Annotated in this window: 54 protein-coding genes and 1 pseudogene (2 of these 55 cut by a window edge); 24 read left to right on the forward strand and 31 right to left on the reverse strand. The window is 68.1% G+C overall.

Annotated elements, in window-relative coordinates; genetic code table 11:
• The 3 genes in view from ACFIMZ_RS27355 to ACFIMZ_RS27365 are tightly spaced (at most 21 nt apart) and all read left to right on the forward strand, a layout consistent with a single transcriptional unit that may run on beyond the window.
• Positions 1 to 600 carry the 3' portion of a DUF1326 domain-containing protein gene (locus ACFIMZ_RS27355; RefSeq protein ID WP_431822607.1) on the forward strand. The gene continues 3 nt to the left of window position 1, outside the view, so only the last 600 of its 603 coding nucleotides appear in the window; the start codon falls outside the window, past its left edge; its stop codon occupies positions 598 to 600.
• 21 nt (positions 601 to 621) lie between these two features.
• The gene (locus tag ACFIMZ_RS27360; RefSeq protein ID WP_431822608.1) at positions 622 to 1,410 is read left to right on the forward strand and encodes a DUF2182 domain-containing protein; all 789 of its coding nucleotides are present in this window, start codon (positions 622 to 624) and stop codon (positions 1,408 to 1,410) included.
• A 7-nt stretch (positions 1,411 to 1,417) separates the two neighbouring features.
• The gene (locus ACFIMZ_RS27365; protein WP_431822609.1) at positions 1,418 to 2,341 is read left to right on the forward strand and encodes a DMT family transporter; all 924 of its coding nucleotides are present in this window, start codon (positions 1,418 to 1,420) and stop codon (positions 2,339 to 2,341) included.
• Positions 2,342 to 2,482: 141 nt separating this feature from the next.
• On the opposite strand, the gene ACFIMZ_RS27370 is transcribed toward ACFIMZ_RS27365, so the two are convergent.
• The 6 genes from ACFIMZ_RS27370 to ACFIMZ_RS27395 all read right to left on the reverse strand — a co-directional run bounded on the left by ACFIMZ_RS27370 (position 2,483) and on the right by ACFIMZ_RS27395 (position 9,840).
• On the reverse strand, positions 2,483 to 2,812 hold the full coding sequence (locus tag ACFIMZ_RS27370) for a DUF4148 domain-containing protein (protein ID WP_431822610.1): 330 nt from the start codon (positions 2,810 to 2,812) through the stop codon (positions 2,483 to 2,485).
• Between the two features lie 222 nt (positions 2,813 to 3,034).
• Entirely contained in the window at positions 3,035 to 3,937 is a 903-nt protein-coding gene (locus ACFIMZ_RS27375; protein ID WP_431822611.1) for a PilZ domain-containing protein, read from the reverse strand.
• Positions 3,938 to 4,027: 90 nt separating this feature from the next.
• Positions 4,028 to 6,538 carry a penicillin-binding protein 1A gene (locus ACFIMZ_RS27380; protein ID WP_431822612.1) on the reverse strand — a complete coding sequence of 837 codons (2,511 nt, stop codon included), beginning with the start codon at positions 6,536 to 6,538 and terminating at the stop codon, positions 4,028 to 4,030.
• A 236-nt stretch (positions 6,539 to 6,774) separates the two neighbouring features.
• The gene (gene lhpH, locus ACFIMZ_RS27385; RefSeq protein ID WP_431822613.1) at positions 6,775 to 7,782 is read right to left on the reverse strand and encodes a trans-3-hydroxy-L-proline dehydratase; all 1,008 of its coding nucleotides are present in this window, start codon (positions 7,780 to 7,782) and stop codon (positions 6,775 to 6,777) included.
• A gap of 68 nt (positions 7,783 to 7,850) precedes the next feature.
• The gene (locus ACFIMZ_RS27390; RefSeq protein ID WP_431822614.1) at positions 7,851 to 8,972 is read right to left on the reverse strand and encodes a branched-chain amino acid ABC transporter substrate-binding protein; all 1,122 of its coding nucleotides are present in this window, start codon (positions 8,970 to 8,972) and stop codon (positions 7,851 to 7,853) included.
• Positions 8,973 to 9,102: 130 nt separating this feature from the next.
• Entirely contained in the window at positions 9,103 to 9,840 is a 738-nt protein-coding gene (locus ACFIMZ_RS27395) for a FadR/GntR family transcriptional regulator (RefSeq protein ID WP_431822615.1), read from the reverse strand.
• Between the two features lie 242 nt (positions 9,841 to 10,082).
• On the opposite strand from ACFIMZ_RS27395, the gene lhpI reads away from it, so the two are divergent.
• The 3 genes from lhpI (at position 10,083) to ACFIMZ_RS27410 (ending at position 12,377) form a co-directional block, all read left to right on the forward strand.
• Positions 10,083 to 11,018, forward strand: a complete 936-nt coding sequence (gene lhpI / locus ACFIMZ_RS27400; RefSeq protein ID WP_431822616.1) for a bifunctional Delta(1)-pyrroline-2-carboxylate/Delta(1)-piperideine-2-carboxylate reductase — start codon at positions 10,083 to 10,085, stop codon at positions 11,016 to 11,018.
• A gap of 154 nt (positions 11,019 to 11,172) precedes the next feature.
• On the forward strand, positions 11,173 to 11,580 hold the full coding sequence (locus ACFIMZ_RS27405) for a response regulator (protein ID WP_431822617.1): 408 nt from the start codon (positions 11,173 to 11,175) through the stop codon (positions 11,578 to 11,580).
• Positions 11,581 to 11,597: 17 nt separating this feature from the next.
• Entirely contained in the window at positions 11,598 to 12,377 is a 780-nt protein-coding gene (locus ACFIMZ_RS27410; RefSeq protein ID WP_059535706.1) for a helix-turn-helix domain-containing protein, read from the forward strand.
• Positions 12,378 to 12,432: 55 nt separating this feature from the next.
• Here the strand turns inward: ACFIMZ_RS27410 and ACFIMZ_RS27415 are convergent, their stop codons facing one another.
• The 3 genes from ACFIMZ_RS27415 to ACFIMZ_RS27425 form a co-directional block, all read right to left on the reverse strand.
• Complete coding sequence (locus ACFIMZ_RS27415; protein WP_431822618.1) at positions 12,433 to 12,786, reverse strand: metal ABC transporter ATPase; 354 nt, start codon at positions 12,784 to 12,786, stop codon at positions 12,433 to 12,435.
• A gap of 198 nt (positions 12,787 to 12,984) precedes the next feature.
• Positions 12,985 to 13,224, reverse strand: coding sequence for a UDP-glucose 4-epimerase (locus ACFIMZ_RS27420; RefSeq protein ID WP_431822619.1), 240 nt, complete (start codon positions 13,222 to 13,224; stop codon positions 12,985 to 12,987).
• Between the two features lie 27 nt (positions 13,225 to 13,251).
• Positions 13,252 to 13,527 (reverse strand): DUF1488 domain-containing protein, encoded by a 276-nt coding sequence (locus ACFIMZ_RS27425; protein ID WP_431825374.1) that lies wholly within the window; start codon positions 13,525 to 13,527, stop codon positions 13,252 to 13,254.
• 237 nt (positions 13,528 to 13,764) lie between these two features.
• Here ACFIMZ_RS27425 and ACFIMZ_RS27430 point away from each other — a divergent pair.
• Positions 13,765 to 14,013, forward strand: a pseudogene (locus tag ACFIMZ_RS27430) (hypothetical protein); the annotation flags it as partial.
• A gap of 69 nt (positions 14,014 to 14,082) precedes the next feature.
• Here ACFIMZ_RS27430 and ACFIMZ_RS27435 read toward each other — a convergent pair.
• Positions 14,083 to 15,285: an RNA-guided endonuclease InsQ/TnpB family protein gene (locus ACFIMZ_RS27435; RefSeq protein WP_431822620.1), complete on the reverse strand. Its 1,203-nt coding sequence runs from the start codon at positions 15,283 to 15,285 to the stop codon at positions 14,083 to 14,085.
• A 30-nt stretch (positions 15,286 to 15,315) separates the two neighbouring features.
• Between ACFIMZ_RS27435 and tnpA the strand changes: the two genes are divergently transcribed.
• Both tnpA and ACFIMZ_RS27445 read left to right on the forward strand, forming a co-directional pair.
• Complete coding sequence (tnpA, locus tag ACFIMZ_RS27440; RefSeq protein WP_431825375.1) at positions 15,316 to 15,723, forward strand: IS200/IS605 family transposase; 408 nt, start codon at positions 15,316 to 15,318, stop codon at positions 15,721 to 15,723.
• 59 nt (positions 15,724 to 15,782) lie between these two features.
• Complete coding sequence (locus tag ACFIMZ_RS27445; RefSeq protein ID WP_431822621.1) at positions 15,783 to 15,995, forward strand: hypothetical protein; 213 nt, start codon at positions 15,783 to 15,785, stop codon at positions 15,993 to 15,995.
• A gap of 66 nt (positions 15,996 to 16,061) precedes the next feature.
• Here ACFIMZ_RS27445 and ACFIMZ_RS27450 read toward each other — a convergent pair whose 3' ends face one another.
• The 4 genes from ACFIMZ_RS27450 to ACFIMZ_RS27465 all read right to left on the reverse strand — a co-directional run bounded on the left by ACFIMZ_RS27450 (position 16,062) and on the right by ACFIMZ_RS27465 (position 19,992).
• Positions 16,062 to 16,460: a DUF488 domain-containing protein gene (locus ACFIMZ_RS27450; protein ID WP_431822622.1), complete on the reverse strand. Its 399-nt coding sequence runs from the start codon at positions 16,458 to 16,460 to the stop codon at positions 16,062 to 16,064.
• Between the two features lie 292 nt (positions 16,461 to 16,752).
• A complete protein-coding gene (locus ACFIMZ_RS27455; protein ID WP_431822623.1) occupies positions 16,753 to 17,022 on the reverse strand; it encodes a YbdD/YjiX family protein in 270 nt (89 codons plus the stop codon).
• A 14-nt stretch (positions 17,023 to 17,036) separates the two neighbouring features.
• Complete coding sequence (locus ACFIMZ_RS27460; RefSeq protein ID WP_431822624.1) at positions 17,037 to 19,088, reverse strand: carbon starvation CstA family protein; 2,052 nt, start codon at positions 19,086 to 19,088, stop codon at positions 17,037 to 17,039.
• Between the two features lie 211 nt (positions 19,089 to 19,299).
• Positions 19,300 to 19,992, reverse strand: a complete 693-nt coding sequence (locus tag ACFIMZ_RS27465) for a CBS domain-containing protein (protein ID WP_431822625.1) — start codon at positions 19,990 to 19,992, stop codon at positions 19,300 to 19,302.
• A 618-nt stretch (positions 19,993 to 20,610) separates the two neighbouring features.
• Between ACFIMZ_RS27465 and ACFIMZ_RS27470 the strand changes: the two genes are divergently transcribed.
• Positions 20,611 to 20,976 carry a hypothetical protein gene (locus tag ACFIMZ_RS27470; RefSeq protein ID WP_431822626.1) on the forward strand — a complete coding sequence of 122 codons (366 nt, stop codon included), beginning with the start codon at positions 20,611 to 20,613 and terminating at the stop codon, positions 20,974 to 20,976.
• A 176-nt stretch (positions 20,977 to 21,152) separates the two neighbouring features.
• Here the strand turns inward: ACFIMZ_RS27470 and ACFIMZ_RS27475 are convergent, their stop codons facing one another.
• On the reverse strand, positions 21,153 to 22,355 hold the full coding sequence (locus tag ACFIMZ_RS27475; RefSeq protein ID WP_431822627.1) for an amino acid aminotransferase: 1,203 nt from the start codon (positions 22,353 to 22,355) through the stop codon (positions 21,153 to 21,155).
• A gap of 79 nt (positions 22,356 to 22,434) precedes the next feature.
• Positions 22,435 to 23,820, reverse strand: coding sequence for an amino acid permease (locus ACFIMZ_RS27480; RefSeq protein WP_431822628.1), 1,386 nt, complete (start codon positions 23,818 to 23,820; stop codon positions 22,435 to 22,437).
• 314 nt (positions 23,821 to 24,134) lie between these two features.
• On the opposite strand from ACFIMZ_RS27480, the gene ACFIMZ_RS27485 reads away from it, so the two are divergent.
• From ACFIMZ_RS27485 to ACFIMZ_RS27500, 4 genes are all read left to right on the forward strand, one after another.
• Positions 24,135 to 24,608, forward strand: coding sequence for an Lrp/AsnC family transcriptional regulator (locus tag ACFIMZ_RS27485; protein ID WP_059649921.1), 474 nt, complete (start codon positions 24,135 to 24,137; stop codon positions 24,606 to 24,608).
• 381 nt (positions 24,609 to 24,989) lie between these two features.
• On the forward strand, positions 24,990 to 25,664 hold the full coding sequence (locus tag ACFIMZ_RS27490; RefSeq protein ID WP_431825376.1) for a lytic polysaccharide monooxygenase: 675 nt from the start codon (positions 24,990 to 24,992) through the stop codon (positions 25,662 to 25,664).
• A 228-nt stretch (positions 25,665 to 25,892) separates the two neighbouring features.
• Complete coding sequence (locus ACFIMZ_RS27495) at positions 25,893 to 27,572, forward strand: phospholipase C (RefSeq protein ID WP_431822629.1); 1,680 nt, start codon at positions 25,893 to 25,895, stop codon at positions 27,570 to 27,572.
• A 112-nt stretch (positions 27,573 to 27,684) separates the two neighbouring features.
• A complete protein-coding gene (locus ACFIMZ_RS27500) occupies positions 27,685 to 29,103 on the forward strand; it encodes a cytochrome-c peroxidase (protein ID WP_431822630.1) in 1,419 nt (472 codons plus the stop codon).
• An 8-nt stretch (positions 29,104 to 29,111) separates the two neighbouring features.
• Here the strand turns inward: ACFIMZ_RS27500 and ACFIMZ_RS27505 are convergent, their stop codons facing one another.
• The 4 genes from ACFIMZ_RS27505 to ACFIMZ_RS27520 form a co-directional block, all read right to left on the reverse strand.
• Entirely contained in the window at positions 29,112 to 30,434 is a 1,323-nt protein-coding gene (locus ACFIMZ_RS27505) for a TIGR00366 family protein (RefSeq protein ID WP_084908631.1), read from the reverse strand.
• 188 nt (positions 30,435 to 30,622) lie between these two features.
• The gene (locus ACFIMZ_RS27510) at positions 30,623 to 31,978 is read right to left on the reverse strand and encodes a chloride channel protein (RefSeq protein ID WP_431825377.1); all 1,356 of its coding nucleotides are present in this window, start codon (positions 31,976 to 31,978) and stop codon (positions 30,623 to 30,625) included.
• A gap of 163 nt (positions 31,979 to 32,141) precedes the next feature.
• On the reverse strand, positions 32,142 to 33,383 hold the full coding sequence (codA, locus tag ACFIMZ_RS27515) for a cytosine deaminase (protein WP_431822631.1): 1,242 nt from the start codon (positions 33,381 to 33,383) through the stop codon (positions 32,142 to 32,144).
• 91 nt (positions 33,384 to 33,474) lie between these two features.
• Positions 33,475 to 33,936, reverse strand: a complete 462-nt coding sequence (locus tag ACFIMZ_RS27520) for a VOC family protein (protein ID WP_431822632.1) — start codon at positions 33,934 to 33,936, stop codon at positions 33,475 to 33,477.
• A gap of 311 nt (positions 33,937 to 34,247) precedes the next feature.
• On the opposite strand from ACFIMZ_RS27520, the gene ACFIMZ_RS27525 reads away from it, so the two are divergent.
• Together ACFIMZ_RS27525 and ACFIMZ_RS27530 are read left to right on the forward strand one after the other, a co-directional pair.
• A complete protein-coding gene (locus tag ACFIMZ_RS27525; RefSeq protein WP_431822633.1) occupies positions 34,248 to 35,390 on the forward strand; it encodes a porin in 1,143 nt (380 codons plus the stop codon).
• Positions 35,391 to 35,605: 215 nt separating this feature from the next.
• Positions 35,606 to 35,911 carry a DUF4148 domain-containing protein gene (locus ACFIMZ_RS27530; RefSeq protein ID WP_431822634.1) on the forward strand — a complete coding sequence of 102 codons (306 nt, stop codon included), beginning with the start codon at positions 35,606 to 35,608 and terminating at the stop codon, positions 35,909 to 35,911.
• A 116-nt stretch (positions 35,912 to 36,027) separates the two neighbouring features.
• On the opposite strand, the gene ACFIMZ_RS27535 is transcribed toward ACFIMZ_RS27530, so the two are convergent.
• Entirely contained in the window at positions 36,028 to 36,975 is a 948-nt protein-coding gene (locus ACFIMZ_RS27535; RefSeq protein WP_431822635.1) for a LysR family transcriptional regulator, read from the reverse strand.
• A 201-nt stretch (positions 36,976 to 37,176) separates the two neighbouring features.
• Here ACFIMZ_RS27535 and ACFIMZ_RS27540 point away from each other — a divergent pair, with 201 nt between their 5' ends.
• Together ACFIMZ_RS27540 and ACFIMZ_RS27545 are read left to right on the forward strand one after the other, a co-directional pair.
• Entirely contained in the window at positions 37,177 to 39,360 is a 2,184-nt protein-coding gene (locus tag ACFIMZ_RS27540) for an FUSC family protein (RefSeq protein ID WP_431822636.1), read from the forward strand.
• Positions 39,361 to 39,490: 130 nt separating this feature from the next.
• On the forward strand, positions 39,491 to 39,703 hold the full coding sequence (locus ACFIMZ_RS27545; protein ID WP_431822637.1) for a hypothetical protein: 213 nt from the start codon (positions 39,491 to 39,493) through the stop codon (positions 39,701 to 39,703).
• A gap of 139 nt (positions 39,704 to 39,842) precedes the next feature.
• Here the strand turns inward: ACFIMZ_RS27545 and ACFIMZ_RS27550 are convergent, their stop codons facing one another.
• Together ACFIMZ_RS27550 and ACFIMZ_RS27555 are read right to left on the reverse strand one after the other, a co-directional pair.
• Entirely contained in the window at positions 39,843 to 40,952 is a 1,110-nt protein-coding gene (locus ACFIMZ_RS27550) for a P1 family peptidase (RefSeq protein WP_431822638.1), read from the reverse strand.
• Between the two features lie 35 nt (positions 40,953 to 40,987).
• Positions 40,988 to 42,394 (reverse strand): APC family permease, encoded by a 1,407-nt coding sequence (locus tag ACFIMZ_RS27555; protein WP_431822639.1) that lies wholly within the window; start codon positions 42,392 to 42,394, stop codon positions 40,988 to 40,990.
• A 123-nt stretch (positions 42,395 to 42,517) separates the two neighbouring features.
• On the opposite strand from ACFIMZ_RS27555, the gene ACFIMZ_RS27560 reads away from it, so the two are divergent.
• Positions 42,518 to 43,318, forward strand: a complete 801-nt coding sequence (locus ACFIMZ_RS27560; RefSeq protein ID WP_431822640.1) for a helix-turn-helix transcriptional regulator — start codon at positions 42,518 to 42,520, stop codon at positions 43,316 to 43,318.
• A gap of 75 nt (positions 43,319 to 43,393) precedes the next feature.
• Here ACFIMZ_RS27560 and ACFIMZ_RS27565 read toward each other — a convergent pair whose 3' ends face one another.
• Complete coding sequence (locus ACFIMZ_RS27565) at positions 43,394 to 44,821, reverse strand: cytochrome P450 (protein WP_431822641.1); 1,428 nt, start codon at positions 44,819 to 44,821, stop codon at positions 43,394 to 43,396.
• A gap of 87 nt (positions 44,822 to 44,908) precedes the next feature.
• Between ACFIMZ_RS27565 and ACFIMZ_RS27570 the strand changes: the two genes are divergently transcribed.
• On the forward strand, positions 44,909 to 45,847 hold the full coding sequence (locus tag ACFIMZ_RS27570; protein ID WP_431822642.1) for a helix-turn-helix domain-containing protein: 939 nt from the start codon (positions 44,909 to 44,911) through the stop codon (positions 45,845 to 45,847).
• 30 nt (positions 45,848 to 45,877) lie between these two features.
• Here ACFIMZ_RS27570 and ACFIMZ_RS27575 read toward each other — a convergent pair whose 3' ends face one another.
• The 3 genes from ACFIMZ_RS27575 to ACFIMZ_RS27585 are packed head-to-tail and all read right to left on the reverse strand — an operon-like array spanning position 45,878 to position 48,105.
• Positions 45,878 to 47,209 (reverse strand): carotenoid oxygenase family protein, encoded by a 1,332-nt coding sequence (locus ACFIMZ_RS27575; RefSeq protein WP_431822643.1) that lies wholly within the window; start codon positions 47,207 to 47,209, stop codon positions 45,878 to 45,880.
• 4 nt (positions 47,210 to 47,213) lie between these two features.
• Positions 47,214 to 47,843 carry a DUF2239 family protein gene (locus ACFIMZ_RS27580; protein ID WP_431822644.1) on the reverse strand — a complete coding sequence of 210 codons (630 nt, stop codon included), beginning with the start codon at positions 47,841 to 47,843 and terminating at the stop codon, positions 47,214 to 47,216.
• 55 nt (positions 47,844 to 47,898) lie between these two features.
• Positions 47,899 to 48,105, reverse strand: coding sequence for a hypothetical protein (locus ACFIMZ_RS27585; RefSeq protein ID WP_431822645.1), 207 nt, complete (start codon positions 48,103 to 48,105; stop codon positions 47,899 to 47,901).
• A gap of 4 nt (positions 48,106 to 48,109) precedes the next feature.
• Here ACFIMZ_RS27585 and ACFIMZ_RS27590 point away from each other — a divergent pair, with 4 nt between their 5' ends.
• From ACFIMZ_RS27590 to ACFIMZ_RS27600, 3 genes are all read left to right on the forward strand, one after another.
• Complete coding sequence (locus tag ACFIMZ_RS27590; protein ID WP_431822646.1) at positions 48,110 to 48,994, forward strand: LysR substrate-binding domain-containing protein; 885 nt, start codon at positions 48,110 to 48,112, stop codon at positions 48,992 to 48,994.
• 164 nt (positions 48,995 to 49,158) lie between these two features.
• Positions 49,159 to 50,091, forward strand: a complete 933-nt coding sequence (locus ACFIMZ_RS27595) for an AEC family transporter (protein ID WP_431822647.1) — start codon at positions 49,159 to 49,161, stop codon at positions 50,089 to 50,091.
• Between the two features lie 55 nt (positions 50,092 to 50,146).
• Positions 50,147 to 51,079, forward strand: a complete 933-nt coding sequence (locus ACFIMZ_RS27600) for a DMT family transporter (RefSeq protein ID WP_431822648.1) — start codon at positions 50,147 to 50,149, stop codon at positions 51,077 to 51,079.
• A gap of 43 nt (positions 51,080 to 51,122) precedes the next feature.
• Here the strand turns inward: ACFIMZ_RS27600 and ACFIMZ_RS27605 are convergent, their stop codons facing one another.
• Both ACFIMZ_RS27605 and ACFIMZ_RS27610 read right to left on the reverse strand, forming a co-directional pair.
• A complete protein-coding gene (locus ACFIMZ_RS27605; RefSeq protein ID WP_431822649.1) occupies positions 51,123 to 51,494 on the reverse strand; it encodes a DUF4180 domain-containing protein in 372 nt (123 codons plus the stop codon).
• Between the two features lie 69 nt (positions 51,495 to 51,563).
• On the reverse strand, positions 51,564 to 51,977 hold the full coding sequence (locus tag ACFIMZ_RS27610) for a helix-turn-helix domain-containing protein (protein ID WP_431822650.1): 414 nt from the start codon (positions 51,975 to 51,977) through the stop codon (positions 51,564 to 51,566).
• A 271-nt stretch (positions 51,978 to 52,248) separates the two neighbouring features.
• Here ACFIMZ_RS27610 and ACFIMZ_RS27615 point away from each other — a divergent pair, with 271 nt between their 5' ends.
• Positions 52,249 to 52,623, forward strand: coding sequence for a COG4315 family predicted lipoprotein (locus ACFIMZ_RS27615; protein WP_431822651.1), 375 nt, complete (start codon positions 52,249 to 52,251; stop codon positions 52,621 to 52,623).
• Between the two features lie 66 nt (positions 52,624 to 52,689).
• Here ACFIMZ_RS27615 and ACFIMZ_RS27620 read toward each other — a convergent pair whose 3' ends face one another.
• A complete protein-coding gene (locus tag ACFIMZ_RS27620) occupies positions 52,690 to 54,207 on the reverse strand; it encodes a CoA-acylating methylmalonate-semialdehyde dehydrogenase (protein WP_431822652.1) in 1,518 nt (505 codons plus the stop codon).
• A 54-nt stretch (positions 54,208 to 54,261) separates the two neighbouring features.
• Positions 54,262 to 54,657, reverse strand: the final stretch of a protein-coding gene (locus ACFIMZ_RS27625) for an aspartate aminotransferase family protein (protein ID WP_431822653.1). Its footprint extends 963 nt past the window's final position; the window shows 396 of its 1,359 coding nt (coding positions 964-1,359); the start codon falls outside the window, past its right edge; its stop codon occupies positions 54,262 to 54,264.

The raw sequence follows: 54,657 nt of genomic DNA on the forward strand, positions 1-54,657 counted from the left end.
AGCTATCACCTGGAAGGCCGTCTGCTCGAGGTCTGCAACTGCCGCGTGCTGTGTCCTTGCTGGATCGGCGAGGATCCCGATTTCGGCACCTGCGACACGATCGTCGCGTGGCACATGGACAAGGGCGCCATCGACGGCGTCGACGTCGCCGGCTGCACGATCGCCGCCGTCTGTCACGTGCCCGGCAACATCCTGCAGGGCAACTGGACCGCCGCGATCTTCATCAACGACAGCGCGTCCGACGCGCAGGAGCAGGCGCTGCTCAAGGTCTATACGGGCCAGGCAGGCGGGCCGATCGCCGAGCTGGCGAAGCTGATCGGCACCGTCGTGTCGGTCGAGCGCGCGCCGATCACGTTCGACGTCGTCGGCGCGAAGGGCACGCTGACGATCGGCACCGACTACCACGCGGAGCTCGAGCCGTACCTCGGCCCGAGCGGCGCGCAGACGACGCTGACCGACACCGTGTTCTCGACCGTGCCCGGCGCGCCCGTGTTCGTCGGCAAGGCGCCCGTCTATCGCTCGAAGAATGCGGCGATCGGCATCGACGTCAACCTGACGAATCACAACGCGCTGCAGAGCACGTTCCTGTTCGACGCCTGAACGGCGGCGGCGGGAACGGCGATGGCCGCGCGCGCGCATCGACGCGTCTTTCCGCTCGTCCTCGCGAGCCTCGTCGCGCTCGCGTGGGCCGCGCTGTGGGCGTGGTCGAGCAGTCCGTACGGACGCTATCTCGATCATGGCGGCTGGACCGCGTCCGGACCGGCCGCCGCGTTGTGCCGCGCGCTGCCGGGCGGCGCGGTGTGGCTGCCGGCCGCGTTCGACGCCGCGGCGTGGACGCTGATGATTCTCGCGATGATGCTGCCGACGACGCTGTCGCTGTTCAACGCGTTCGCGCGCGTCGTCGCGGACCGGCCGGACCGCGCGCGCCTGCTCGCGCTCGTGGCGCTCGGCTACGTCGCCGCGTGGAGCGGATTCGGGCTGCTTGCGCACGCGCTGCATGCGCTGCTGCTGGCCGGCGTCGCGCACGTGCCGGCGCTCGCGTGGCGCGGCTGGCTGATCGGCGCGGCGGTGTTCGCGCTGGCCGGCGCGTTCCAGTTCAGCGCGCTCAAGACGCGCTGCCTCGAGCGCTGCCGCACGCCGCTCAGCTTCGTGATCAGCCACTGGCGCGGGCGCGCGCCGCAGCGCCACGCGTTCGCGCTGGGCGGGCGGCACGGGCTGTTCTGCGTCGGCTGCTGCTGGGCGTTGATGCTGCTGATGTTCGTCGTCGGCGCCGGCAGCCTCGGCTGGATGCTCGCGCTCGCGGCCGCGATGGCGATCGAGAAGAACGCCGCGTGGGGGCGCCGCCTCACCGCGCCGCTCGGCTTCGCGCTGCTCGGCGGCGCGCTGCTGATCGCCGCCGGGCATCTGTGAGGCTGCGATGCGCCCGCTCGTCACGTCCGGTTCCATCGAGCGCCTGCGGCCGGCCGCGCGCACCGTGCTGCTGACGACCGCCGCGATGTTTGCGTTCGCATCGAATTCCCTGCTGTGCCGTCTCGCGCTGCGCGACGCGCAGATCGACGCGGCCAGCTTCGGCAGCCTGCGCCTCGTGTCGGGCGCGCTGATGCTCGCGATCGTCGCCCGCGCAGGCGCCGGCCGGCCGCCGCCGCGCGCGGACTGGCTGGCCGCGGCGATGCTGTTCGCGTATGTCGCGTGCTTCTCGTTCGCGTACCTGAGCGTCAGCGCGGCAACCGGCGCGCTGATCCTGTTCGGCGCGGTCCAGCTGACGATGTTCGCCGCCGGGCTGCACGCCGGCGAGCGGTTCGCCGCGCCGGGCTGGGTCGGGATGGCCGCCGCGGTCGCGGGGCTGCTGTACCTCGTGTCGCCCGGCGTGTCCGCGCCGACGCCGGGTGGCGTCGTGCTGATGTCGGCCGCGGGCGTCGCGTGGGGCGTCTATTCGCTGCGCGGACGCGGGCTTGCCGATCCGCTCGCGGCGACCGCCGGCAACTTCCTGCGCGCCGCGCCGATGGCGCTGGCCCTGAGCGCGGCGTTCGCCGGGCATTTTCATCCGACGATGCGCGGCGCGCTGCTCGCCGTCGCGTCGGGCGCGCTGACGTCCGGCATCGGCTACGTGATCTGGTATGCGGCGCTGAAACATCTCACCGCGATGCGCGCGGCCGCGGTCCAGCTGTCGGTGCCGCCGATCGCCGCGTGCGGCGCGGTGCTGTTCCTCGCGGAACGGCCGACGTGGCGGCTCGCGATCGCGTCGGCGGCAATCCTCGGCGGCATCGCGCTCGTGCTCGCCAGCCGCGCGCACGGAAAAACCGCGCAGCAGGCGCAGCGTCCGCCCGACGCGCGGGAATGAACGCCGGTCGCGTGCGGGCGCCGATGCGGGCAAGCATCGGCGCGGCCCCCATTATGTGAGAAAGCCCGCGCTCGAACCGAGTGCGGGCTTCGCATCATTCCGGGGTGATCCGGCCGCCCTCGCGGGCGCCAACGCGTCGGCTTAGTGGCCGCGGTAGACCGGCGACGTGTCGCCGGACACCGGCACGACCACGCGCTGGCCGGCTTGCGACGCTGCGGCGGCATTCGCGCCGTAGCCCGTCGTGTCGGCCTGCGCGCCCGAGTTGCGGGCGGCGGCGATCTTCGCCTGCGCGGCCTGGATGTTTTCCGGATAGTTGATCCAGTCGTTCGGGTTGTAGCCGGCCTTCTCGAGCTCGACCAGCTCGGCGCGCACTTGCGCGCGGGTCAGCGGCTGCTGGTTCGATTGTGCGAACGACGCGGCCGGGGCGGCCACGATGACGGCCAGTGCAACTGCCTTGATCAGCGAATTCATGATTTGGAACCTCCGAGATTGTTTTTCAAACGCATCGGACTCACGGTTCGGTGCGGATGAATGGAAGTCTAGGAGTCTCTGCAATCAGGGTAAATACTTAAATCGCAAATTCACTGTTGACTCAAAACGTACAATCGCCGTCTGCCCGGTCAATTAGTCAGACAATTATCGAGCCGGCGGTAACGAATGCCCCGCGCATGACGGGCGCGGGACGCGACGCCTTCAATTCACGCCGCCCCATTCCGCCGACGCCATCAGCCGATCGAACAACAGCGCCTTGAGGCGCACGACATCGGCCGCCTCGATGTCGTCGCCATACGCGACGTGATGCAGCACGAGCTGCGGCGCGGCCGGGTCGGCGTGCGTGTGGCGCACCGTGCCGTCCAGCGCCAGCAGCGCGACGCTGCCGCCGACCTCGTAAGGCAGCCGGATCCGCAGCGGCTCGCCTGCCGCGGCGATCGTCTGGCTCGCCGCCACCGACAGCCCGCTCAAGCTGATGTCGCGGACGATCCCGAAGCTGCCCACGCCGTCCTGCCCGCTGCAACAGCGGGCGGCGAGCCGCGCCGGCACGCGCGGCTCGCCGCGCACCCGCAGGCATTCGATGAAACCGGGCGGCGACAGGGCCATGAACGGCGCCGGACCGGGTTGCACCATGTCGACGGTCGCCGCAAAGCGGTACGCCGCGGCGCGCCCGATCGCGATCGCCTCGACGCCGTCGCCCGGCCTGAATTCGAGTGCCGTCGCATGCTGAGGCTCGATGAGCAGCGACTGCGACGCCCGCTGGCCGATCAGCCGGCAGCGCAGCATCGTGCGCGTCGCGCCGACCCGCCGCCGCAGGCCGATCGGCGCGCCCATCCACAGGCCCATGTGCGCGACCGACGGCACGTCGCCCTTCGGCGGTTCCGCCGGGCCGGCCGAACCTGAGCCGGCCGCGCCTAAGCCGGCCGCGTCTCTTCTCGCGGGCTGGAAATGGTCGAACAGGAAAGCGGGCTGCGCCGGGTCGTGCAGCGTCGTGCCGGCCGGCAGCAGCGCGGCGCCGCCGAGATCGTAGACGTCGAAGCCGAGCGGCGAGCCGGCCAGGAAATCGTCGTGCTCGAGCGCGACGTAATGGTAAGAAGTGCGCATCGGGAGGACGCGGACGAGCCGCGCGAGGCTGTCGTGATGGCGGTATTACGGCAGCCTGCGCGAAACCTGAATCGGAGGATTACCCGGAAATCACTCCCCGCCGCTCGCCCCGACGGGCGCTTGCGTGTCGGGCGCAGCCGGCGCGGGAGCCGGCGACGGCGACGCCGGGGACGTCGGCGCGCCGTTGCCGCCGCCGGCACTGTTCGACGGCGCCTGCGGCGCACTGGCCGCGCTACCCGACAGCGCTGCCGCCGACGCGGCCACCTCGGACGCCGGCACCCATTCCTCGACGATGCCGCCGGACGCGGCTTCCGCCGCGGACGCCTCCGACGCCGCACTCGCCTCCGGCTCGGCCGGCCGCGGCGCACGCGGCGCCTTCGGCGCAGGCGGCGGCGCCTTCGTGTCGTGCTTGAACCAGCCACCGAACAGGCCCGTCATCCGGTCCTGCAGCGATTCGAGCCAGCCCGGCGCGGGCTCGGTATCGAACTTCGCCTTGCCGTCGATCAGCCGCGCGCGCAGCGCACGCTGGAAGAACTCGCCGACGATCGGCAGCGCGCTGTGCGCGCCCTGCCCCCAGTAATCGCTGCGCAGCGTCACGCGTCCGTCGTCGAAGCCGACCCACGCGCCTGCGACGAGGCCCGGCTGCATCAGGATGAACCAGCCGTCCGCGTTGTCCTGCGTCGTGCCGGTCTTGCCCGCGACGTCGCCGCGAATCCCGAAGCGCGTGCGGATGCTCGCGCCGGTGCCGCGATCGACGACATCGCGCATCACGTCGACGAGCGTCTTGTCGGTCTCGGCGTCGAGTGCGCGCTCGGGCGGCGCCGGCGCGTACTCGGCGAGCACCTCGCCCTGGCGGGTCTCGATGCGCGTCACCATCTGCGGCTCGACGTACAGCCCGCCGTTCGCGATCGTCGCATACGACGCCACCATCTCCTTGAGCGTCACCGGGCTCGTGCCGAGCGCGAGCGACGGCACGCGTTCGAGCGCGCTGTCGCGCACGCCCATCGCGTAGGCAAGCCGCGCGACCTTCGCGGGCCCGATCTTCTCCATCACCTGCGCGGTGATCCGGTTGCGCGACAGCGCGATCGCGTCGCGCAGCGTCATCGGCTTGCCCGTGGGCGGCGCGTCGTCGTTCGGCCGCCAGATCTCGCCGCCCTTCAGCGGAATCTCGACCGGCTGGTCGACGAACGTGTCGTCCGGCTTCATCCCGCTCGCGAACGCCGCGCCGTAGACGAACGGCTTGAACGTCGAGCCCGGCTGGCGGCGCGCCTGCGCGACGTGGTCGAACGGCTCGGTCGTGAAGTCGCGGCTGCCGACCCACGCGCGAATCTGCCCGCTGCGCGGATCGATCGCGAGAAAGCCCGCCTGCACGTCGGTCTTGGTCTTGCAGAGCGCGCGGATGAAGCCGCGGTCGGCGGCGAGCGCCTTCATCGCGGCGGCGTCGCTCTTGCCGGCGTCCTGCATCGCCTTGTATTCGGGCGCTTCGCGCATGAACGCGCGGAACACCTCGTTGTCGGTCCCGCAGCCGTCGCGCCCGCTCCACGCGCCGTTCGCGATGCCCTGCAGCGCGTTCGCCTGCTGCTTCAGCGCCTGCGTCGCCAACGCCTGCAGGCGGGCGTCGATCGTCGTGCGGACGATCAGGCCATCCGAGTAGATGTTGTAGTCGTTGCGGTCGGCCCATGCGATCAGCCACTTGCGCAGCTGCTGTGCAAAGTGCGGCGCAGGCCCCGGCGGCTCCTTCTGGCGCTCGAAGTCGATCCGCAGCGGGCGGCGCTGCAGCTGCTGCAACGCCGCCGGCGACAGCTTGCCGTACTTCACCATCTGGCCGAGCACGGTATTGCGCCGCTGCAGCGCGCGTTCGGGGTTCAGCACCGGGTTGTAGTAGCTGTTGCCCTTCAGCATCCCGACGAGCGTCGCGCTGTCGAGCACGTCGAGCTCGTCGGCCGACTTGTCGAAATAGGTGCGCGCGGCCATCTCGACGCCGTACGCGTTGTACAGGAACGGCACCGTGTTCAGGTAGGTCTCGAGGATCTGGTCCTTGCTGTAGACCGCCTCGATCTTCAGCGCGGTGATCGCTTCCTTCAGCTTGCGCGTGAGCGTCGGCGCGCGGCCGATCTCGTCCGGGTACAGGTTGCGCGCGAGCTGCTGCGTGATCGTCGAGCCGCCCTGGCGGCTGCCCGAGAACGTATGCAGCGCGGCCCCCGCGGTGCGCCGCCAGTCGAGCCCGTGGTGCTCGTAGAAGCGGTGATCCTCGGTCGCGATCAGCGCGTCGATCATGTGCGGCGAGATCTGCTTGAGTCCGACCCATTCGCGGTTCGACGGCTTGAATTCGGCGAGCAGCTTGCCGTCGGCGGACAGCACCTGCGCGGGCTGGTCGACGCGCGCCTTGCGGATGTCGCCGATGCCCGGCGTGAACGGGATCAGCGCGAGCGCGTACACCACGAACAGCGCGGGCACGGCGGCGACGGCGAGCAGGACGCCGCGACGCGTCGGATGACGCAGGTGGAACCATGCGACGGCGAGGAGCCGCTTGAGCGGCGCGGCGACGGCGGCCGCGACGGGTTGGGCGCGAGCGACCCATTTGGCACAAAGGTCACGCACTGACGACACGTTTCGGCGATTCACGCGGATGTGGGATCTGCTGGAAAGGCAGCATCGTACCAAAACTCGCGCGGCGCCCCGTCCGCCGGACGGCGGAACGCCTCGCCGGCGCGCGTTCGCGCGCTGGCCGCCGGACCGGCGATGCGCGCAAAAAAGGCGCGCGTCCGGCAACCGGAACCGCGCGCCAAGCCTGGTACTGCAACCGGTTCAGCCCGTGCCGGCGGCCGTGCGCGCGCTCAGCGCACGAGAAACCCGTACGCCTGCGGATCGCGTTCGTCGATGATCCAGTTCGCGAAGCCGCACACGTACGCGCTGCCCTCCACCTCCGGGATCACCGCCGGGATTCCGCCGACGGTCGTCTCGCGCAGCACGCGGCCCTTGAAGATCGTGCCGACGATCGATTCGTTGACAAGTGTGTCGCCAGCCGCCAGCAGCCCGCGCTGATATAGCTGCGCGACGCGGCCGCCGGTGCCGGAGCCGGTCGGCGAACGGTCGACCTCGCGGTCCGCGAACACGCAGCAGTTCGCCTGCGTCGAGCCCGGGTGGCGCGGCGCGCCCGCGATGATCGTCCCGTAGATGTGGTTGATCTCCGGAATCTCGGGATGCACGACCGGATGCGCGGCGTTCGCGGCCGCCTTCACTTCCGCGCCGAAGCGGATCAGTTGCTCGACCGCGGCCTCGCGCACCGGCAGGTCGAACGGCACGCCGTCGACGTAGAAATAGAATGCGCCGCCGTACGCGATGTCACCCGTCACCGCGCCGAACGTCGGCGTGTCGACCGTCACGTCGCGCTTCCAGATGAACGACGGCACGTTGACGAAGCGCACCGGCCCCGCGTGCTCGCCGTCCCACTTGACGAACGCCTCGATGAAGCCGCACGGCGCGTCGATGCCGACCCGCGTTTCCGGGGCCGTGCGCTGCACCCAGCCGAGCTCGACCGCGGCGGTCGCCAGCGCGATCACGCCATGCCCGCAATGGTCGCTGTAGCCCTCGTTGTGCAGGAAGATCACGCCGAAATCCGCGTGCGGCGACACGGGCTCGGTCAGGTAGCCGCCGTACATGTCGGCGTGGCCGCGCGGCTCGAACATCAGCGCGCGGCGAATCTCGTCGGCGTGGTCCTTCAGCCACGCGCGGCGCTGGACGATCGTGTCGCCCGGCAGACGCGGCAGCCCGCTCGTGACGATGCGGAACGCTTCGCCGCCGGTGTGGACTTCGACAGTGGAAATCGATCGGGAAATTTTCATCGGCTGTTCATGGGAAGGGGATCGGGAACGCAGCGGCGGCCGGCGGGCACGCCGGCCGCGCGCGGCGATCATTCGCCGTGCGGCACCGGCAAGCCGTTGCGGATCACGTAGACGGTCGTCGGCGCGCCCTTCAGGTCGCCGTTCGCATCGAACGAATAGGTGCCCGCGACGCCCTTGTAGTCCGACTTTGCCAGCTGCGCGATGAGCTTCGCCTTGTCGGTCGTCGTGCCGGCCTTGACCATCGCGTCGGCCAACAGCTTCACGCCGTCGTAGTAGTTGACGCCGTACACCTGCGGGTCGGCGTGATACGTGTCGTGGTACTTCTTCAGGAACTCGCGCCCGGCGGGCGTCTTCTCGAGCGCGACGCCGCCTTGCGCGCAGTAGACGATCGATGCGGCGTCGCCCGCCACCTTGCCCATGTCGGCCGAGCAGATCCCGTCGCCGCCGAGCAGCTTCGCGCGCAAGCCGCGCTGCTTCATCTGCTTGGCCATCGGCGCGCCCTGCGCCGCGTAGCCGCCGAAGAAGATCACGTCAGGGTTGGTCGCCTTGATCTTCGTCAGGATGCCGAGGAAGTCGGTCGCGGACGAATTCGTGAATTCCTGGTCGACGATCCTGATCCCGTTCGCCTTCGCGACGTTCGAGAACTGCTCGGCGACACCCTGGCCGTAGGCGGTGCGATCGTCGATGATCGCGGCGGTCTTCGCGTGGAGCGACTTCGCGGCGAACACGGCCATCGTGCCGCCGAGCTGCTCGTCGCTTGCGCCGATCCGGAAGATGTTCTTGAAGCCCTGTTTCGTGAGCGCCGGATTCGACGCGACCGGCAGCATCGGCACGCCCGCGTTGCTGTACACGCGCGACGCCGGGATCGCGACGCCCGAGTTGTACGGCCCGAGCACCGCGACGACGCCCTTGTCGACCAGATTCTGCGCGACCTGCACGCCGGCTTTCGGATCGGCCTGGTCGTCGTCGGACGCCAGCTTGAACGTGACGGTCTTGCCGCCGACCTTCAGGCCCTGCTTGTTGAGCTCGTCGACCGCGAGGCGGGCGCCGTTTTCGTTGTCCTTGCCGTTCGCGGCCTGCGGGCCCGTGAGCGGCGCCGAATGGCCGAGCATGACGACTTCCTGCGCATGTGCGGAAGCCAGCGCACCGGTGGCGACGGCCACGGCGAGCGCAATGACGAGTGGACGCATGGTGTGTCTCCTGATTGGTTTTAGTCGAACCAATGTAGGACACCACTGGTCATTATTCAAGCAGATTCAAAAATCGGCCCCGTCTTCTGGTTATAAATCAGACCAGAACGACAGAACAAGGACGCCCCGCTCACTTCGGCGCGATGTCGCGCCGCACGCGCAGGATGTGCTGCTCGACGTAGAACGCGGCCGCGTCGGCGTCGCCGGCGACGATCGCCTCGTAGATCAGCCGGTGCTCGGACACGTAGAGCCGGATCCGGCCCGCGTCGTAGATCCCGTCGTCCTTAAGGCGCTTCCACAGCGGCTGGTCCATCGTCTTCGCGACTTCGTCGGCGATCTTCACGATCAGCGCGTCGCCCGTCATCAGCGCGAGCTGGCGATGGAACAGCCGGTCGCTTTCGTTCCACAGCGCGCGCTGCTGCGGATCGTCGACGTCGGTGATCGTTTCCATCTGCGCGAGATAGCGTTCGGCGACCGGGTCCGGCCTGCGATGCGCGGCCGCGAGGCGCGCGATCGCCGGTTCGATGATCAGCCGCACGTCGAGGGTCGAGGTCGGGCTGAAATCGGCCTCGGCCGCGGCGTACCGGTCGCCGCGCCGCGCCAGCACGTCGAGCGGGGCCGACACGACGTAGGTGCCCGAATTGCGCTTCGTGAACACGAGCCCTTCGTTCTGCAGCGCGCCGAGCGCCTCGCGCACGGCCGGGCGGCCGACCTGGAACAGCGCCGCGAGCTCGCGCTCCGACGGCAGCCGGGTGTCGGGCGCATAGCGCCCCGCGCGGATCTCGTCGCGGATCTTTTCGGCAACCTGCTCGTAGATTTGCAGCGGCCGGAAGCCGTTTTCGAGGAATTCGGTGCGCGCGGACGACATCGTGGGGCTCCTGCCGGATGTTCGGGGTCGTGGACGGGTTCGCACTATATCGCGGAGCGCCGCGCCGCCGCCCCTCTCTGGACAGATATTAGAACCAAAAGCACCCGGGCGTTTTATTTTCCGGCTTGTCATGTCGCCACAAATTGGTATAGATTCGATCCAGACTGTCCATCTCGCGGTATCCGGCAACCCAGCACCGGGCGCGCTGTCCGCCCGCCGTCCACGCTCAACCGACGCACACGATGACTGCTCTCTCCCAGACTCCCGTTTTTGGCGCGGCCGCGACGGCCGCGTTGCTCGACTATCCGGCGCTGCTCGCCGCCCTCCGGCAAACCGTCGTCGAGTACGCGGCGGGCGGGATCGTCAGCCCCGAGCGTCTCGTCGTGCCGCTGCAGGCGGGCGGCGTGATGCTGTCGATGCCATCGAGTGCGCATGACATCGCGATCCACAAGCTCGTCAACGTCTGCCCCGGCAACGCCGCGCGCGGGCTGCCGACGATACTCGGACAGGTGATCGCGTGCGACGCGACGACGGGCGAAATGCGTTTCGTGCTCGACGGCCCGACGGTCACCGGGCGGCGGACCGCCGCGGTGACCGCGCTCGGCATCCAGGCGCTGCACGGCGACGCGCCGCGCGAGATCCTGCTGATCGGCACCGGCCGGCAGGCGGCCAATCACGCGGAAGCGCTCGCGACGATCTTTCCGGGCGCGCGCCTGCTGGTGCACGGCACCCGCGCCGCAAGCGCCGCCGCGTTCTGCGACGCCCAGCGCGCCCATGCGCCGCGGCTCGCGCCGCTCGACGGCGACGGCATTCCGGACACCGTCGACGTCGTCGTCACGCTGACGACCAGCCGCACGCCGGTCTACCGCGAAGCCGCGCGCGAAGGCCGGCTGGTGGTCGGCGTCGGCGCGTTCACCCCCGACGCGGCGGAAATCGACGCGGACACCGTGCGCAACAGCCGGCTCGTCGTCGACGACCCGGCCGGCGCACGCCACGAGGCGGGCGACCTGATCCTCGCGCAGGTGGACTGGCGCAACGTTGCTTCGCTCGCCGACGTGCTCGGCGGCGCATTCGTGCGCGGCGGGCCGCTGCTGTTCAAGAGCGTCGGCTGCGCGGCGTGGGATCTCGCCGCCTGCCGCGCGGCGCGCGACGCGCTCGACGCACGCCGGGCCGGCTGATCCGGCCGCTGCGGCACGGGTTTCGGCCCCACTGCGTTTCGGCCCCATCGCCGCGGCGAATGTAGGAAAAACCCTACAACGCGGCGAAGCGGCCTACGCAAACTTCCAATTCGGCCGATTTCCTTTTTGGCGTCGCAACCGGATACTGGCTTTCATGAATGCCAGCCTGTCATCCGTCGCGCTCCGTGTGTTCCTCGTCGATCACGCCGTCGCGGTACGGCGCAGGATCGCGCTGCTCGTCAGCACGATCCGTGGCGTCGACATCGTGGGTGAAGCGGAGGACGGCCAAGGTGCGTGGACGCACATCCGCCGGTGCCAGGCGGATGTCGTGATCGTCGACCTGCGGCTCGCGGACGGCAGCGGCCTCGACCTGATCGGCATGCTGTCGAAGGCCGCGCCGCGCGTCGTCACGATCGTGCTGACGAACCATTCGGCGCCGGCGTTCAGGGAGGCATGCGCGATGGCCGGAGCGGATTACTTCTTCGACAAGACCGCCGAATTCGACGCCGCATGCCACGTCATCGAATCCCTGGTGCGCTCGCGTCGCGCGCACCGCACCTGAAAGTGCCGGAGTGCATCATGTCATCAGCATCCGTTAGCGCTGCTGCCGTGCCCGTCGCGCGGCGGCTTGCGACGCCGCTTCACGCGATTGCCCGGGCCGACGCCCCGAAACACCCCGCCGCGCGCTGCTCGGTCTGCGCGATGCGTTCCCTGTGCCTGCCGCCGCAGCTGACCGCGGCCGAATACGGCCGGCTCGACTCGATCATCTGCACGACCCGCCATGTCCGCCAGGGCGACGCGCTGTTCCGCACGGACGATCCGTTCCAGAGCATCTACGCGGTGCGCGCGGGATCGTTCAAGACGGTCATGGTGCATCGCGACGGTCGCGAACAGGTGACGGGCTTCCAGATCGCCGGCGAGACGTTCGGCATGGACGGCATCAGCAGCGGCCAGCATTGCTGCGACGCGATCGCGCTCGAGGACAGCGTCGTGTGCATCATCCCGTTCGGCCAGCTCGAGGCGGCCTGCCGCGAAATGAAGCCGATGCAGCATTTCCTGTACCAGATGCTGAGCAGCGAAATCGTCCGCGAATCGAGCCAGATGCTGCTGCTCGGCACGATGTCCGCCGAGCAGCGCGTCGCGCAATTCCTGCTGAACCTGTCGTCGCGCTTCCAGGCGCGCGGCTATTCGGCCTCCGAGTTCAACCTGCGGATGACGCGCGAGGAAATCGGCTGCTACCTCGGGATGAAGCTCGAGACCGTCAGCCGGATGTTCTCCCGGTTCCATCGCGAATCGCTCGTCGAGACGCACGGCAAGCGCGTGCGCATCATCGACGCGGAAGGACTCGCGCGCGTCTGATCGGCCGGGAAGCCCTGCGGTTCGCCGCACCCGCCCGTGGCGCCGCCCTTCGCGCTCAACGCAGCACATGCGAACCCTGCCCGGCCGTGCCGGGCGTGCCCGCTCCCTGCCCGACCTGCCACGCCATCAGCGTCCGCTCGGCTACCGCGAACGCGCGGCGCACCGCTTCGTGGGCGTCTTCGCCGACGCAATGCGGAATCGGCCTCAGCTCGTTGTTGCGGGTGATCAGGTCGAGCCGCACGTCGTACGCGCGCTGACCGGCGCCAGACGCGCGCGACTCGATCGCCAGGTGGCAGCCGCTGATCAGCGTGCGGAACCGTTCGAGGCGCACCAGTTGCTCGCCGGCTTCCGCTTCCAGTGCGGCCGAACCGGCGAATCCGAAGTAGGCGATCTGCATGCCCACGCCCATGTTGTTTCTCCCGACGGCGCCGCCCTCGTGCCGATCGCCTGATATGGCGCCGCCCGCGTGGCCGCGAGACGGCGAAGATTCATCTGTAGTGACTGCGTGGTCTGTCCTCGCCGGCCGCAGTCCGACCGGCAGCGTGCGCAACCCCGCCGCGCGTTACCCGCACGCCCCCGCGTGCGGCTCCCCTTTTTCCCTTTTCTTCTATACGTTGAACGTCTGCGACCGCTTCAGTTCGATCCACGTCATGCCGGCCCGCAGGCCCGCGAGCACCGCCTCGCGCTCGGTCGGATACACCTCGCTGTGCTCGAACGCATGGTGGAACCGGCCGGCGCCGACGCCGTGCTCGACCTGCACGCGGCAGCGGAATCCGCCGCCGGCGTCCGGCCGCGTCTCGACCTCGACCGACCAGTCGTCCTCGCGGATATTGCCCGACAGTGTCATGCCCCCTCCTGAGACCTTCACGCCGCTTCAGCCACCGAATCGGAAATGACCGCTGTGCAGCAGCACCGGCCGCCCGCCGATCTCCTCGAGCATCCGGCGCGCGACGCCCTCGATCTCCGGGCGGTGCGCGTCGAACGCGTGGATCAGATCCCGTTCGAGCAGCGACGCTGCGCCGAAGTGATCCTCGAGCGCTTCGGCTGTGATCGCACATTGCACACAGCTGTCATCGACGATCGCCGAGAATGCGACGATCAGATCGCGTGCACAGTATTCCGGCGGATCCGGCGGGAAATCGATCTGCATCGACATTGGCTTGTCCGTCATTGCTGCGACATGTCCATGACGTGAGCATAGAGGCGCGCGCCGCCGCACGCTTGACCCACGTCAAGCGAGTCCCCCGAGGCCCCGCTCAACGCCGCGGCCGCGCCGCGGTCAAAGGAAGTAGACCGGCCCGCTCGGGCGCAATCGTCCCGATCCGCGCGAACGCCCCGCGCGCGGCGCGTGCCGGTGGACGGGGCTGGGACTGCACGGGACGCGACGATGGCATTGATTGCAAATCTCGATGGCGCCCGCGACCTGTACCGGCTGTGCTTCGTGCGCGCGCCGTGGGCGTATTTCACGTGCCTGCCGCTCGACGAGCAGTGCGGCGAGCGCTGGGCGGCGGTTCCTTATCAGGATGCGGCGAAGCCGCCCTACAGCGATTCGCGCACGCAGGTGCTGAAGGTCGCGTTCGACGCGCCGCTGCTGCTGCCGCCCGAAGCGGGCCGCCACGCCTGCGCGTGCAGCGTAGAGCAGTTGACATCCTCCCCTACGTGAATGCAGGGAATTCCTACCGCTCCTAAAACGATGATGCTTGCTTCAGATCGCCTCGGCGGGTTCCTGCTTCACAGAGCGGCCCGTCTGCACCGGCTCTCCACAGGCTGCCACGCGGTGTCCCCGCGCCAAAACATTGATCGCGCCGACCACATCGGCGTTTTCCTCGAGACCGCATTCGATACAGGCGAACCGCGCCTGCGTGAGCCGGTTCTCCGCGCTCACGCAGCCGCACGCCGGACACGTCCGGCTCGTGTTCGCGGGCGGCACCGCAATAAGCCAGCCGCCGCTCCATGCCAGCTTGTAATCCAGTTGGCGACGGAACTCGAACCAGCCCTGATCGAGGATGGCTTTGTTCAGGCCGGACTTGGCCCGAACATGCTTACCAGGATTCCCGGTGTTGCTCGCTGCCGATCTGGACATGTTCCGCACCTGCAAATCCTCGATACACACCATCGCGTGGTTATTGCTGATCGTGGTCGTGGCCTTGTGCAGGTAATCGCGGCGGGCGTTACCGATGCGGGAATGGATGCGCTGGACGCGGGCTTGCGCCTTCTTCCAATTGCTGCTGAATTTCACTTTGCGGCTCATGGCCCGTTGCGCACGGCGCAACCGGGCTTCGTGCCGCTTGAAGCTGTTCAGCGGTGCGAGGAACGTGCCGTCGCTCATCGTTGCGAAGCGAGCTACGCCGACATCGATGCCAACCGCGCGGGTGGCTTGCGGCACGGACGGATCTACCTCGCGTTGTGTCTGGATCGAGACGAACCACTTCCCGGCACTCTGGGATACCGTGGCATTGCGCAACTCACCCAAGACGCCCCGGCTATTGCGGTAGCGCAGCCAACCGAGTTTGGGCAGAAAGATTCGGCTGTTACCCTGATCCAGCTTGATCTGCTTCGGGTCGGGGTAGCGGAAGCGGTCGCTCTTGCCCTTCTTCTTGAAGCGCGGGAATGCCGCACGCTTGCCGAAAAAATTCTTGTAGGCCCGCTCCAAGTCCTTGAGCGCGTGCTGCAGCGGGTGAACGGGCGAATCTTTGAGCCACGGAGTCTCCGATCCATTTCGCCACGCAGTGAGGTGCTTTGCCATCGCCACGTAGCTGATGAACTTGCCGCCCGCGTTGTAATTCTCCTTCTGCAACGCCAGCGCCTTGTTGTAGACGAACCGGCACGATCCGGCGAAGCGGCGCATATCGCGCTGCTGCTCGCCAGTTGGCATCAGTTCGAACTTGAAGGACTGGAGACGTTGCATTCGTACATCGTACTCGTGGCCTATAAGCACATGTCAAGACATCCGGCGGGACGGCATTGCGTCTTCCTGATGCATGTGCACTTGGTCTTCGTGACCCAATACCGGCGAGACGCGCTCTCGAAAGCCGTACTGGACGGCATGCGCGAAATCTTTGCCAATCTCTGCCGCGACTTCGCGTCCGAACTGGTGGAGTTCGACAGCGAAGACGACCATGTTCATCTGCTGGTGAACTACCCGCCAAAGGTATCCGTGTCGTCGCTGGTGAACAGCATCAAGGGCGTATCCAGTCGCATGATTCGGCAGAAAATTTACCCCAGTATCCGCAAGAAGCTATGGGGTGGTGCTCTGTGGTCTCCGTCCTACTTTGCAGGAAGTTGCGGCGGTGCACCTATCGAAATGGTGCGCCCGTACATCGAACAGCAGAAACCGCCGCACTAAGCGCGGCAAAGGACGCCGGTGGCGCCCGCCCTTTCCTTCGTCGCCCTGAAGGACAAGGTTTGACGCGCGTCTCGATCAATCACGGCGCCGCGCCGTGGCTGCGCAGCGAGAATTTCCTCGACGGCCGCACGCTGCGCGTGATGGGCGGCGCGACGCTGCAGACGTTCGTCGAGACGGTCGAGTCGGCGGGCGGCACGGTCTACGGCCCGCTCGGCTGGGCCGAGCTGCCGCCGTGGGCGGCGCCTGATGCGCTCGATGTGGCGGCGGGCTGATTGCCGGCGGTGGATGCGTCAAGCCTGGCGCCCTGCGTCATTGCGCCGGCGACAGCCCGTCGCCGCTCAGGATGCATCCGGCTCGATCGCCGCGCCGCGCTCGGCGAGCAGCTCGCGCAGGATGCTGCGGTGACAGCGGTTTTCGTTCTCGCAGTAGCAGCCGATCGAGAACTGCGTGGTCGCCGACAGCGCCGCGAGCAGGTCCAGCACTTTCGGCGCGTCGCCGTGATTCATCTCCGCGCGGAACTTGCGGGCGAAGGCCCGCCAGTCGGCATCGGTCCCGGCGGCCTGCGCCTGCGCGACGAGCTCGGGAGTCGGCGACAGCGTCGGCAGCCACACGTCGTAATAGTTGCGCGACGCGAACTCGGCCTTCGGCACGCCGCGCGGCGGACGCCGCACCGTGCCGATCCGCAGGCCCTCGTCGGCCGCGCGCGGCGACCCCAGCTGTACGATCCGGATGCTCATGCGCGTTTTGCTCCTTCGGTTCGATGATGTCGACGCGCACATCGTACCGCCGTGAGTGTGGTGGTGACAGATGTGCGGTGCAGGATCGCGCACCGCACAATAAAGTTCAGCGACGTTGACCGGGGAGCGCGAGGGGGAGATTGTCGGCGTTCGGCCATCTCCCGCCATTCGCGAGCGGGCCCTGTCGGACACTCTGACGCCCGTTTCGCACAGGGAACGGACCATCACCGGCCTGGCCCACTCGATCCGGCACGCCTGCGATGGTCCCGACCGCTACGCTGATGCAACGAACCTAGCAGCATCGCGGCCCATTGCGGGCGTATTTTCGGTCGACCGCCCACGCGCAGAACTCGCGCCGCGAGAGCAACGGCGCACCCGGATGATGCGATGCCATATGTTCTGCATAGCGCTCATAGTCCGGAATCCCGAACATTTGCAGGTAGGCCCGGCGTATTGCCCTTGTCACGCCCGACAGACGCCCGTCACTTGCAGCAGCGACACCCTCGGCGTGCGTTGTCTGCATCGACTGCGTTGCCCGTCCTGAGAGAAACAGCGTTTTCATGATGAGCCCTCTCCTTATGTGCGTGCGACCATCGGCGTCTCGTGAGCGGTGGGCTGTGCCACGCGCAGCGCCTGCCAGCTCATCCTGATCGCGAAGAAACACATCGCCACCACCAGCACGACAAACACGCCACAAACCGCTGCATCCAGGTAGTTATTGAAGGCGACCCGATGCATCTCCGCAATTGACTTTGCAGGCGCGAGCACGGTCCCGCGCGCCGCAGCGTCGCTGAACCGGTTCGCGAGCGCAAGGAAGCCGATGTGCGGATCGCTGCTGAAAATCTTCTGCAGCCCGGCAGTCAGCGTCGTGATCAAGAGCCAGGCGGTTGGCACGAGCGTCACCCATACGTAACGCTCGCGCTTCATCTTCATGAGGACGCTCGTGCACAGCAGCAGCGCGATGCCGGCGAGCATCTGGTTGCCGACGCCGAATAGCTGCCACAGCGTGTTGATGCCGCCGAGCGGATCGACCACGCCCTGATAAAGGAAGTAACCCCACAACGCGACGCAAAGCCCGGTACCGAGGAGGTTCGCGGGCAGCAGATCCGTATTGCCGAGCGGCCGATAAACGTGGCCCAGCATGTCCTGGATCATGAAACGGCCGACGCGCGTGCCGGCATCCACGGCGGTGAGAATGAAGAGCGCTTCGAACAATATCGCAAAGTGATACCAGAATGCCTGCATCGCGCTGCCGCCGACCGCCTGGGCGAGTATCTGCGCCATGCCCACCGCAAGCGTCGGCGCCCCGCCGGCACGCGACAGGATCGTGGTTTCGCCGATATTCGCGGACGTCTGGTTGATCATCTCCGGCGTGATGGTAAACCCCCAACCGGAAATGACTTGCGCCGCATGGGCTGCCGTGGTGCCAATGACTGCCGCCGGCGCGTTCATCGCGAAGTAGATACCCGGTTGCAGCACGCACGCGGCCACCAGCGCCATGATGGCAACGAATGATTCGGCGAGCATGCCACCGAAGCCGATGAAGCGCATATGCGACTCGCGCTCGATCATCTTCGGCGTCGTGCCCGACGAGATCAGCGAATGGAACCCGGACACAGCGCCGCAGGCGATGGTAATGAACAGGAACGGGAAGAGCTTGCCCGAAAACACCGGGCCGCTGCCGTCGATAAAGCGCGTGGTTTGCGGCATCGAGAGCGCGGGGGCGACGACGTAGATGCCGATGGCCAGCGCGACGATCGTACCGATCTTGAGGAACGTGCTCAGATAGTCGCGCGGCGCAAGCATCAGCCATACCGGAAGACTGGAGGCCACCGCGCCGTACAGGATGAGTGCCCACGCCAGTTGCGGACCGCTCAGCGTGAATGCCGCCCCCCACGCCGGGTCGCTCGCGACTGCCTTGCCGGCGAGCAGCGCGGCGAACAGCAGCACGGCGCCGAGGATGGACGCTTCTCCTACGCGTCCAGGCCGGAAGACCCGCATGTAGAGGCCCATGAGCAGCGCGATCGGGATCGTCGCCGCGATGGTGAAAAGTCCCCATGGGCTTGCCGTCAGCGCCTTGACGACCACGAGGGCCAGGACAGCCAGAATGATGATCATGATCGCGAGCACGCCGGCAAGCGCGAGCGAGCCAGGCACCGGCCCCAGTTCGATCTTGATCATTTCACCGAGGGACTTCCCGTCGCGCCGAACCGACGCGAACAGTACGATGAAATCCTGCACGGCGCCGGCGAGCACGACGCCTGCAAGAATCCAGAGCGCGCCGGGGAGGTAGCCCATCTGCGCTGCCAGCACGGGACCGACCAGCGGGCCGGCGCCGGCAATCGCCGCGAAATGATGGCCAAACAGCACCCACCGGTTGGTCGGCACATAGTCCATGCCGTCGTTGTGTCGCTCCGCCGGGGTTTGGCGGGTATCGTCCAGTCGCAGAACCCGCTCGGCGATGAATTTGCTGTAGAAGCGGTACGCGATGAAATAGACGATCAGGGCGGCCGTCACGAGCCACACTGCATTCACGCTCTCGCCATGCCGCAGCGCAACCGTCGCGAGCGCGAAAGCGCCCACTGCGGAAAGCACGCCCCAAAGAAGAATCGACGCGAGCCTGTTCATGGTGCCTCCTTGCAGACGCGCTGGGAACGGCCCCGTCACCGATGCCACGCAAATACCATGCAGCGTGACGGACGGACCATGTCTTGCGACTGGTAAACATGGGGCCAACTTGCAAAAAAATTACACCCGCACGGTCATCACTGCAACCTGCGGAACGGCCATGTTCAGACAAGACGAGGCGTCGACCATCCGAGTCCGTCGCCGGCCTCGGCTACATCGTCGGAATGATGCCCGGATACTCGAGATGGCTTTCGACGCGCTTCACGCCAGGCACGCCTTCGGCAGCGACCAGGACTGCGCGGCGCTCTTCTTCCGATTCGATGACGCCCCAAAGATGGACGACGCCGTCCCTGACGATGACGTTCTCCCGCGGCAACGCCCAGCGTTGGTCGCGCAGCTCCGTTAGCACCGAGTCGCGCAGCGCGCTGTCATCCGGCGTTTCCGAGGGCATGGACTTCTCGGGCATGCTTGCGAGCGCACGAATCAGATTGGCGCGGCTGACGATACCGACGAGCTCGCTGTCCTTCAGCACCGGAACGCGCTTGATGCGGTAACGCTCGAACGTGTCGGCGATCTCGTCGAGCGGCGTGTCTTCGGTCACCGCGATCACGCTGTCGTTCATGACGTCTTTCACGGCGTGCCCATGTTCCTTCACATAGGTGCTCGCCAATTCGCGCGTCGACGCGAGAACCTCGAGCCACCAGGCACGGCGACGCTTGCCCGTGCCAATCTCGACGCGATGCAGCAGATCGCCCTCGCTGACGAAGCCGACAACCCGCCCGTTCGCATCGACAACGGGCATTCCGCCGATGTGATTGTCCGCGAGCAACGTGGCCGCCGTATGTATCGTTGTCTCCGGCGTGACCGTGATGACAACGGAAGTCATGACGTCTGAAGCACGCATGGCGTTCTCCTTGACGGTGGTCGGCGCAATTCAAACTCCGACGCCGCTGTGCATGCCCTCGTCGCCGGTTCGGCAGCGTGTGGCATGCGTAATTTCATTCTAGTTCGCTGGTGAACGGCAGTCTCACAGTCTCCGGCCGTCACGGCCGGCGGCTGTCGGCGGCGGATTCAACCGGTCGTTCGACATCGGTGCACGAATCGTCGACAATCCGGAGAAATTCGGGAATTGCCTGCAAAATCTGACTCGCACAAAAGGACCGCCAATGAGTTTTGACATCATCGTCGTCAAGCCGGAAAGTTGTGATGCAGAATGTCACCCTGGCGAATGACCCGGTGGGGTCGGCGCATCTCGCTCTGCGCTATGGTCCGAATGGGTCAACATCATCGCGCGACCAGTTTGTCGAGTGTCTTGGCGAACTCTGTCGTCACTTGCAGTGTGTCGCCTTCGCCGTGTCCGATAACGCTCGGCTGGCTCCGTGAATTGCCAAAATTGCTTGATTCCACGATGAGCGGCTGGGTTGCAGAGCCTTGAAGGGTCGTTCAGGGTCGGCAAAAGTCGAACGATACGCAGACTCAGTCGGCATTCTCGCCACGCTCTTTCGAAACAGAAAAACGAGCCATGACAAACCTGATTCGATTCCAGGTTCGGCCGGTATATCACGGTAGCGATCTTCTGGTCGAGGTACTTGACGACCATCGCGCAGTTGACTTTCCAAACGTCGCCGCGATCCTGCAAGATGCACTGCATTCTGTCCAGGTACCGCATCCAGACGGCCTTGATGACCCCCGGGTCGCTTTATCGCAGGATCGCTATTTCAGCTATTGGACGTATGCTCGGGGCCACTATGAAATAGACGACGATATCTGGGCACTGTTCGTCTCCGCCTCAATGAGCAACTCGACGATAGTCGCGGACATCGAACGAGCACTCCTGTTGACAGGGAAGTTCGTCAAAGAAGAAGTAGATTTCAGCAAGTTCGAGTGAGTGAAAGGGATCTGCGGAAGCTCACGCAACAATGGCGAACGACTGCTCCTGGCGGCCAGCAAGGACCGCTCCGGGTCGGTGAGCGACATCCACCGAAATCCACGCAGAACCACAAAAAACCGGCTGCCCCCGCAACGGGAACAGCCGGTTTCGCGCCTGCCCACTCGCAGACTTACTCAGACGCCGCTCTTCAGCACCTTGCCGATCGCATCCGCGACGATGCCGACGTTCGAGTCATTCAGCCCCGCGACGCACATCCGGCCCGAACGCAGGATGTACACGCCGTGCACTTCACGCAGCGCGTCGACCTGCGATTCGGTCAGGCCCGTATACGTGAACATCCCGCGCTGCTTCACGTAGCGCGTGAGCGCCTCGCCGCTGACGTGTTCGCGCAGGCCGTCGTGGATCGACTGGCGCATCCGCGCGATGCGGCGGCACATCGCGGCGAGCTCTTCCTCCCACTGCTTGCGCAGCGCGGGCGTGGTGAGCACCGTCGACACGATCTTCGCGCCGTGGATCGGCGGGTTGCTGTAGTTCGACCGCACCGCGCCCGCGAGCTGGCCGAGCACGCGCTCGGCCGCGGCGGCGTCCTCGCAGACCACGCTCAGGCCGCCGACGCGCTCGCCGTACAGCGAGAAGTTCTTCGAGAACGAGTTCGCGACCAGCGCCGGCAGGCCGCGGCGGGCCAGCTCGCGCACCGCGAACGCGTCCGCGTCGAGGCCCGCGCCGAAGCCCTGGTAGGCCATGTCGACGAACGGCAGCAGCTCGCGCGTCTCGATCACGTCGATCAGCTTCTGCCACTGGCCTTCGTCGAGGTCGACGCCGGTCGGGTTGTGGCAGCACGCGTGCAGCAGCACGACGCTGCGCGCCGGCAGCGCGTCGATCGCCGCGAGCATCGCGTCGAACTTCAGGCCGCCCGTCGCTGCGTCGTAGTACGGGTAGTTATTCACCGTGAAACCAGCCCGCTCGAAGATGAAGCGGTGGTTTTCCCAGCTCGGATCGCTGAGCCACACCTGCGCATCCGGGAAGTAGCGCTTCAGGAAATCGGCGCCGACCTTCAACGCGCCCGAGCCGCCGAGCGTCTGCACGGTCGCGATGCGGCCCGCCGCGCGCGCCGGATGATCCGCGCCAAACACGAGCGCCTGCACCGCGTCGCGGTACGGCGCCATGCCGACCATCGGCAGATACGGCTTCGGACCGATCTCGCGCTGCTGCGCGGTCTCGGCCTCGCGCACGGCCTCCATCACCGGAATCCGGCCTTCGGCGTCGAAATAGATGCCGATGCTCAGGTTGACCTTCTGGTCGCGCGGGTCCTTCTGGAAGTTCTCGTTGAGCGTCAGGATCGGATCGCCGGGGTACGCGTCGATGTGTTCGAACATGGCTTTATCGGTCTGGTTGGATGAGAAATCTTGCGGCTGGTCAGGCGTGGCCGGCCAGAGACGGCCGGCCGTGCCTGCGTCATTGCGCGGACGCACCTTCACGCAGCGCATAGCCCGCATTCTTCTGACGGAAGCGATACCCGACCGCGAGCACCACGAGCCACACCGGAATCAGGTACACGGACAGGCGCAGGCCCGGTGTCAGGTACATCACGACGAGAATGCCGGCCATGAACACGAGGCACACATAATTCGTGAAAGGATAGCCCAGACTGCGGAAGCGCGTCTGCAGTCCCGCTTCGCGCTTGGCCTGGCGGAACTTCAGGTGGATCAGACTGATCATCGCCCAGTTGATGATCAGCGCCGACACGACGAGCCCCATCAGCAGCTCGAACGCCTTGCCCGGCATGAAGTAGTTGACCACCACGCAGATGCCGGTCGCGAGCGCCGATGCGCCGAGCGCCGCGAGCGGAATGCCGCGCTTGTTCACCGAGGACAGCACCTTCGGCGCATTGCCCTGCTGCGCGAGGCCGAACAGCATCCGGCTGTTGCAGTACACGCCGCTGTTGTAGACCGACAGCGCCGCCGTCAGCACGACGACGTTCAGCACGTTCGCGACCAGGTCGCTGCTGAGCGCGTGGAAGATCAGCACGAACGGGCTGCCGCCGGTGACGACCTTCTCCCACGGATACAGCGACAGCAGCACGCCGAGCGCGCCGATGTAGAAGATCAGGATGCGGTAGATCACCTGGTTGGTCGCGCGCGGGATGCTGTGCTGCGGATCGTCCGCCTCGGCCGCGGTGATGCCGACGAGCTCCAGCCCGCCGAACGAGAACATGATCGCCGCCATCGACATCACGAGGCCCGACACGCCGTTCGGGAAGAAGCCGCCGTGCTGCCACAGGTTCGCGACGCTCGCGTCGGGGCCCGCATGACCGCTCGCGAGCAGCCAGCCGCCGAAGCCGATCATGCCGACGATCGCGGCGACCTTGATGATCGAGAACCAGAATTCCGTCTCGCCGTACGACTTGACGCTCGTCAGGTTGATCAGGTTGATGAAGACGAAGAACACGAGCGCGGACACCCAGGTCGGCACGCCCGGCCACCAGTACTGCACGTAGATCCCGACGGCCGACAGCTCGGCCATGCCGACGAGGATGTACAGCACCCAGTAGTTCCAGCCGGACAGGAAGCCGGCGAAGTGGCCGAAGTACTTGTCGGCGAAATAGCTGAACGAGCCGGCGACCGGCTCGTCGACGACCATCTCGCCGAGCTGCCGCATGATGAAAAATGCGACGACGCCCGACAGCGCGTAGCCGAGCAGCACGGACGGGCCCGCCATCTTGATCGTCTGCGCGATGCCGAGGAACAGCCCCGTGCCGAGCGCGCCGCCCAGCGCAATGAGCTGGATGTGGCGATTCTTCAGCCCGCGCTTCAGGCCGTCCTTCTCGTGTTCAGAAACCATGTCTTCTCCACTTTGTCCGCTTCCGGCGGAAGCGGTGCGCGTCGGTGTGCCGCGCGCTGTTTTGCTGTGCCGGCGGCCCTTCGTGGGGCCGTCAGGTTGGGGACTGCAATTTTCGCGCGGCGACGCCCGACCGTCGTCGGCAAGCCCGCCCAACCGGCCGCCGACTGCCGCCCGCAACCGCGTTGCCGCGATCGCGCACGAAAATCCGGCGTCAGTTTAGCGTCGCGACGACGAAATCGGGTTTCGTAACCCGTTCATGCAAACCCTACATTATGAGATAAGATTGCATCCAGGAGACAGATGAGGAAACAAAAATGCCTGAACCGGTACTCGACCGCATCGATCGGAACTTGCTGGCGATCCTGCAGGAGCATGGCCGCGCATCGAATCTCGAGCTGGCGAAGGCGGTGGGCCTGTCGCCCGCGCAGACGCTGCGCCGCCACCGGCGGCTCGAGGAGATCGGCGCGATCCGCCGCTACGAGACGCGGCTCTGCCCCGACACGCTCGGCTTCGGCGTCACCGCGTTCGTGCACGTGACGATGGAGCGCGGGCACATTCGCGATCTATCCAAGTTCCAGAAGCTCGTGTCCGAGCTCGCGCAGATCCAGGAGTGCTTCTCCGTGACGGGCGACATCGACTACGTGCTGAAGGTCGTCGCGCACGACCTGAAGGGGCTGTCCACGTTCCTGCTCGAAACGCTGATGCGCATCCCCGGCGTGAGCGGCGTGCATTCGAGCGTCTGCCTCGACGAGATCAAGTGCACGAGCGCGATGCCGGTCGAAGCCTGAGCCGGCCGGCGTCTTTCCCGCCTCGATCGGAATTTCGCGCATCCGGTAGCGAAATGATTACGCCGGCAATAACCGTTTTTTCACCGGATCCATGGCTTTCGCCTTCACGCGAACATGTGCCTCACTCAAAAATACTCTTTTAAAAACAGGCACATTCCGAATCACCGCTACGAAAACGGAAACGTCGATAATTTAATCGTCGATTAATCCGTTTTCAATTTCCTTTTCCGTTTTTTACGACTATGGTTCGAGTCGGCGAAAGCCGATTGTCATCGCGCGATTCGGCGACATCGCGTCCGAGCCGTTGCGCGCACAACCATTCCGACTTCAACGCAGTGAGGGCCCATGAAACAGACCATCCGAAGATCCGTTTCTTCCGTCATGATGCGCGCGCTGGCCGGTGCGGCGCTGCTGACCGTGATGGCCGGCGCGCACGCGCACGGCCGCCTGACCGAGCCGGCATCGCGCATCGTGCTGTGCACGCAAGGCCAGAACCCGAATTGCCCGGTCGACGCGTGGCATGCGAACGCGATGGAGAACGGCAAGTTCTTTCCGGCCACGCAGGGCGGCCTGTCGGACTCGTTCGCGCCGGACGATGCGGAGAACGTCGCGCCGCCCGCGGACGGTGAAATCGCCGGCGCCAGCACGAACGGCGCGGTGCCGTTCCTGAACGAACAGTCGCCGGACCGCTGGCAGAAGGTTCCGCTGCGCTCCGGCGCGCTGCAGAACTTCAAATGGGAATTCAGCGCCGTGCACAAGACGCGCCGCTGGAACTACTTCATCACGCGCGCCGACTGGAATCCGTCGCAGAAGCTGACCCGCGCGCAATTCGAACCCACCCCGTTCTGCACGATCCAGAATCCCGGCCAGCCGTACTGGAACCCGAACGCGAACCTCGTTCCGTCGCAGCCGACGATCCATCAATGCCGGCTGCCGGTCCGCACCGGCTATCACGTGATCCTCGCCGTGTGGGAAGTGGCCGACACCTCGATGGGCTTCTATCAGGTGGTCGATGCGATCTTCACCGACGGCAGCACGACGCGCAGCCCGTTCTGACGCCCTCCGCGGTGCACGTCGGCCGGGCCGGCGCGCACCGCTTCTCCGTTCGCCTCGCTGCGCAGTAAGACACTCGATATTCGCGCGTAACGCCGCCGAAAGCGCCCGGCCTCCATATCTTCATACTGAACTGCTTCAATGCGCGTGCCAGTCGCCGGCCCGCTGCCGTAGCCGTCACCCGGCATGCCGCGCCGCGTTCCCTGACCCGCCCGCATGGAGTTCCCGCAGATGTTCCGTCAAGCCTTGCTCGTCACCGCCTGCGCAGGCGCCGCCCTGGCACTGTTCGCCTGCGGCGGCAGCGACGATTCGACGCCGGCCACGGCTTCGGTGTCGTCGCAAGATGCGCTGCAGACCGCCACGCCGATCAAGCACCTCGTCGTGATCTACGGCGAAAACGTGTCGTTCGACCACTATTTCGGCACCTATCCGAACGCAACGAACCCGCAGGGCGAGCCGGCGTTCACCGCGGCCGCCAGCACGCCCGCCGTCAACGGCCTGACCGGCACGCTGCTGAGCGCGAACCCGAACTTCACGAACCCCGCGAACGGCGCCGACGCCGCGAACCCGTTCCGCCTCGATCGCACGCAGGCCGCGACCGCCGACCAGAACCACGCGTACACCGCCGAGCAACAGGCCGAGGACAACGGCCTTGCCGACCTGTTCCCGAAATACACGGGCAAGGGCTTGTCCGGCGGCGCCGGGGCGTTCGGCACGAAAGGCCAGGTGATGGGCTACTTCGACGGCAACACCGTGACCGCGCTGTGGAACTACGCGCAGCGCTTCGCGATGAGCGACAACATGTATACGACCGTGTACGGCCCGTCGACGCCGGGCGCGCTGAACGTGATCTCCGGCCAGACCAACGGCATGCAGATCGTCAAGACGTCGAAGCAGCCGTCGACGCTCGCCGCGACCTCGTATTACGTCAACGACGGCCAGGGCGGCTTCACGATGATCAACGACGTCGATCCGGGCTTCGACGTCTGCTCGAGCACGACCGACCAGGCGATGATGGCCGGCAAGAACATCGGCGACCTGCTGAATGGCGCGAACATCACGTGGGGCGGCTTCATGGGCGGCTTCAACCTGTCGACGGTGAACGGCAACGGCACGACGGGCTGCACCCGCAGCACGGTCGCGACCGCCGTGAACGCCGCGACGGCCGACTACATCCCGCACCACAACTGGTTCCAGTACTACGCCTCGACCGCGAACCCGCAGCACACGCGGCCGAGCTCGCTCGCCGCAATCGGCTCGAGCGTCCAGACCGACGGCAAGACGGCCGAGCCGGCGAACCACCAGTACGACTCGGACGACTTCTTCGCCGCGGTGAAGGCCGGCAACTTCCCGTCGGTCAGCTTCCTGAAGGCGCCGGCGGCGCAGGACGCGCATGCGGGCTATTCCGATCCGCTCGACGAGCAGGCATTCGTGACGAAGGTCGTCAACTTCCTGCAGCAGCAGCCCGACTGGCAGAACACCGCGGTGATCGTCACCTATGACGACTCGGACGGCTGGTACGACCACGTCTATGCGAGCCCGACCCATGCGTCGTTCAACGCGGTCGACCAGCTGAACGGCAACGGCAAGTGCGGCACGGGCACGCAAGGCGCCGGCGTGAACGGCCAGCCGGTCAACGGCCGCTGCGGCCCGGGCGTACGGATTCCGCTCGTCGTGATCTCGCCGTACGCGAAGCAGAACTACGTCGACCACACGATGATCGACCAGGCGTCGGTGGTCCGCTTCATCGAGGACAACTGGCTCGGCGGCCAGCGCATCGGCGGCGGCTCGTTCGACGCGTCGGCGGGCGACCTGCGCGGCCTGTTCGACTTCGCGTCGAAGCCGAACACGACGCCGCTGTATCTCGACCCGACGCTCGGCACCGCGCTCGGCTCGGCGCCGTCGATCTGAGCGTCGACGTCATCCGTGCGGCCGGCGCGCGATGCGCCGGCCGCTTCCATTTCAACGCGCCGCATCCGCCGCATCCGCCGCATTCGCCGCGCCCGACTTCGCCTTCGACCGCATGACCGCCCGTCCCGCGTTTCCGCCGCCCGGCGCGCCCGACACCGCCCTGCCGCGCCGCCCGTCCCGTCTCCTGCGCCGCGTGGCGCTCACGCTCGGTGCGGGCGCAATCGGCTATGCCGCGTTCGCCATCGCGTTTCCCGCGCATACGCCGGCGGCGATCGCCAGCGTCGTCGCGGACTGGACCGGCGCGAACCCGCACCCGATCGTGCTCCAGCGCCCCGCCGCCGCGTCCCTCTCCGCGGTCGCGCAGCTCGGGCGCGCGCTGTTCCTCGATCCGGCGCTGTCGGCATCGGGCAAGCAGTCGTGCGCGTCGTGCCACAGCCCCGATCACGCGTACGGCCCGCCGAACGCGCTCGAGGTGCAGCCCGGCGGCATCGCGATGACGCTGCACGGCTACCGGCCGCCGCCGTCGCTGATGTACCTGTACCGGCAGCCCAACTTCAGCATCGGCCCCGATACCGGCGAGAACGACGACGCGGCGAGCGTCGCGCAGCAGGCCGCGTCGGCGGCCTGCGTCGTGAAGGCGCAGAAGGTGGCCGGCGCCGCGGCCGCGCCGCAGCTCGTGCCGCAAGGCGGGATGTTCTGGGACGGCCGCGCGGACACGCTGCAGCAGCAGGCGTTCGGCCCGCTGCTGAATCCGGTCGAGATGGCGAACCCGAGCGTCGACGACGTCGCGCGCAAGCTCGCGCAGTCGCCGCACCGCACGCAGTTCATGCAGTTGTTCGGGCCGCGCGTGTTCGACAGCGCGCAACTCGCGGTGTCCGAAGCGATGTTCGCGATCGCGCGCTATCAGGTCGAGGACCCGTCGTTCCACCCGTACGACAGCAAGTACGACCGCTGGCTGGAAGGCCGCGCGCGCCTCACGCAGGCGGAACTGCGCGGGCTGCGGCTCTTCAACGATCCCGCGAAGGCGAATTGCGCGGGCTGCCACCTGTCGAAGCCGGGCGCCGACGGCGCGCCGCCGATGTTCACCGATTTCCAGTACGAGGCGCTCGGTGCGCCGCGCAACCGCCTGCTCGCGCAGAACCGCGATCCGGCGTTCCACGACCTCGGGCTGTGCGGGCCGTTCCGCGACGACCTGAAGGACCAGACGCAGTACTGCGGCATGTTCCTCACGCCGACGCTGCGCAACGCGGCGACCCGCCACGTGTTCTTCCACAACGGCGTGTTCCACTCGCTCGACCAGGTGATGGCGTTCTACAACGAGCGCAATCTCGCGCCGGAGAAGTTCTATCCGCGCGGGCCGGACGGCAAGGTCGACGCGTACGACGACCTGCCCGCGCCGTATCGCGCCAACCTCGACGTGACCGATGCGCCGTTCGACCGCAAGCCGGGCGATGCGCCCGCGATGTCGGCGCAGGATATCCAGGATATCGAAGCGTTCCTGCACACGCTGACCGACGAGCCGGCGCGCTGAGCAGCCGTTCAGAACAGATACATGCCCGCGACGAACACCGCGCCGGAAAACAGCAGCGTGGTCACGCAGTAGCCCATGATGTCGCGCACGCCGAGCCCCGCGATCGCGAGCGCGGGCAGCGCCCAGAACGGCTGGGCCATGTTGGTCCACGCCTCGCCGTACGCGATCGCCATCGCGGCCTTGCCGAGATCGGCGCCGAGCGCCTGCGCGGCCGGCATCACGAACGGCCCCTGCACGACCCAGTGGCCGCCGCCCGACGGCACCGCGAAATTGATCACCGCGGAGCTCAGGAACGCGAGCAGCGGGAACGTGTGGACGTTCGCGACGTCGACGAACCACTTCGTGATCACGCCCGCGAGCCCCGAATGGTCCATCAGCGCCTGGATGCCCGCGTAGAACGGGAACTGGATCATGATCCCCGACGCACCCCGCGCCGCGCCCGCGACCGCGCGCGCATAGGCCATCGGCGTGCGGTGCAGCAGGATGCCGGCCGCGAGGAACGCAAGGTTCACGGTGTCGATGTCGAGCGCGAAGCCCTTCTGCACGAAGCGCAGCACGAGGAACACCGCGCACAGCGCCGCGACGAGCACGGCCAGCAGGCGGCTTTCCTCCAGCCGCTCGGCAAGCGTCGCGTCCGGCCCGAGCTTGCGCTCGACGCTCGGCGGCTCCGCGAGCAGCGCCGGATCGACGCTGACGACGTCCTCCGGCTTCGGCATCATCAGCCGCGCGAGAAACGGCAGCATCACGATCAGGCCGATCGTCACGAACGCGTTGTAGCCGGTGAAGAGCGTCTGCGACACCGGGATCAGGCCGATGGTCTTCTCCATCGGGTTGCCCTTCGTCGCGGCGACAAGCGGAATCGAACCGGACAGCCCGCCGTGCCAGCTCAGGAAGCCCATGTACGCGGACGCGACGAGCAGCCGGTAGTCGCTGCCGGCCACGCGCCGCGCGACCTCGCGCGCGAGCATCGCGCCGAGCACGAGGCCGAAGCCCCAGTTGATCGCGCAGGCGAGCGCGGCGACGAACGCGACCAGCATCACGCCCTGTCCGGGCGTGCGCGCGGCGCTGGCCAGCGCAACCAGCGCGCGCTTGACGGGCGGCGAGCTCGCGAGCGCGTGGCCGGTCACGAGAATCATCACCATCTGCATCGAGAACGCGAGCAGGTTCCAGAAGCCGGAGCCCCACATCGTCGTCAGTTGCGCCGGGGAATTCGGCGTGAGGCCGAATGCGAGCGCGAAGGTCGCGATCGTCAGCAGGATCGCGAAGATCAACGGGTCGGGCAGCACGCGGTGGACCACCTGCGTGAAAAAGCGGGAAATGCGCTGAATCAACTTGAGCTCCTCGTTTCCTGATATGAACGGCCGCGCGGGTGTGGTTGTTGGAGAGGCGCGGGCCGCGCGGATTCTTGCACAGAACCGAAGTTCGCGCTTCGAACCGCCGGAATGCGTGGGAAACGGGAGGTGGCGTCCGGTCTCCCGGACTCCGTTCGGATGATGCTTCGATGCAGCCTGTGGAAGCGTCAGGACTGGCGAACCGCGACCGCCAGTTCCTGCGCCGTCCCGCGTTGCGCGGCGGCACGGCGCCCGGCCAGCCGCTCGGCATACCGGTACGCGACGAGCGACCCGGCTACCGCGAACAGCATCGGCACGAGGCTGTCGTGGCTCGCGCGCGTGAACTCGAGCAGCAGCACGACCGCGGTGATCGGCATCTGCATCGACGCCGCGAGAAACGCGGTCGCGCCGACCAGCGCGCACGCGCCGGCCGAGGCCCCCGGCCAGACTGCGCTCCAGAGTCCGCCCAGCACGATGCCGAGCAACGCGCCGTTCGCGAGGCCCGGCGTCAGCAGGCCGCCTTCCGCGCCCGCGCGCAGGCTGCTTGCGGTGATCAACACCTTCAGTGCGAGCAGCGTCGCGGCAATCCCGACCGTCAGCGCGCCGTCGAAGCTCAGCGACGCGGGCCCCTTGCCGTTGCCGAGCAGTTGCGGAAACCGCATCGCGAGCCAGCCGATCGCCGCGAAGTTGACGAGCGCCAGGAGCGGCAGCCGCCAGTCCCTCGGCGCGGCCGCGCGCGCCCGGCCCGTGAGCCGCACGAAGCCGTACGCGGCGAAGCCGAACACCGGCCCGCACACGACCGACCACGCGACGAGCGACGCGCTCAGCACGAACGGCGGCACGCTGTACTGGTGCTCGTTGCCGAGGCCGAGCCACGCGAGCGCGGCCGCGATCGCGGACGTCACGACCGCCGGCACGAGCGCGCGCAGCTCGAACGTGCCGAGCAGGACTTCGAGCACGAACACCGCGCCGCCGAGCGGCACGTTGTAGACGGCGGCGAGCCCCGCGCCCGCGCCGCACGCGACCATCAGCCGGCAGTCGGCGGGCGTCAGCCCCGCGCGATGCGCGAGCCGGCCGGCGAGCAGCGCGCCGATCTCGCGCGGCGCGACCTCGCGGCCGAGCGGCGAGCCGAGCGCGACGGTGACGATCTGCAGCAGCGCATGGATCGTCGTGCTGACGGCCGGCATCCGCGGATCGTCGGCGCGAACCGCCCGCCGGATGCTGACGAGCGGCCGGCCGTAGCGGTACAGCGCCCACCAGCCGGCGCCCGCGACGAGCCCGCAGCCGCCCAGCACGACGAGCCGTCGCAGCGGCGCGGCGGCGGTCACGCCCGCCAGGAAGCTCTCATCGCTGATCACCCGCGCGGTGCTGTAGCCGTAGGCGAGATGCTGGATCGCATGCAGCAGCAGCGCGAGCAGCATGCCGCCGAGGCCCGCGCCGACGCCGGTCAGCACCGCGACCGCGGCGAGCCGGGTGAATCGGGTAAAGGAAGCGCCGCTCGGCGGCAACGAGGACGAGGGAACGGGCGGGATGTCGGCGCGCATCGGATCGGCTGGCTGGAATCGGGGGAACGGCATGCGTCGCACATGCCGTTGTCAGCCCGCATCCTAGGTTGGCCGCGTTCATGAGACAAACGTATTTTTCTAATCGACTCATGCATTTTTTGAATACTTGCCATATCTACGCGCGGCGCGGGGCATCCCCGCTTCACCCCGGATAGTCGATCCGCTCCGGCTCGCGCCGCATGATCACCCGCCCGCCCCGGATCGACAGCGCCGCCTTCGCCTGCCGGCGCAGCGCGTCGTAGTCGCTGTCCGCGTCGAGCACGACGAGGTTCGCCGGCCGGCCGACTTCGAGTCCGTACCGTTCGCCGAGCTGCAGCGTCGTCGCGCTGTGGCCGGTCACGAAGTCCAGGCAGCGCTGCAGGTCCTGGTAGCCCATCATGTGGCAGATGTGCAGCCCCGCATCGAGCACGCGCAGGATGTTGCCGTTGCCGAGCGGATACCACGGGTCCTTGATCGAGTCCTGCCCGAAGCACACGTTGATGCCCGCGCGGTTGAGCTCCGCGACGCGCGTGACGCCGCGCCGCTTCGGGAACGTGTCGAAGCGCCCCTGCAGATGGATGCTCTCGGTCGGGCACGAGATGAAGTTGAGCCCCGCGCGCTTGAGCAGGCGGAACAACTTCGAGCAGTACGCGTTGTCGTACGAACCCATCGCGGTGGTATGGCTCGCCGTGACCCGCGCGCCCATCCCGCGCACGCGCGCCTCCTCGGCGAGCACTTCGAGAAAGCGCGAATGCGGATCGTCGGTTTCGTCACAATGCACGTCGACGAGGCAGCCGGTGCGTTCGGCCAGGTCCATCAGGAAGCGGATCGAGCTGACGCCCTGCTCGCGCGTGTTCTCGAAGTGCGGAATGCCGCCGACGACGTCAGCGCCCATCTCGATCGCCTGCTCCATCAGCGCGCGGCCGCCGTCGAACGACTCGATCCCTTCCTGCGGGAACGCGACGATCTGCAGGTCGATCAGCCCGCGCGCCTCGTCCTTCACTTCGAGCATCGCCTTCAGCGCGGCGAGCGACGGATCGGTCACGTCGACGTGGGTGCGCACGTGCTGGATGCCGTGATCGCGCAGCATGCCGATCGCCGTGTGCGCGCGCGCCTTCGTGTCCTCGTGCGTGATCGTCGCCTTGCGCTCGGCCCAGCGCTCGATGCCTTCGAACAGCGTGCCGCTCATGTTCCACGCGGGTTCGCCCGCGGTGAGCACCGCGTCGAGATGGATGTGCGGCTCGACGAGCGGCGGGATCGCGAGCCGTCCGCCCGCGTCGATGTCGGCGCCGCTCCCGGGCGTGACCGCCGCCGGCTGGGCGTCGATGCGGGCGATCCGGCCCGCGTCGATGCCGATCGTGAACAGGCCGTCGCGGCCGCGCAGACGTACGTTGAACAGGTTCATGCCGGGTCCTGGCAAAAAGAAGCGGCCGCGCGGCGCGCGCGACGGACGCGTGAATGGAAAGGAACGACCGGGTGCGCGTCGGCGCCGCCCGTCACGACCAGCCTTCGATCGTCAGCCCGGTCGCGGCGGCGGCCTCGTCCGCCGACACCGCGCGCACCTGCTGCCCGAACGTCCACACGTGCTGCTCGGGATCGCGCGCGCGATAGGTGCGGTCGCCCCAGAACTGGTCGGCCGGCTCCTGCAGGATCACCGCGCCGGCCTGCCTCGCGCGTTCGCAATGCGCATCGATGCCGTCGGCCAGCTGCACATGCACGCACTGCGTGTTCCTGCCGCCGACGTCCAGCGGGCTCGCGACGAACCCGGCCCATTCGCCGCCGATCATCAGCGTGCCGCCGGCGCACGTCAGCTCGGCATGCGCGAGCTTGCCGTCCGGCGTGCTGATGACGACGCTGCGCGCGAAGCCGAACGCCCGCTCGAGCCAGTCGAGCGCGGCCCACGGATCGCGATAGAACACGGCGGAACTGACGGAGGGACGGCGGCTGGGCGTGGTCATCTTCAGTCTCCCGATCGAGGTCGTGGACGCCCATTCTCCGCGCGAGCGCCGTGCCAATCAACCGCCGTCCGGCCGAATGCGCGTGTTGCAAGCGCGCGACAACCCGGCGGCGCACGCAACGGGCCGCGCGCATGCCACCGCGCGCACACGGCCAGCCTGTCGGCAGGCGTGACGATACATGGCAGTTTTGTGAAGCACTCTTGCTGGATCTGCAACGGAGCTGTCGCGCCGGACCGCCGAAATCTCCGCGTCCGCGTCCCTATACTTGCGCCGAACTTTTTGTCCGCAGTCCCACACGCAGGAGCCTTTACGTGAAAAAAACCCTTCTCGCCGGCGCAGCCGCCGCCGCCCTGTTCGCCCCGCTCGCGCACGCACAGAGCTCGGTCACGCTGTACGGCCTGATCGATGCCGGCATCGTCTACACCAACAACGCCGGCGGCGCGTCGATGTGGCGCATGAACAGCGGCACCGTCAACGGCAGCCGCTTCGGCCTGCGCGGCACCGAGGATCTCGGCGGCGGCCTGAAGGCGCTGTTCGTGCTCGAGAACGGCTTCAACGTCAACAACGGCTCGCTCGGCCAGGACGGCAAGCTGTTCGGCCGCCACGCCTACATCGGCCTCAGCGAAAGCGGCTACGGCACGCTGACGCTCGGCCGCCAGTACGACACGATGGTCGACTTCGTCGCGCCGCTGTCGGCCACCTCGGGCGACTTCGGCGACGCGAGCTTCGCGCATCCGTTCGACAACGACAACCTGAACCACTCGCTGCGCATCAACAATGCGGTCAAGTACACGAGCGACACGTACGCGGGCTTCAAGGTCGGCGCGATGTACGCGTTCTCGAACGCGACGAACTTCGGCGCGAACCGCGCGTACAGCGTCGCGGCGAGCTACACCAACGGCCCGCTGAAGCTCGCGGGCGCGTACCTGCAGATGAACGGCACGAAGGGTTCGACGAGCGCGAGCCCCGGCGCGACCGACGTCGCCGAAGCGAAGAGCCTGAACCAGGGCGGCTGGTCGATCGGCTCGGACCGCATGCGCTCGTATGGCGGCGGCATCAACTACGCGTTCGGCCCGGCCACCGTCGGCTTCGTGTACACGCGCTCGCAATACGACAACACCGGCTCGTTCGGCTCGACCGGCCAGATCGCGTTCAACAACTACGACGTGAACGTGCGCTACGCGGTGACGCCGGCGTTCAGCCTCGGCGCGGCGTACGTGTACACGGATGCCAGCGTGTCGAACCCGGACAGCAAGCACGGCACCGACCCGAAGTGGCACCAGGTCGACCTGCAGGCCGTCTACAAGCTGTCGCGCCGCACCGACGTATACGCGGAAGCGATGTACCAGCATGCGTCCGGCCGCGGCTACCAGGCGTTCATCAACGGGTCGGGCGGCGCGTCGAGCACGTCGAACCAGATCGTCGGCACGATCGGCATGCGCACGCGCTTCTGAGCGCAGTCGCGACACGCGAAACCCGCCTGCGAAGGCGGGTTTTTCTTTTTCGGCATGCAGAACGGTGTGCGGTGCGCGCCCGCAATGTTGCTCGTTCTGGAAGGCAGCCTGCCTGGAATCGGGGTTTTTACGCGCATGAGCGCTGCGTAGACTTCAGTCAACGGTTCGGACCACTCGCTAATTGCCGGACCGCATCGAACATCCTGGAGGAAATCGTGAAATCGCTCGTCGTCACCGCAGCCGCCGCAGCCGTCCTGCTTGCCGCGCCCACCCTGTCGTTCGCCCAGTCGGCGAAGTCGCCCGTCACGCGCGCGCAGGTGCTGCAGGAGCTGTACGACCTTGAATCCGTCGGCTACAACCCGTCGCTCGGCGACGCCGGCAACTATCCGGACGACATCATGGCCGCGCAGGAGCGTCTTGCCGCCAAGCGCCTCGCCGAACGCAAGGCCGGCGCAGCCGCATACGGTCCGGCCGGCGCGGCGGGCGCGGAATCGGGCGCGGTCGCGAAGCCGGCGCTGTAAGCATCACGCACGTCGCCCCGCAAGCGCCGCAGTGCGCATGCGGGGCAATGTGCCCGAACGATGGAAATCGCCAAAGCGCGCGCCTGACGCGCGCGCATGCAGCGCAACGCCGCTGATTACGCGGCCTGCTGCTCCCGGCCGAGCGCCGCCAGCATTTCGACGTCGTGCGCGATCATGTCCGGTACCTGGGCGCGCAGCAGCTCGACCCAGGTCCGCACTTTCGCGTCGACGAACCGGCGTGACGGATACAGCGCATAGACGTTCATCTTCTGCAGGATATGGTCCGGCAGCACGCGCACGAGCGTGCCCTCGCGCAGCGCGTCGATCGACGAATACACCGGCAGCATCCCGATGCCGATGCCGTCGCGGATCGCGAGCGCGAGCGATTCGGCCGTGTTGGTCTGCACCGGCCCCGTCACGTGGATCTGTTCGACGCCGCCCGGCCCTTCGAGCAGCCATTCGTGCGTCGGGAACGCGGGCGTGCACAGCGTCAGGCACTGGTGCGCGCCAAGCTCCTGCGGACGCGTCGGCGCGCCATGCTGGCGCACGTAGTCCGGCGACGCGCACAGGATGCTGAACGTCGAGCCGAGCAAATGCGACACGAGCTCCGAATCGGGCAGCGACGACGCGGTCACGACCGCCATGTCGCTGGTGCCGTCGAACAGGTCGGGCATCCGCTGCGACAGCGACAGCTCGATCGACACGTCCGGATATTGCGCGTGATAGCGCGTCAGCGCAGGCATCACGTAGTGATGGCCGACGCTTGCGAAGCTGTGCATGCGCAGCACGCCGGCCGGCCGCTCGTGCGCGCAGCTCGCTTCCTCTTCCGCGCGATCGACGTCGGCGAGGATCTGCCGGCAGCGCCGCAGATAGCTTTCGCCGGCGGACGTCAGCGCGAGGCGGCGCGTCGAGCGGTTCATCAGGCGGGTGCGCAGCCGCGCCTCGAGCTCCGACACCGCGCGCGACATCGCGCCCGTCGTCGAATTCAGCGATTGCGCGGCGGCGGTGAAGCTGCCCGTCTCGACGACGCGCGTAAACACCCGCATGTTTTGAAGCGTATCCATTCCTGTGAACCACCTGTGTCGGAACCGCTATTTTCCTCCACGGAATGCGATGCATTGTTACGCCGCCTGCAACTATCGTTTCCCCGGCGCTGCGTTAATGTGCGCGCGCCGCGCTCCTACAATCGGCGCCTCACCAGTCGAACAGGCGCGTTCGGCCGAGCCGCGGCACGCCGCCCGGCACGGTGCGCGCCCTCTCTTGTCATGAAGCCACAACCTGCGATCGAGCCCCCTGCCGCCGGATTCCAACGAGCGGGACGCTGGCTCGATCCGCTCGGCAAGGCGGCGCGCGACTGGGCCGCGAGCGACGGGCTGATCTGGCTGCACCTCGCCAAGACCGTGTGCGCGGCGCTGCTCGCGATGGGCATCGCGATGCAGCTCGAGATGTCGCAGCCGCGCACCGCGATGACGACCGTGTTCGTGCTGATGCAGCCGCTGTCCGGCATGGTGTTCGCGAAAAGCTTCTACCGGGTGCTCGGCACGGCGGCCGGCCTCGTCGCCGCGCTGGCGCTCGGCGGGCTGTTCGCGCAGCAGCCCGAGCTGTACATGGCCGGCATCACGCTGTGGGTCGGCGGCTGCATCGCGCTCGCGGTGCGCAACCGCCACTTCCGCTGGTACGGCTTCGTGCTCGCCGGCTACACGGCCGCGCTGATCGGGCTGCCCTCGGTGATGACGCCGCAGACGCTGTTCCAGTCCGCGCTGACGCGCGCGGCCGAAGTCGCGCTCGGCATCGTCTGCTCCGGCGTCGTCAGCGCGCTGATCCTGCCGCTCAGCTCGGCGAAGGCGCTGATGCGCTCGCTGAGCGCGCGTCACGCGAAGTTCGTCGCGTTCGCGTCCGGCGCACTTGCGGGTGACATCGAGCGCGGCGGGTTCGAACGCCAGTTCGCCGATTTCGTCGACGAGATCGTCGGCTTCGAGGCCAACCGCGCGTTCGCGTCGTTCGAGGACCCGCACATCCGTGCTCGCAGCCGCCGGCTCGCGCGGCTCAACAGCGAGTTCATGAATGCATGCACGCGGCTCCATGCGCTGCACCAGCTGCTCAAGCGCCTGCGCGAGAGCCGCGCGGACGCGGTGCTCGCGGCGCTCGCGCCGCACCTCGACGCGCTCGCGCGGCGGCTCGTCGCGCTCGATGTCGAGCTGAAACGCGGGCCGGCGCGCGCGACCGGCGCGTTGCTCGAGCTGCGCCGCCTCCACACCGCGCTGCCCAAGGCCGCGCGCGCGTCGCGCCGCGACCTCGAGGATCACGCGGCGGGCGGCCTGCTCGACTTCGATACGGCCGTCGAGCTGATGTATCGCTTCGTCGGCGAATTCCTCGGCTACGCGGACACCTATGCGTCGCTCGACGACGACGATCACGCGTTCGAGCGCTCGGTCACCCACTATGCGGTGAAGACCAATACGTTCTTCGTCGGCTTCACGTTCCTGCGCACGGTGGTCGCGGTCGGCGCGATGAGCTGCTTCTGGATCGCGTCTGAATGGTCGAGCGGCGCGCTGGCGGTCATCGGCGCCGCGATCGCGTGCGCGCTCAGCTCGACGTCGCCGCGCGCGCCGAAGTTCGTCGCGCAGATGGGCGCGGGCGCGGTGCTCGCGACGCTCGTCGGCTACCTGTTCCTGTGCTACGTGTATCCGAACATCGACGGCTTTCCGCTGCTGTGCGCGGCGCTTGCGCCGGTGCTCGGCTTCGGCGCGTTCCTCGCGATGCGGCCGGGCCTGTCCGGCTACGGGATCGGCTTCGCGGTGTTCTTCTGCCTGCTCGCCGGCCCCGACAACGTGATCGCGTACACGCCCGAGGTGCTGATCAACAACGGCATTGCGCTCGTCGTCGCGATGCTCGCGTGCTCCATCGTGTTCGCGGTCGTGTTCCCCACGCACATGCCGTGGCTCACCGGCCGCATCGCGCACGACCTGCGCCGCCAGGTGACGCTCGCGTGCGAAGGCGCGAGCGCCGGCCTCGCACAGCGCTTCCAGTCGAGCACGCACGACCTGATGGCGCAGCTGCGCACGCTGCTCGTCAGGCGCACGCGCCAGCATCGCGACGCGCTGCGCTGGATGCTCGCGACGCTCGAAGTCGGCCACGCGGTGATCGACCTGCGCGACGAAGTGCAGGCGTTCTCCGCGGCGAAACCGCCGCAGGCGCTGCGCTGGACCGCGTCGATCGACGCGGTGCTCGACACGCTGCCGCCGTTCTTCGACGATCCGACGCCACCCCGTCACGCGCGCACGCTGAAATCGGTGAACCTCGCGATCCGCGCGGCGCAGCACGCGCTGGTCGCGTGGCATGCGGTGCCCGACGAACGGCGCAGGATGCAGCGCATCGTCGGCTGCCTGCACTTCGTGCGCAGCGCGCTGCTCGACAAGGATGCGCCGTTCAACCGACATCGCCGTTGATCGCGTGCGACGCGCCATCCTTGTTCGGAATGCAAATAAGCTCTCCTGGCCGGGTGATTAATCTTTAGGCAGTGCGAGCCTATAGTTTGATCAAGCCAGCAAGACTGGTAACCCCCCAGGAGAAATCGAAATGAAGTCGCTGCATCTCGCCCTCGTTGCCCTGTCGCTCACCGCCGCCGTCGCGCACGCTCAGCCGGCCCCGGCCGAACAGGCCCAGCAACAGGCGAACCGCGCCGAAGCCGTACAGGCTGCCGGCCGCGTCGACCACGCGCAATCGAAGAAGGAAGATCCGAACGCCTGCGTCGGCCCGGTCAGCTTCTGCAACATCTACTTCGGCAGCTGAGCATGACGCCGCGTCGCGACGGCCATGCCCGCAGCGCCCTTCGCCGGCGCGCGGGCGTGCGCCGAAACGCCGGATCGCCGCCCCGCCTCACCTGCATCATCTGTTCGCGCCGCTTCGCCTGAACCGGCGCGCATCGCGCTTACGGCCCCCGCCCCGGCCGCCAGCCGACCTCGCGCAACGCATCCAGCAAGCGCGCCCCGCCCAGCCCTTCGACGCGCGCGCCGCTCGCTTCGACATCGCCGCCCGCGACGAGCGCATTCACGATCGCCTCCTCGACCGCCTCCGCCGCCGCGACGAACAGCGCGGAAATATGATCGTTGTTGACCATCCGCACGGCGGTCGTCGGCATGCCCTTGCGTCCGTAGTTCGCGGCCGGCAGCCCGTGATTGCCGGTCGCGAACGCGAGAAAGATATCGCCGCTCGAATCCTCGGTGCCGCCGCCGGCACGCGCGAGCCCCACGCTCGCGCGCTGCGCGAGGCGCGCGCACTGGTGCGGCAGCAACGGTGCGTCGGTCGCGAGCGTGACGACGATCGACCCCATCCCCGCCTCGCCGCGTGCGGCCGGCGCGCGGAACGGCGAATGCACGTGCCGCAGCACCTCGCCGACCGGATAGCCGGCCACGCGCAGCATCTCGCGGCAGCCGTAGTTCGCCTGCACCAGCGCGCCGACGGTCCAGCCGCCCGCGGCCGCGTCGAGCACCCGCGACGCGGTGCCGATGCCGCCCTTGAACTCGTGGCAGATCATCCCCGTGCCGCCGCCGACGCCGCCTTCCGCGACCGGCCCCGAGCGCGCGGCCGCGAGCGCCTGCTGCACGTGCGCCGCCGTCACGTGCTGCCCCCAGATGTCGTTGAGCAGGCCGTCGTAGGTTTCCATCACGACCGGCATGCACCAGTACACGCGGTCGCGCGCAGACGTGCGTTCGTTCGCGACGAGCGCGTCGCGAACGACGCCGACGCTGTGCGTGTTGGTGTATGCGATCGGCGTCGTCAGCATGCCGGCTTCGCGTATCCATTCGAGGCCCGTGGCGTCGCCGTTGCCGTTCAGCACGTGCACGCCCGCAAAGCACGGCGCGTCGTGCGCGGCGCCGGCGCGCGGCTCGATGATCGTGACGCCGGTGCGGACCGGCGCGTCGCCGGCGTCGGCGTTCAGCGTGCAGTGCCCGACCCGGACGCCGACGACGTCGGTAATCGCATTGAAGCGGCCCGGCGTGCCGAGTCCGATGCGGATGCCGAGATCCCTCGTGCGCATGTTGCCCTTCCTCCCGTGGTTGGTTCGATCGTCAGTCAGAGTGCGCGGAACGCGTCGCTGTGGCGCGCCCACATCGCATACATCGCGAGCGCGGCGACGAACAGCCCCGCGATGATGATCAGGTCGGTCGGCTTCGCCGACGTCGCCAGTGTCGTATAGAGCGTATACGCGGCGCCCGCCACCGCGACGAGCGGCGTCACCGGCCAGAACGGCATCCGGTAGTGATGCTCGACGTCGCGGCGCACGAAGCGGCTCGCGAGCGCCGCGAGGCCAACGACGAGATAGACGAGCAGCAGCAGGTCGACCGTGAACGCGGTCAGCTCGTCGAGGCTCGACACGAACACGAGGCCCGCCGACGGCACCGCGAGCGCGAGCGTCGCGAGCCACGGCGACTCGAGGCGCGGATGGATCGCCGAAAACGCGCGGTTGCAGCTTTGCGACCAGAGCGCGTGACGGCCGCTGCTGTACAGCAGGCGGCCCATCGTGATCACGATCGCGATGATCGCGTTGAACACCGACAGGAAGATGCCGCCGCTGACGACGCGCGACACGGCCGGGTGGCTGAGCGCGCTCACGACATAGCCGATCGGATCGGCGCTCTTCGACAGTTCGGTCAGCGACGGCGCGCCCAGCACGATCGCGGCCAGCGGCACGAGCTCGACGACGAGGATCACGATCAGCGAATAGAGGACCGCCTTCGCGACGTTGCGGTTGCCGCCGCGCAGGTCTTCCGCGAGGAACACCGCCGAGCCGAAGCCGTTGTAGCAGAAGATCGCGGTGCCGATCGCCGGCACGATCGCGGCCGCCGTGGCGGGCGCCAATGCGCCGCCGCTCGCGACGACCGGATGGATCAGCGCCTCGGCGCCGCGGTGCGGCGCGCCGAAGCCGAGCCCCGCGATCAGCATCAGCACGCCGATTTCGACGACCAGGAACGCGCCTGTGATCCACGCGTTGGTCCTGATGTTGAGCATGCCGAGCACGTAGCCGAGCAGCACGATCGTCAGCGCGACCGACTGGTTGCCGAAGCGCGTGCCGAGCGCGTTGTTCAGGTACGGCGCGGCGCCGCTCGCGAGCACGGCCGGAATGAACACGCTGACGGACAGCACCGCGATGAAGGTCAGGTAGCCGGGCAGCGTGCCGAACACGCGCTTGGCCATCACGTATTCGCCGCCGGCGCTGCGATGCGCGGCGCTCAGCTCCGCATAGCAGAGCGCGAAGGCGAACGCGAGCACGCCGCCGAGCAGGAACGACAGCACCGCGCCGCTGCCCGCCTGCTGGATCGCGAACGGCGCGATCACGAAGATCGAGCTCGCGGGCGTCACGCCCGACACGGTGATCATCACCGCGTCGCGCACGCTGAGCGTCTGCGCGAGCGCGCGCGGCGCATCGCTGGTTGCGGGCGACGCCTGCATCGCGTCCGTCGATTCCGACATCATCGCCATCTTGCTCTCCTGTGCCGCGTTTTTTTGAACGCCCATACTCGGGGCCACCAGATGCGTGGCAGTCTAGGAAGACAATTTCAGGACTGCTATTCCCCCTTCGTGTTACGCCCTTCCGGTGGTGGTATGGATCGTCTCTTTTCGGAAATCGCGATGCACCAGGCGCTCGGCCGCGCGATCGACCATCTCGGCCAGCCGCGTTTCTGGCGTTTCCTGGTGCTGCTGCTCAACGAGATGGCGCCGTTCGACAACGCGCTCGCGACCGCGATCGGCCGCGACGGCGTGCCGGTCGTGCTCGACGAATATGACACCGGCGGGACGGACAAGCCGTCGCCGGTGCCGCTTTACCTCAACGGGTTATATCTGCTCGATCCGTTTCTGCAGGCCGCGCACGACGGGCTCGGCGACGGGTGCTATCGGCTCGAGGAAGTGGCGCCCGACCTGTTCCGGCAGAGCGACTATTTCCTGAGTTATTTCCGCGATGCGGTCGGGGAGGACGAGATCCAGATTCTGGTGCGGGCGCAGCCGGACCTGCTGCTGTCGTTGTCGCTTGGCGGGGCAAGCCGCTTCGACGTCGAGCCGCTCGGCAAGCTGACGGCCGCAATGCCGTGGGTGCTCGCGACGATCCGCCAGCACTGGAGGCTGGTCGGCGACGCCGCGCGCGCGGCGCCCGACGGCGATCTCGGCGCGCGCGTCGAGCAGGCGCTCGCGCGGTTCGGCGCGGATCGGCTGACCGAGCGCGAAATGGCGATCGCCCGGATGGTGCTGCGCGGCAATTCGTCGAAGGCGATCGCCGAACGGCTCGCGATTTCGCCGGAAACCGTGAAGGTGCATCGGCGGCATCTGTACGCGAAACTCGGGATTTCGTCGCAACCGGAGCTGTTTTCGCGGTTCATTCAGGCGTTGGGGGAGCAGGACTCGCCGTGACGGACCGGTCGGCGGGACCGCCGCCGTCGACGCGAAGCCGGTGATTCGCGCAGCGCGGCCAGCCGTAGCGCTGATTCAGGCCGCCCCCGGGCCGATCGCCGCGATCCCGAGCCGCAACGGCCGGTCCGGCCGCAGCGTGACGTTCAGCACGGGCCGCGGCGCGGCCATCCCCGGCGGCACCGACAGCGCGAAACGCTGCAGCAGCATCGCGGCGACGACGGTCATCTCGGTCGTCGCCAGATGCTGCCCGAGACAGACCCGCGGCCCCGTGCCGAAAGGCATGTACGCACCGCGCGGCACGGCCGGCGCAGCCTCGCCGAAGCGCTCGGGCCGGAATGCGGCCGGCTCGGGGAACCATCTCGGGTCGTCATGCATGAGCTGCAGCGGCAGCATGAACAGCGTCCGCGCGGGCAACTGCCATCCGCCCAATGCAATCGGTCGCAACGCGCGACGGCTGATCAGGATCGGCGCCGACGGATAGAGGCGCAGCGTCTCTTCGAGCGTCTGCGTCAGATAGCGCAGCGACGGCCGCGTCTCCGCCGTCGGCGCGCGGCCGCCCAGCACGCGCTCGACTTCTTCCCGCGCGGCGTCCTGGGCCGCCGGATTCGACGCCATGCACCAGGCCCACCACGTCAGCGACGCCGCCGTCGTTTCGTGTCCGGCCAGGAACGCCGTCATGCATTCGTCGTGCACCGCCCGCAACGGCCAGGTGTGCGCGTTCGCCCGGTGCAGGCGCAACAGCCGGGACAGCAGGTCGTCGGGCCACGCGCTGTCCGGCACGTCGAGACGCGCGTGCAGCTGCCGATCGATCAAGCCGTTCAGCACCGCCAACGCCCGTGCCTTGCGCCGCTTCCACGGCATCCAGTCCGGCGCGCTCCACGGCTGGTAGAACTCGGCGTTGGCCGCCGCGCTCACCGTACGCACGGCCGCCTCGGCAGCACGCGCGTCGTCGCCGATGGCATCGGAGAACATCGTTCGCACGATCACGTCCATCGCCAGCGACGTCAGCGCGCTTTCGATCGGCCAGCTTGGATCGTGCGCGGGCCACTGCGCAAGCGCATGGCCCGCGGTCGCCGCGATCGTCGGGACGAAGCCCTGGACCGCCTTCGGCATGAAGCCCGGCTGCAGCGCGTGCCGCTTGTCGCGCCATGCGCCGTCCTCGGCGATCAGCACGCTGTGTCCGTGGACCTGCCCGAATACGCGAATGCCGCGCTCCCACCTCACCAGCGCGTCATGATGCGTGACCAGCAGTTCGCGCACGAGCTGCGGCTCGGTGACCACGACCGCATGCTCGGGCCACATGCGCAGGTGCACGACGTCGCCGTACGTCCGCCGCCATCCGGCCAGCGTGCCGAGCAGGTCGCGCGACATGTCGCGCAGCAGCCCCCACCCCGTCAGGCCGGCGCGCGGCCCCGGCGGCCACACGCCGGGCGGGTGAAGCACGGGCGCGGGCGATGGCGCGTCCGCGTGGAACGGGCATTGGGTATGTGATTGCGTGTTCATGCGGCGCATTGTCCGCGCGCCCGGATCGCCGGTCTTGAACGCAAACGACATCGACACGCGTGTTGCGCCTCCCTATACTGCGCGGTCATGTCCTCCGACCCGCTGCCGACCTTGCCGCCGTGCCCCGATCCGTTCACGCGCGCCCCCCGCGCGCCGAACGGCGGCCGGCCGCCTCACGGCCGGCTGTATCCCGCGCCACCGGCGTTGCACGGCGCGGTCGTCGCGATCGTCTGCCGCGACACGCGCGGCGTCGCGCTGAGCGACGCACAAAACCTGACCCACTTCGCGGCATCGCCGCTCGTGTGCCTGTCCTGGTATCGCGAACTCGGCGTGGGGCTCGTCGAACGCACGGCGGACGGCCCGCGCTGGCAGCCGTTCGGCGCCACCGTGATGCTTTCCGGCAGCCAGTCGCGGCCGCTGGCGAGCTGGGCGCCGACGACCGGACGCGGCGGCATCGCGTGTTTCACCGCCGATGCCGCGCAAGCGCTGTTCGGCGTCACGCTGCCAACGATCCACGATCGCTTTCTCGATGCGCGCGAACTGCTCGGCGACGACTGGCGGCCGCTCTGCGATGCACTGTCCGGCGCCGATGACGATGCGGCCACGCTGGCCGCGCTGGAGCGGCATCTCGCGCCGCGCTGGCGCGCGCTTCGGGGTGAACGCTCAGGGCTGACGTCGCTGCGCGACGCAGGCCGGCACTGGGTCGGACGCCTCGCGTGGCAGGCGCGCGAATGGCGGCGCACGCAAAGTCCGCGTCAGGTCGAGCGCCGCATCAAATCCTACAGCGGTCGATCGCTGCGCGAGTGGCAGGCGCTCGTCAGGACCGAAAGCCTGTTCTTCGCGGCGCGCGACCGATACGAGACCGGGCATCCGTTCGACTGGGCGACGCTGGCGCTCGACGAAGGATTCGCCGATCAGGCCCATCTGAGCCGGACGTCCAAGCGCATCACCGGGTTCTCGCCAAGCGAGTTCGCGCAGCGCTTCGCCGACGACGAGTCGTTCTGGCTGTATCGGCTGTGGGTTTGACGGGCGCGACCTGCGCGGCGTGTCCGCGGGTCAGCGCTTGCCGGGCACCCACGCGCCATGGAATCCCGCCGGCACGCGCCTCGGCAGGTGGACGGTCGCAACCGGCCCGCGCTCGATGCAGCGCGCGTCGAGAATGACGAGGTCACTGGTATCGGTCGCGCGACGGTACACCCATGCGAGCACCCAGCCGTCGTCTTCAGCGGACGATCCGGCACGGGACACGAACACCGGCTCGCTGTTCTGGTCGCCTTCGGGCACGTCGTAACGTGCGACCGCTCCTCGCTCGAGGTCGTAGCGGACGATGCCGCGAAGTTCGGCACTGGTCGGCTGTTCGGCCGCATAGACGAATCTGTATGCGTCGCCCGTCCGGTCTTCATTGATGCGCGGCATTTCGATGCCCACTTCCCCAATCTGCATCTCGGCGACCGTTCCTCTGTCGAGGTCGATCACGTAGCGCCACAGCACGCCCACCGGGTTGTCCTCGAACGTGCCGGGATGCTGGCCGATCCGCAGGAACCACGGGTATCGCACCGCATCGAGCACGATCGTCGCATCGTCCCCGTCATACGCATTCACGACGTGCTGGATGAAGCATGGCGCGATGTCGAACCAGCGCACCTCGCCGCCGTGACGCGGAATCACGCCGAGACGCGCCCGGCGCTCGCCGTGCCAGCGCAGCGGCATCCGGTGTCCGTGCGACAGCATCGAGAAGTCGTAGCCGACATTGAGGTCGAGCAGGATGCTGTGGGTCGCGGTGATCGCCATGTCGTGCATCATCGACGGCGCCGGCACGTCGATTTCGACGTCGACGGTCTGCCGGCCCTGCGCGTCATGCACGCCGTAACGCAGCCACGGCGCCTGCCAGTGCGCGCGGAACGACATCAGTTCGCCGGTGCGCGGATCGACTTTCGGATGCCCGGTCATGCCGCCCGCGAGCCCCGCATGCCGCGCCGGAACGTTGAACGCGTCGAGGTCGCCGTCGATCGCCAGCGGCATGCCGCCTTCGGCCAGCGCCAGCAGTTCCCCCGCGTGCCGCAGCACGTTCACGCTCGGATTGGTGTCGGGCAGCGACGCCGCCCGCTCCGGCGCGTACACGTCCGCCCAGCGCCGCGTGCGGGCCCACCGGTTGCAGTAGCCGGTCGCGCGGCCGGCCTCGAACGAAAGTGCATGCAGCATCGCGGATTCCGGCCACCACGACAGCACGTCGTTGCCGGTGAAGCGGCCGCGCAGCGGATTCGGGCCGTTGCGCAGCAGGGTCCCGTCGAGGTCGCACGGGATGCGCCCGGTGACGCGGAGGTCATGAAGATCGACTTCATCCGCGACCGGCGCCACCGCGCCGCTATTCAGATCGAATGTGGTCATGCAGTCAGGATTCCAGCGGATGATCGTCGGCCGCGCCCGGCGGGATCTTGCCGAGCACGAGTGCGAGCGCGTGATCGCGCACGTCGTCGGGCCACGCCGCGATCAGTTCGTCCAGCCGGGCATGATCGTTCGCGTAAAGCGCGCGCGCCGCCTCCTCGAAGCCGGGCAGGTCGCCCCCGATCGCCGACATGAAGTGATAGGCCCGATCCTTCGCCGCGCGGCTGCGGTCTTCCGTCGCCCGCGCGCGCCGGGCTTCGTCGACGAGCTTGCGCAACGCGACCGACGCGCCGCCGGGTTGCGCGCCCAGCCAGTCCCAATGGCGCGGCAGCAGCGTGACCTCCCGCGCCACCACGCCGAGCTTCGGGCGGCCGCGGCCGCGCGGCTCGTCCGCGCGGGCCTGCGCGTCGGTGGGCGCGGACGCGTCTTCTCGCGGCGGTTCGAAGCGCGCGCGGATTTCATCGTCCGAGCCACGCATGTCGATGTCGATCGAGCGGCCGGTCGTGTCGTCGAAGATCACCACCGTGGCGGCGGAACCCGCGTCGATCGCCCGTCTGACCGTGAGCGCGACCGTAGCGAGCGGACCTGTGGCGAGCCGCCGATAGCCTTCGAAAGCGGTATACGAACCGGGATGCATGTTGTCCCTCCTATCCATCGTGAAGTCGAAAGGCTGCTTTATACCCGGGTATAAATCATTCGTCAATATTATCCGGGTACAAATATGCAGCCGTCGCAGCGCCTCGGTTGCCCGATTGATGGCGCGCGGGCATGATGAGTCCGAGCCGGCGCGCTGCCGCCCCTTTTTTTGTCGGGCGTGCGGCCGGCAAGCGGATCGATCGCAGCCCGATCCGTTTGGCGCGTCCGTCGGCGTCGATCGATCCGGCTGCCCACGTCAGCATGTCCATGTCCTTACGCGCATTCAGAACGCTGGTGGCGATCGCCCGCTACCGGACCTTCGCCCGGGCCGGCGAGGCCATCGGGCTCACGCAATCGGCGGTGAGCCTGCAGATCAAGACGCTCGAAAGCGAATTCAACGTCCAGCTGTTCGACCGCTCGCGCAGGCAGCCCGCGCTGACCGAGGCGGGCCGCATCCTGGTCGCGCAAGCCGAGCAGATCCTCGCGATGGTCGACCGGATTCCCGACGCGCTCAGCGACGAACAGAAGCTGGTCGGCCGCCTGCGGATCGGCGCGATCCAGACCGCGCTGGCCGGCCCGCTGCCCGACGCGCTGCTCGCGCTGCGTCACGCGCATCCGTCGCTGCGCGTGCACGTGTCCGCCGGGATGTCGGCGGAACTCGCGCAGCGCGTCGCCGCCGGCGAGCTCGATGCGGCGATCACGACGCACCCCGTCAAACCCCACCCGGCCGAACTGACCTGGACGCCGCTCTACGAGGATCGCTTCTGGCTGCTCGCCCCGCCGCACTGCACGGAGCGGGACGCGGGCGCGCTGCTCGAAGCGCTGCCGTTCATCCGCTTCGATGCGCAGGCGTGGGCGGGCCGCATGATAGCAGCGGAGCTGCGCCGGCTCGGCGTGCGGGTGCGCGAGGAAATGGTCCTGGACAGCACGGAGACGATCGTCCGCATGGTCGCGCGAGGCCTGGGCGCCGCGATCGTCGCGCTCTCCGATTCGACGCTCGCGCGCCTGCCCGCGGTGACGCGGTTGCCGTTCGGCGAGCCGCAAATGGCGCGCGCCGTCGTGCTGCTCGAACATCAGTCGCGCCCGGCGGAGCGCTTCGCCCGCGCGCTGGCCGCGGAAGTCACCGCGTCATCCATGATAATTTCTCATTGAACGCACGATAATTAACAATTATTCCTGTTGCCCGTGCGTGTTAACTTGGCGGCGTCGCCACTCGCTCGAACGCTCGCCGCCATGCCGCACGCCGGACGGATTCCCGTATTGCCCCATCGCCCAGCCGCCTTGCCGGCGCGCGTGATTCGTGCGCGAGCGCAGCGATGATCGGCGCCGTCCTGCTCGCACTCGCGCCGGTCGCGCTGCTGGTCGCGCTCGGCCACGGGCTCAAGCGCACCGGCTTCGTGGGCGACGCGTTCTGGCCGTCGGCCGAGCGCCTCTGCTATTACGTGCTGTTGCCCGCGCTGTTCGCGCACGGGCTCGCGAGCGCCCGGCTGCAATCGCTCGCCGTGATGCCGCTCGCGCTCGCGCTGGTCGGCTCGACGGTGGCCGTGGCGGCAACGCTGCTGCTGATCCGCCCGTTCGTGCGGGTGGACGGCGCAGGCTTCACGTCGGTATTCCAGGGCGCGGTGCGCTTCAACAACTATGTGGGCGCATCGCTGGCCGCGGGCCTCTTCGGCGCCCAGGGCATTGCGCTGGCCGCCGTGTGCGTCGCCGTGATCGTCCCGACCGTCAACCTGATGTGCGTGCTGGTGTTCGCGCGCTACGGATCGACGCGCCTGGGAATCGTCGCGCTCGTGCGCCAGATCGTGTCGAATCCGCTGGTGGTTGCCTGCGCAATCGGCATCGCGATGCAGGCAAGCGGCGCGACGTTCCCGCCCGCGATCGAACCGGCCGTGCGCGCGCTCGGCGCCGCGTCGATGCCGCTCGGGCTGCTGTGCGTGGGCGCGGCATTGACGTTCGACGCCGCCCGCGCGTGGATGCAGCCGGTCTGCGTCGCGTCGGCGTTCAAGTTCGTCGCGATGCCGCTGCTCACACTGGTTGCGGGACGCGCGCTCGGGCTCGGCGACGCGGCCCTCACGGTGGCGCTGCTGTTCCAGGCGCTGCCGACATCGTCGGCGTCGTACCTGATGGCGCGCCAGTTCGGCGGCGACGCGCCGCTGATGGCCGGCATCACGGCGTTCCAGACGCTGTTCGCGACGATCGCGATGCCCGCCGTGCTGACGACGCTCGTTGCGGCGTCGACGCTGCGCTGATTCCGTCGGCGCGATCCGCTGCCCCCACGACTTTCCGTCCCACCTTGCCGAAAACATGAACGCTTCCGCCACGCCGGTCGCCGCAGCCAAAGCGCTGTCGCCCACCGGGATCTACGTCAAGCTCACCCTGGTCGCGCTGTTCTGGGGCGGCACCTTCATCGCGGGCCGCGTGCTCGCCGCGTCGCTGCCCGCGACGACGGCCGCGACCGGGCGCTTCGCGATCGCGGCCCTGTTGCTGGTCGGTCTGACATGGAAAGTCGAAGGCCGCCTGCCGAGGTTGAACGGCCGGCAGCTTCTGGCGACCTTCGCGCTCGGCGTGACGGGCATCTTTCTCTACAACCTGTGTTTCTTTGCCGCGCTGGCGCGCATGCCGGCGGGACGCACCGCGCTGTTCGTCGCGCTGAATCCGATCGCGACGGCGATCCTGCTGTCGGCCGTGTTCCGCGAGCGGCTCGCGCCGTCCCGCTGGGCCGGCATCGCGCTGGCGCTGTTCGGCGCGCTGGTCGTGATCAGCCGGGGACAGCTCGTGCTGGTCCTCACCGACCTGCACAGCACGTTCGGCGCCGGGGAGCGCTACATGCTGTGCGCGGTGGCCAGCTGGGCTGCCTACACCGTCATCGGCCGCTACGCGCTCGACGGGCTGTCACCGCTCGTGTCGACCACCTACGCGACGCTCTGGGGGCTTGCGCTGCTGATCGGCGCGAGCCTGCTGGACACGCACACGGGCGCGACCGCCCCGCTCACCTGGCAGGCTGCCGGCGCGATGGCGTATCTCGGCGCGGTCGGCACCGTCGTCGCGTTCGTCTGGTACTCGCAGGGCATCCGCGCACTGGGGCCGGCCCGCACCGCGGTGTTCACGAATCTCGTGCCGGTGTTCGGGGTCCTGCTGTCCGTGGTCCTGCTCGGCGAATCGCTGACGCGGTCGATGCTCGCCGGCGGCGTGCTCGTGATCGCGGGCGTCATGCTGACGAATCGCGTCGGCCGCTGATGCGCCACGCGGGTCATTGCCCGCGTGGCGAACGGCGAACGCGTCATGCCCCGGCCGCGAGCTTCTGTTCCAGCGCGGACACATGCGGGACGAACAGGACCGTGCGTCCGCGATTGCTTTCGTGGACGAACGCGCGCAGCGCCTGACTGCGCGCCAGCCAACCGTCGATGTCGCCGACGATCGCAAGGCCGATGCCGTAGTTCGTGAACTTCTGCGCGATGTTGCCCAGCAGGCGGGTTTCGAGCCGAAACAGGTCGTCATGCATGGTCGCGACCGGCACCGCGACCCAACCCGCTTCGTGCGACCATGCATCCCCGATCAACGTGATCGCGTCCGCTTCGCTCGCGAGGACCGTGTCGCGGTCCGCGCATACCAGCACGCATTGATCGCCGAGCTTGAGCACCTTCGAGGACATCGCCGTTACTCCGTGTTCCGTTGACAGAATCGGGCCTCGCGCCCGCGTGGTTTCCAGCGACTTGCCCGCTCAACCGCGAAACGACTGCAGCAAGGCGTCCAGCGTCTGAAGCAGCGCGGCGGTATCGCCGAGGGACGCGATGACGACGACCCTGATCCGGCTTCGCTCCGGATCGAAGATCGTTTCGAGATGCACGGCGCTGTCGCGCGCCGTCGGGGCGTTCAGCATGGCCTGCAAGCTCCTTGCCACGTACTGATGCAGCTCGGAGCGGGCGTCGGGCACGTCGACCACCGTGGTGACGCGGACGGGTTCCGGCTCGACCGCGTCCCCGGTGACGGCCGCAAGGTCCGCATGCCGGATCCGATAGGCCTTCCCGACGCGGCTCGCGTTCAGCTTCCCGTCCCGGATGAAGCGAAGAATGGTCTTCGGATGAAGACGGAGTTTTTGCGCCGCTTCGTCGACCGTGTAGAAAACGTCCTGCACGCTGGCTGGCCCTCGAATATATTCCCTATTGATCCTCATTCTATTATTTTTATGGAGCAATCAGGAATATTTATCGATGTGCAAGCCCACGCCCCTGCCAAAAACCGCCTATCGTGAATGAAGCGCCCCCGCGGTCCGCCGTCCGATCCGCTGCCGATCGCGCCAGCCGCCGCGGGCTGCTGCGTCGAGGCTTGCCGCATCGCGATCCCGGACCGCGCAGCCGCCACGCGCGAGCGATCGCGACCGCCGGCCGGACAACAAGGAGGCAATCATGAAAACCGCGCTTCTCGCCAGTTCCGCCCTGCTCGCCGTCGTATCGTCGTCGGCGTTGGCGCAGGGCGCCATCACCAGCGTCGAAAACGGCGCGCTCGTCGCCGCGAACGGGATGACCCTCTACAACTTCGACAAGGACAAGCCCAACGCCGGCGCCAGCGCGTGCACGGGCCAGTGCGAATCCTTCTGGCCGCCGTACAAGGCGAGCGCGACCGACGTGCCCGTCGGGCCGTATACGATCGTCAAGCGCGACGACGGCAGCCCGCAGTGGGCGTACAAGGGCAAGCCGCTGTATTTCTTCTCGAAGGACATGAAACAGGGCGAGCGCAATGGCGACAACTACAACAAGATGTGGCACGTCGTCGCGCCGTAGCCACGCGCAGCGCAAAAAAAAACGGCCGGATGACTCCGGCCGGATCTTCACCGATCGCGCTGCGCGTCAGCGGCTCGACGGGAAGCTGAACACCGTCCCTTCACGCACGCCGGCCGACGGCCAGCGCTGCGTGATCGTCTTGCGCTTCGTGTAGAACCGCACCGCGTCCGGACCATACGCGTGCAGGTCGCCGAACAGCGAGCGCTTCCAGCCGCCGAACGAGTGATACGCGACCGGCACCGGCAGCGGCACGTTGATGCCGACCATGCCGATCTGGATGTTGTCGCTGAAGAAGCGCGCCGCTTCGCCGTCGCGTGTGAACAGGCAGGTGCCGTTGCCGTATTCGTGTGCGTCGATCAGCGCCATCGCCTCGTCGAGCGACTTCACGCGCACGACGCCCAGCACCGGCCCGAAGATCTCGTGCTGGTAGATCGGCATGCCGGGCTTCACGTCGTCGAACAGGCACGGGCCCAGGTAGTAGCCGCCGTCGTGGCCGTCGACCTTCACGCCGCGGCCGTCGACCACCAGCTTCGCGCCGGCTGCGACGCCGGCCTCGACGAAGCCCGTCACCTTCTCGAAGTGCTGCCGCGTGACGAGCGGGCCCATGTCGATGCCTGCGCCGGTGCCCGGGCCGACCTTCATCTTCGCGATCTCGGCCTTCAGGCCCTCGACCACCTTGTCGCCCGTTTCATCGCCGATCGCGACGACCAGCGGAATCGCCATGCAGCGCTCGCCGCACGAGCCGTACGCCGCGCCCATCAGCGCGTTGACCGCGTTGCCGATGTCCGCGTCGGGCATCACGACCGCGAAGTTCTTCGCGCCGCCGAGCGCCTGCACGCGCTTGCCGTGCGCGCAGCCGGTCGTGTAGATGTATTCGGCGATCGGCGTCGAGCCGACGAAGCTCACGGCCTTCACGCGCGCGTCCGTCAGGATCGTGTCGACCGCTTCCTTGTCGCCGTTCACGACGTTCAGCACGCCCGGCGGCAGGCCGGCTTCGAGCGCCAGCTCGGCCATCCGCAGCGTCGACGACGGCGTGCGCTCCGACGGCTTCAGCACGAACGTGTTGCCGCACGCGACCGCCATCGGCCACATCCACAGCGGCACCATCACCGGGAAGTTGAACGGCGTGATCCCCGCCACGACGCCGAGCGCCTGGAACTCGCTCCACGAGTCGATCGCCGGGCCGACGTTCTTGCTGTGCTCCCCCTTCAGCAGCTCGGGCACGTAGGTCGCGTATTCGACGTTCTCGATCCCGCGCTGCAGCTCGCCCATCGCGTCGGCGAGCACCTTGCCGTGCTCGGCCGTGATCAGCGCGCACAGCTCGTCCGCGTGCTCCTCGAGCAGCGTCTTGAAGCGGCTCATCACGCGCGCGCGCTTCAGCGGCGGCGTGTTGCGCCAGGCCGGAAACGCGGCTTGCGCGGACGCGATCGCGGCCTCGACGGTCAGCTTGTCGGCGAGCGCGACGCTCTTGTCCGATGCGCCCGTCGCCGGATCGAACACCGGCTGGACGCGGCTGCCGCCGTCGACGCGCTTGCCGTCGATCAGGTGGCCGAGGGTGGAGGTGACGTTGCTATCGTGTTTCATCGTTGAGACTCGTTCGTGAATTCGGTCATTCGTAAAGCGGGCTGCCGGCGTGGCTCAGGCCACTTCGTTCAGCGCGTCGGACAGCGCGTTGATCAGGTTGTCGATCTCGCGCTTCTCGGCGATGAACGGCGGCGCGAGCTGGATCGTGTCGCCGCCATAGCGCACATAGAAGCCCTTCGCCCAGCAGCGCATCGCAATCTCGTACGGCCGGCGCGCCGGCTCGCCGGGCAGCGCCGCGATCGTCAGGCCGGCCGCGAGGCCATAGTTGCGGATGTCCGCGATATGGCGCTGGCCCTTCAGCCCGTGCACCGCCGCCTCGAAATGCGGCGCGAGCTCGCGCACGCGGGCGACCGCGTCTTCCTTCACGAGCAGGTCGAGCGCCGCGACACCCGCCGCGCACGCGACCGGGTGCGCCGAGTACGTGTAGCCGTGCGGGAACTCGAGCATGTA

Source organism: Burkholderia sp. F1 (assembly GCF_050813845.1).
Lineage (GTDB): Bacteria > Pseudomonadota > Gammaproteobacteria > Burkholderiales > Burkholderiaceae > Burkholderia > Burkholderia ubonensis.

Excerpts from the sequence above, each read along its gene's own strand:
- ACFIMZ_RS27360 (WP_431822608.1), top strand. The coding sequence starts at position 622 with ATGGCCGCGCGCGCGCATCGACGCGTCTTTCCGCTCGTCCTCGCGAGC.
- ACFIMZ_RS27365 (WP_431822609.1), top strand. The coding sequence starts at position 1,418 with ATGCGCCCGCTCGTCACGTCCGGTTCCATCGAGCGCCTGCGGCCGGCC.
- ACFIMZ_RS27370 (WP_431822610.1), bottom strand. The coding sequence starts at position 2,812 with ATGAATTCGCTGATCAAGGCAGTTGCACTGGCCGTCATCGTGGCCGCC.
- ACFIMZ_RS27375 (WP_431822611.1), bottom strand. The coding sequence starts at position 3,937 with ATGCGCACTTCTTACCATTACGTCGCGCTCGAGCACGACGATTTCCTG.
- lhpH (WP_431822613.1), bottom strand. The coding sequence starts at position 7,782 with ATGAAAATTTCCCGATCGATTTCCACTGTCGAAGTCCACACCGGCGGC.
- ACFIMZ_RS27390 (WP_431822614.1), bottom strand. The coding sequence starts at position 8,972 with ATGCGTCCACTCGTCATTGCGCTCGCCGTGGCCGTCGCCACCGGTGCG.
- ACFIMZ_RS27395 (WP_431822615.1), bottom strand. The coding sequence starts at position 9,840 with ATGTCGTCCGCGCGCACCGAATTCCTCGAAAACGGCTTCCGGCCGCTG.
- lhpI (WP_431822616.1), top strand. The coding sequence starts at position 10,083 with ATGACTGCTCTCTCCCAGACTCCCGTTTTTGGCGCGGCCGCGACGGCC.
- ACFIMZ_RS27405 (WP_431822617.1), top strand. The coding sequence starts at position 11,173 with ATGAATGCCAGCCTGTCATCCGTCGCGCTCCGTGTGTTCCTCGTCGAT.
- ACFIMZ_RS27410 (WP_059535706.1), top strand. The coding sequence starts at position 11,598 with ATGTCATCAGCATCCGTTAGCGCTGCTGCCGTGCCCGTCGCGCGGCGG.
- ACFIMZ_RS27415 (WP_431822618.1), bottom strand. The coding sequence starts at position 12,786 with ATGGGCGTGGGCATGCAGATCGCCTACTTCGGATTCGCCGGTTCGGCC.
- ACFIMZ_RS27420 (WP_431822619.1), bottom strand. The coding sequence starts at position 13,224 with ATGACACTGTCGGGCAATATCCGCGAGGACGACTGGTCGGTCGAGGTC.
- ACFIMZ_RS27425 (WP_431825374.1), bottom strand. The coding sequence starts at position 13,527 with ATGCAGATCGATTTCCCGCCGGATCCGCCGGAATACTGTGCACGCGAT.
- ACFIMZ_RS27435 (WP_431822620.1), bottom strand. The coding sequence starts at position 15,285 with ATGCAACGTCTCCAGTCCTTCAAGTTCGAACTGATGCCAACTGGCGAG.
- tnpA (WP_431825375.1), top strand. The coding sequence starts at position 15,316 with ATGTCAAGACATCCGGCGGGACGGCATTGCGTCTTCCTGATGCATGTG.
- ACFIMZ_RS27450 (WP_431822622.1), bottom strand. The coding sequence starts at position 16,460 with ATGAGCATCCGGATCGTACAGCTGGGGTCGCCGCGCGCGGCCGACGAG.
- ACFIMZ_RS27455 (WP_431822623.1), bottom strand. The coding sequence starts at position 17,022 with ATGAAAACGCTGTTTCTCTCAGGACGGGCAACGCAGTCGATGCAGACA.
- ACFIMZ_RS27460 (WP_431822624.1), bottom strand. The coding sequence starts at position 19,088 with ATGAACAGGCTCGCGTCGATTCTTCTTTGGGGCGTGCTTTCCGCAGTG.
- ACFIMZ_RS27465 (WP_431822625.1), bottom strand. The coding sequence starts at position 19,992 with ATGCGTGCTTCAGACGTCATGACTTCCGTTGTCATCACGGTCACGCCG.
- ACFIMZ_RS27470 (WP_431822626.1), top strand. The coding sequence starts at position 20,611 with ATGACAAACCTGATTCGATTCCAGGTTCGGCCGGTATATCACGGTAGC.
- ACFIMZ_RS27475 (WP_431822627.1), bottom strand. The coding sequence starts at position 22,355 with ATGTTCGAACACATCGACGCGTACCCCGGCGATCCGATCCTGACGCTC.
- ACFIMZ_RS27480 (WP_431822628.1), bottom strand. The coding sequence starts at position 23,820 with ATGGTTTCTGAACACGAGAAGGACGGCCTGAAGCGCGGGCTGAAGAAT.
- ACFIMZ_RS27485 (WP_059649921.1), top strand. The coding sequence starts at position 24,135 with ATGCCTGAACCGGTACTCGACCGCATCGATCGGAACTTGCTGGCGATC.
- ACFIMZ_RS27490 (WP_431825376.1), top strand. The coding sequence starts at position 24,990 with ATGATGCGCGCGCTGGCCGGTGCGGCGCTGCTGACCGTGATGGCCGGC.
- ACFIMZ_RS27495 (WP_431822629.1), top strand. The coding sequence starts at position 25,893 with ATGTTCCGTCAAGCCTTGCTCGTCACCGCCTGCGCAGGCGCCGCCCTG.
- ACFIMZ_RS27500 (WP_431822630.1), top strand. The coding sequence starts at position 27,685 with ATGACCGCCCGTCCCGCGTTTCCGCCGCCCGGCGCGCCCGACACCGCC.
- ACFIMZ_RS27510 (WP_431825377.1), bottom strand. The coding sequence starts at position 31,978 with ATGCGCGCCGACATCCCGCCCGTTCCCTCGTCCTCGTTGCCGCCGAGC.
- codA (WP_431822631.1), bottom strand. The coding sequence starts at position 33,383 with ATGAACCTGTTCAACGTACGTCTGCGCGGCCGCGACGGCCTGTTCACG.
- ACFIMZ_RS27520 (WP_431822632.1), bottom strand. The coding sequence starts at position 33,936 with ATGACCACGCCCAGCCGCCGTCCCTCCGTCAGTTCCGCCGTGTTCTAT.
- ACFIMZ_RS27535 (WP_431822635.1), bottom strand. The coding sequence starts at position 36,975 with ATGGATACGCTTCAAAACATGCGGGTGTTTACGCGCGTCGTCGAGACG.
- ACFIMZ_RS27540 (WP_431822636.1), top strand. The coding sequence starts at position 37,177 with ATGAAGCCACAACCTGCGATCGAGCCCCCTGCCGCCGGATTCCAACGA.
- ACFIMZ_RS27545 (WP_431822637.1), top strand. The coding sequence starts at position 39,491 with ATGAAGTCGCTGCATCTCGCCCTCGTTGCCCTGTCGCTCACCGCCGCC.
- ACFIMZ_RS27550 (WP_431822638.1), bottom strand. The coding sequence starts at position 40,952 with ATGCGCACGAGGGATCTCGGCATCCGCATCGGACTCGGCACGCCGGGC.
- ACFIMZ_RS27555 (WP_431822639.1), bottom strand. The coding sequence starts at position 42,394 with ATGGCGATGATGTCGGAATCGACGGACGCGATGCAGGCGTCGCCCGCA.
- ACFIMZ_RS27560 (WP_431822640.1), top strand. The coding sequence starts at position 42,518 with ATGGATCGTCTCTTTTCGGAAATCGCGATGCACCAGGCGCTCGGCCGC.
- ACFIMZ_RS27565 (WP_431822641.1), bottom strand. The coding sequence starts at position 44,821 with ATGAACACGCAATCACATACCCAATGCCCGTTCCACGCGGACGCGCCA.
- ACFIMZ_RS27570 (WP_431822642.1), top strand. The coding sequence starts at position 44,909 with ATGTCCTCCGACCCGCTGCCGACCTTGCCGCCGTGCCCCGATCCGTTC.
- ACFIMZ_RS27575 (WP_431822643.1), bottom strand. The coding sequence starts at position 47,209 with ATGACCACATTCGATCTGAATAGCGGCGCGGTGGCGCCGGTCGCGGAT.
- ACFIMZ_RS27580 (WP_431822644.1), bottom strand. The coding sequence starts at position 47,843 with ATGCATCCCGGTTCGTATACCGCTTTCGAAGGCTATCGGCGGCTCGCC.
- ACFIMZ_RS27585 (WP_431822645.1), bottom strand. The coding sequence starts at position 48,105 with ATGCTGACGTGGGCAGCCGGATCGATCGACGCCGACGGACGCGCCAAA.
- ACFIMZ_RS27590 (WP_431822646.1), top strand. The coding sequence starts at position 48,110 with ATGTCCTTACGCGCATTCAGAACGCTGGTGGCGATCGCCCGCTACCGG.
- ACFIMZ_RS27595 (WP_431822647.1), top strand. The coding sequence starts at position 49,159 with ATGATCGGCGCCGTCCTGCTCGCACTCGCGCCGGTCGCGCTGCTGGTC.
- ACFIMZ_RS27600 (WP_431822648.1), top strand. The coding sequence starts at position 50,147 with ATGAACGCTTCCGCCACGCCGGTCGCCGCAGCCAAAGCGCTGTCGCCC.
- ACFIMZ_RS27605 (WP_431822649.1), bottom strand. The coding sequence starts at position 51,494 with ATGTCCTCGAAGGTGCTCAAGCTCGGCGATCAATGCGTGCTGGTATGC.
- ACFIMZ_RS27615 (WP_431822651.1), top strand. The coding sequence starts at position 52,249 with ATGAAAACCGCGCTTCTCGCCAGTTCCGCCCTGCTCGCCGTCGTATCG.
- ACFIMZ_RS27620 (WP_431822652.1), bottom strand. The coding sequence starts at position 54,207 with ATGAAACACGATAGCAACGTCACCTCCACCCTCGGCCACCTGATCGAC.